At 65.1% G+C, this 57,270-nt stretch carries 53 protein-coding genes, 1 tRNA gene and 2 pseudogenes; 26 read left to right on the forward strand and 30 right to left on the reverse strand.

The genetic code is table 11. The annotated features are described in order from the left end of the window. Positions 1-3 precede the first annotated feature (3 nt). Both CXR00_RS12065 and CXR00_RS12070 read left to right on the forward strand, forming a co-directional pair. Positions 4-591: a hypothetical protein gene (locus CXR00_RS12065; RefSeq protein WP_104054703.1), complete on the forward strand. Its 588-nt coding sequence runs from the start codon at positions 4-6 to the stop codon at positions 589-591. Positions 592-599: 8 nt separating this feature from the next. After that, a complete protein-coding gene (locus CXR00_RS12070) occupies positions 600-1,709 on the forward strand; it encodes a polyprenyl synthetase family protein (protein ID WP_104054704.1) in 1,110 nt (369 codons plus the stop codon). 162 nt (positions 1,710-1,871) lie between these two features. Here the strand turns inward: CXR00_RS12070 and CXR00_RS12075 are convergent, their stop codons facing one another. Further along, positions 1,872-2,225: an Rv2175c family DNA-binding protein gene (locus tag CXR00_RS12075; protein ID WP_104054705.1), complete on the reverse strand. Its 354-nt coding sequence runs from the start codon at positions 2,223-2,225 to the stop codon at positions 1,872-1,874. A gap of 275 nt (positions 2,226-2,500) precedes the next feature. Between CXR00_RS12075 and CXR00_RS12080 the strand changes: the two genes are divergently transcribed. Continuing rightward, positions 2,501-3,781: a LysM peptidoglycan-binding domain-containing protein gene (locus tag CXR00_RS12080; protein ID WP_258060408.1), complete on the forward strand. Its 1,281-nt coding sequence runs from the start codon at positions 2,501-2,503 to the stop codon at positions 3,779-3,781. Between the two features lie 79 nt (positions 3,782-3,860). Next, the gene (locus CXR00_RS12085) at positions 3,861-6,041 is read left to right on the forward strand and encodes a Stk1 family PASTA domain-containing Ser/Thr kinase (RefSeq protein WP_104054707.1); all 2,181 of its coding nucleotides are present in this window, start codon (positions 3,861-3,863) and stop codon (positions 6,039-6,041) included. Between the two features lie 174 nt (positions 6,042-6,215). Here the strand turns inward: CXR00_RS12085 and CXR00_RS12090 are convergent, their stop codons facing one another. Both CXR00_RS12090 and CXR00_RS18575 read right to left on the reverse strand, forming a co-directional pair. Then, complete coding sequence (locus CXR00_RS12090; protein ID WP_104054708.1) at positions 6,216-7,610, reverse strand: class II 3-deoxy-7-phosphoheptulonate synthase; 1,395 nt, start codon at positions 7,608-7,610, stop codon at positions 6,216-6,218. Positions 7,611-8,178: 568 nt separating this feature from the next. After that, a pseudogene (locus CXR00_RS18575) lies at positions 8,179-8,841 on the reverse strand (lysophospholipid acyltransferase family protein); the annotation flags it as partial. A 166-nt stretch (positions 8,842-9,007) separates the two neighbouring features. Here CXR00_RS18575 and CXR00_RS12100 point away from each other — a divergent pair. Together CXR00_RS12100 and CXR00_RS12105 are read left to right on the forward strand one after the other, a co-directional pair. Beyond that, positions 9,008-9,769, forward strand: a complete 762-nt coding sequence (locus CXR00_RS12100; RefSeq protein ID WP_104054710.1) for a carboxylesterase — start codon at positions 9,008-9,010, stop codon at positions 9,767-9,769. Continuing rightward, positions 9,766-10,365, forward strand: coding sequence for a hypothetical protein (locus CXR00_RS12105; RefSeq protein WP_104054711.1), 600 nt, complete (start codon positions 9,766-9,768; stop codon positions 10,363-10,365). The genes CXR00_RS12100 and CXR00_RS12105 overlap by 4 nt, the downstream gene beginning before the upstream one ends. 46 nt (positions 10,366-10,411) lie before the next feature. On the opposite strand, the gene CXR00_RS12110 is transcribed toward CXR00_RS12105, so the two are convergent. Then, a complete protein-coding gene (locus CXR00_RS12110; protein WP_104054712.1) occupies positions 10,412-11,482 on the reverse strand; it encodes an ROK family glucokinase in 1,071 nt (356 codons plus the stop codon). Positions 11,483-11,634: 152 nt separating this feature from the next. Between CXR00_RS12110 and CXR00_RS12115 the strand changes: the two genes are divergently transcribed. Further along, on the forward strand, positions 11,635-13,443 hold the full coding sequence (locus CXR00_RS12115) for a long-chain fatty acid--CoA ligase (RefSeq protein WP_104054713.1): 1,809 nt from the start codon (positions 11,635-11,637) through the stop codon (positions 13,441-13,443). Between the two features lie 90 nt (positions 13,444-13,533). Here the strand turns inward: CXR00_RS12115 and CXR00_RS12120 are convergent, their stop codons facing one another. Continuing rightward, positions 13,534-14,946 (reverse strand): mycothione reductase, encoded by a 1,413-nt coding sequence (locus CXR00_RS12120; protein WP_104054714.1) that lies wholly within the window; start codon positions 14,944-14,946, stop codon positions 13,534-13,536. A gap of 81 nt (positions 14,947-15,027) precedes the next feature. Then, positions 15,028-18,432, reverse strand: a complete 3,405-nt coding sequence (locus CXR00_RS12125; protein ID WP_104054715.1) for a pyruvate carboxylase — start codon at positions 18,430-18,432, stop codon at positions 15,028-15,030. A 247-nt stretch (positions 18,433-18,679) separates the two neighbouring features. Between CXR00_RS12125 and CXR00_RS12130 the strand changes: the two genes are divergently transcribed. Then, positions 18,680-19,519, forward strand: coding sequence for a ParA family protein (locus CXR00_RS12130; RefSeq protein ID WP_104054716.1), 840 nt, complete (start codon positions 18,680-18,682; stop codon positions 19,517-19,519). Between the two features lie 159 nt (positions 19,520-19,678). On the opposite strand, the gene CXR00_RS12135 is transcribed toward CXR00_RS12130, so the two are convergent. From CXR00_RS12135 to CXR00_RS12160, 6 genes are all read right to left on the reverse strand, one after another. Next, on the reverse strand, positions 19,679-20,266 hold the full coding sequence (locus tag CXR00_RS12135) for a MerR family transcriptional regulator (protein WP_104054717.1): 588 nt from the start codon (positions 20,264-20,266) through the stop codon (positions 19,679-19,681). A 265-nt stretch (positions 20,267-20,531) separates the two neighbouring features. After that, positions 20,532-21,032, reverse strand: coding sequence for a bifunctional nuclease family protein (locus tag CXR00_RS12140; protein WP_104054718.1), 501 nt, complete (start codon positions 21,030-21,032; stop codon positions 20,532-20,534). A 5-nt stretch (positions 21,033-21,037) separates the two neighbouring features. Further along, positions 21,038-21,808: a MerR family transcriptional regulator gene (locus CXR00_RS12145; protein ID WP_104054719.1), complete on the reverse strand. Its 771-nt coding sequence runs from the start codon at positions 21,806-21,808 to the stop codon at positions 21,038-21,040. 65 nt (positions 21,809-21,873) lie between these two features. Further along, positions 21,874-22,341 carry an FHA domain-containing protein gene (locus CXR00_RS12150; protein ID WP_104054720.1) on the reverse strand — a complete coding sequence of 156 codons (468 nt, stop codon included), beginning with the start codon at positions 22,339-22,341 and terminating at the stop codon, positions 21,874-21,876. 324 nt (positions 22,342-22,665) lie between these two features. Continuing rightward, positions 22,666-23,688, reverse strand: a complete 1,023-nt coding sequence (locus tag CXR00_RS12155) for a VOC family protein (protein ID WP_104054721.1) — start codon at positions 23,686-23,688, stop codon at positions 22,666-22,668. Positions 23,689-23,753: 65 nt separating this feature from the next. Further along, positions 23,754-24,542: an SDR family oxidoreductase gene (locus CXR00_RS12160; protein ID WP_104054722.1), complete on the reverse strand. Its 789-nt coding sequence runs from the start codon at positions 24,540-24,542 to the stop codon at positions 23,754-23,756. A gap of 97 nt (positions 24,543-24,639) precedes the next feature. On the opposite strand from CXR00_RS12160, the gene CXR00_RS12165 reads away from it, so the two are divergent. Next, positions 24,640-25,146 (forward strand): nuclear transport factor 2 family protein, encoded by a 507-nt coding sequence (locus tag CXR00_RS12165; RefSeq protein WP_104054723.1) that lies wholly within the window; start codon positions 24,640-24,642, stop codon positions 25,144-25,146. Beyond that, positions 25,143-26,312: a 12-oxophytodienoate reductase gene (locus CXR00_RS12170; RefSeq protein ID WP_104054724.1), complete on the forward strand. Its 1,170-nt coding sequence runs from the start codon at positions 25,143-25,145 to the stop codon at positions 26,310-26,312. Before CXR00_RS12165 ends, CXR00_RS12170 begins: the two co-directional genes overlap by 4 nt. On the opposite strand, the gene CXR00_RS18580 is transcribed toward CXR00_RS12170, so the two are convergent. Next, a complete protein-coding gene (locus CXR00_RS18580) occupies positions 26,298-26,537 on the reverse strand; it encodes a hypothetical protein (protein ID WP_104054725.1) in 240 nt (79 codons plus the stop codon). The two genes, CXR00_RS12170 and CXR00_RS18580, sit on opposite strands and share 15 nt — an antisense overlap. Before the next feature lie 148 nt (positions 26,538-26,685). Here CXR00_RS18580 and CXR00_RS18585 point away from each other — a divergent pair, with 148 nt between their 5' ends. Beyond that, positions 26,686-26,922, forward strand: coding sequence for a hypothetical protein (locus tag CXR00_RS18585; RefSeq protein WP_104054726.1), 237 nt, complete (start codon positions 26,686-26,688; stop codon positions 26,920-26,922). On the opposite strand, the gene CXR00_RS18590 is transcribed toward CXR00_RS18585, so the two are convergent. The 5 genes and pseudogenes from CXR00_RS18590 to CXR00_RS12200 form a co-directional block, all read right to left on the reverse strand. Continuing rightward, positions 26,908-27,072 (reverse strand): ABC transporter ATP-binding protein, encoded by a 165-nt coding sequence (locus tag CXR00_RS18590; protein ID WP_258060410.1) that lies wholly within the window; start codon positions 27,070-27,072, stop codon positions 26,908-26,910. The genes CXR00_RS18585 and CXR00_RS18590 overlap by 15 nt on opposite strands. Next, positions 27,066-28,073 carry an ABC transporter substrate-binding protein gene (locus CXR00_RS12190; RefSeq protein WP_104054727.1) on the reverse strand — a complete coding sequence of 336 codons (1,008 nt, stop codon included), beginning with the start codon at positions 28,071-28,073 and terminating at the stop codon, positions 27,066-27,068. The genes CXR00_RS18590 and CXR00_RS12190 overlap by 7 nt, the downstream gene beginning before the upstream one ends. Positions 28,074-28,102: 29 nt before the next feature. Next, complete coding sequence (locus CXR00_RS18735) at positions 28,103-28,522, reverse strand: iron chelate uptake ABC transporter family permease subunit (RefSeq protein ID WP_308470501.1); 420 nt, start codon at positions 28,520-28,522, stop codon at positions 28,103-28,105. Further along, positions 28,434-29,075: pseudogene (locus CXR00_RS18790) on the reverse strand (FecCD family ABC transporter permease). Before CXR00_RS18790 ends, CXR00_RS18735 begins: the two are co-directional and overlap by 89 nt. 294 nt (positions 29,076-29,369) lie before the next feature. Beyond that, a complete protein-coding gene (locus CXR00_RS12200) occupies positions 29,370-30,449 on the reverse strand; it encodes a sorbosone dehydrogenase family protein (protein ID WP_219816006.1) in 1,080 nt (359 codons plus the stop codon). A gap of 284 nt (positions 30,450-30,733) precedes the next feature. On the opposite strand from CXR00_RS12200, the gene CXR00_RS12205 reads away from it, so the two are divergent. From CXR00_RS12205 to CXR00_RS12215, 3 genes are read left to right on the forward strand one after another with little or no spacing between them, the layout of a single operon-like run. Continuing rightward, a complete protein-coding gene (locus CXR00_RS12205; RefSeq protein ID WP_104054728.1) occupies positions 30,734-31,315 on the forward strand; it encodes a GNAT family N-acetyltransferase in 582 nt (193 codons plus the stop codon). Further along, positions 31,316-31,930 (forward strand): HAD family phosphatase, encoded by a 615-nt coding sequence (locus CXR00_RS12210; RefSeq protein ID WP_104054729.1) that lies wholly within the window; start codon positions 31,316-31,318, stop codon positions 31,928-31,930. 30 nt (positions 31,931-31,960) lie between these two features. Continuing rightward, on the forward strand, positions 31,961-32,482 hold the full coding sequence (locus CXR00_RS12215; protein WP_104054730.1) for an alpha/beta fold hydrolase: 522 nt from the start codon (positions 31,961-31,963) through the stop codon (positions 32,480-32,482). 4 nt (positions 32,483-32,486) lie between these two features. Here the strand turns inward: CXR00_RS12215 and CXR00_RS18270 are convergent, their stop codons facing one another. Both CXR00_RS18270 and CXR00_RS12220 read right to left on the reverse strand, forming a co-directional pair. After that, positions 32,487-32,627 carry a hypothetical protein gene (locus CXR00_RS18270; protein ID WP_181032538.1) on the reverse strand — a complete coding sequence of 47 codons (141 nt, stop codon included), beginning with the start codon at positions 32,625-32,627 and terminating at the stop codon, positions 32,487-32,489. A gap of 49 nt (positions 32,628-32,676) precedes the next feature. Beyond that, positions 32,677-35,415, reverse strand: coding sequence for an AAA family ATPase (locus CXR00_RS12220; protein WP_219816007.1), 2,739 nt, complete (start codon positions 35,413-35,415; stop codon positions 32,677-32,679). A gap of 197 nt (positions 35,416-35,612) precedes the next feature. On the opposite strand from CXR00_RS12220, the gene CXR00_RS12225 reads away from it, so the two are divergent. The 9 genes from CXR00_RS12225 to CXR00_RS12270 all read left to right on the forward strand — a co-directional run bounded on the left by CXR00_RS12225 (position 35,613) and on the right by CXR00_RS12270 (position 42,254). Further along, complete coding sequence (locus CXR00_RS12225) at positions 35,613-36,209, forward strand: small multidrug efflux protein (protein ID WP_104054731.1); 597 nt, start codon at positions 35,613-35,615, stop codon at positions 36,207-36,209. A gap of 118 nt (positions 36,210-36,327) precedes the next feature. After that, positions 36,328-36,981, forward strand: a complete 654-nt coding sequence (locus tag CXR00_RS12230) for a hypothetical protein (RefSeq protein ID WP_104054732.1) — start codon at positions 36,328-36,330, stop codon at positions 36,979-36,981. 596 nt (positions 36,982-37,577) lie between these two features. Next, on the forward strand, positions 37,578-37,736 hold the full coding sequence (locus CXR00_RS18275; RefSeq protein WP_181035548.1) for a hypothetical protein: 159 nt from the start codon (positions 37,578-37,580) through the stop codon (positions 37,734-37,736). A 38-nt stretch (positions 37,737-37,774) separates the two neighbouring features. Then, the gene (locus tag CXR00_RS18055; RefSeq protein ID WP_146068491.1) at positions 37,775-37,954 is read left to right on the forward strand and encodes a hypothetical protein; all 180 of its coding nucleotides are present in this window, start codon (positions 37,775-37,777) and stop codon (positions 37,952-37,954) included. Positions 37,955-37,967: 13 nt separating this feature from the next. Then, positions 37,968-38,669 carry a hypothetical protein gene (locus CXR00_RS12245; protein WP_146068492.1) on the forward strand — a complete coding sequence of 234 codons (702 nt, stop codon included), beginning with the start codon at positions 37,968-37,970 and terminating at the stop codon, positions 38,667-38,669. A 657-nt stretch (positions 38,670-39,326) separates the two neighbouring features. Next, complete coding sequence (locus CXR00_RS12250; RefSeq protein WP_146068493.1) at positions 39,327-40,118, forward strand: hypothetical protein; 792 nt, start codon at positions 39,327-39,329, stop codon at positions 40,116-40,118. 421 nt (positions 40,119-40,539) lie between these two features. Further along, positions 40,540-41,034 carry a hypothetical protein gene (locus CXR00_RS12260; protein ID WP_104054738.1) on the forward strand — a complete coding sequence of 165 codons (495 nt, stop codon included), beginning with the start codon at positions 40,540-40,542 and terminating at the stop codon, positions 41,032-41,034. Positions 41,035-41,079: 45 nt separating this feature from the next. Further along, the gene (locus tag CXR00_RS12265) at positions 41,080-41,967 is read left to right on the forward strand and encodes a hypothetical protein (RefSeq protein ID WP_146068494.1); all 888 of its coding nucleotides are present in this window, start codon (positions 41,080-41,082) and stop codon (positions 41,965-41,967) included. Beyond that, complete coding sequence (locus CXR00_RS12270; RefSeq protein WP_146068495.1) at positions 41,964-42,254, forward strand: hypothetical protein; 291 nt, start codon at positions 41,964-41,966, stop codon at positions 42,252-42,254. The genes CXR00_RS12265 and CXR00_RS12270 overlap by 4 nt, the downstream gene beginning before the upstream one ends. Before the next feature lie 270 nt (positions 42,255-42,524). On the opposite strand, the gene CXR00_RS12275 is transcribed toward CXR00_RS12270, so the two are convergent. From CXR00_RS12275 to CXR00_RS12315, 9 genes are all read right to left on the reverse strand, one after another. After that, a tRNA-Pro gene (locus CXR00_RS12275) sits at positions 42,525-42,598 on the reverse strand. 115 nt (positions 42,599-42,713) lie between these two features. Then, positions 42,714-44,267, reverse strand: a complete 1,554-nt coding sequence (gene der / locus CXR00_RS12280; protein ID WP_104054741.1) for a ribosome biogenesis GTPase Der — start codon at positions 44,265-44,267, stop codon at positions 42,714-42,716. A gap of 200 nt (positions 44,268-44,467) precedes the next feature. Continuing rightward, entirely contained in the window at positions 44,468-45,169 is a 702-nt protein-coding gene (cmk, locus tag CXR00_RS12285; RefSeq protein ID WP_104054742.1) for a (d)CMP kinase, read from the reverse strand. Then, positions 45,166-46,275 (reverse strand): prephenate dehydrogenase, encoded by a 1,110-nt coding sequence (locus CXR00_RS12290; protein WP_258060412.1) that lies wholly within the window; start codon positions 46,273-46,275, stop codon positions 45,166-45,168. Before CXR00_RS12290 ends, cmk begins: the two co-directional genes overlap by 4 nt. A 3-nt stretch (positions 46,276-46,278) precedes the next feature. Further along, a complete protein-coding gene (locus tag CXR00_RS12295; RefSeq protein ID WP_104054743.1) occupies positions 46,279-47,526 on the reverse strand; it encodes a pseudouridine synthase in 1,248 nt (415 codons plus the stop codon). Positions 47,527-47,549: 23 nt separating this feature from the next. Continuing rightward, positions 47,550-48,191: an SMC-Scp complex subunit ScpB gene (scpB, locus tag CXR00_RS12300; protein WP_104054744.1), complete on the reverse strand. Its 642-nt coding sequence runs from the start codon at positions 48,189-48,191 to the stop codon at positions 47,550-47,552. Further along, positions 48,154-49,071 (reverse strand): ScpA family protein, encoded by a 918-nt coding sequence (locus CXR00_RS12305; protein ID WP_104054745.1) that lies wholly within the window; start codon positions 49,069-49,071, stop codon positions 48,154-48,156. Before CXR00_RS12305 ends, scpB begins: the two co-directional genes overlap by 38 nt. 5 nt (positions 49,072-49,076) lie before the next feature. Further along, on the reverse strand, positions 49,077-49,976 hold the full coding sequence (locus tag CXR00_RS12310) for an AAA family ATPase (protein ID WP_104054892.1): 900 nt from the start codon (positions 49,974-49,976) through the stop codon (positions 49,077-49,079). A gap of 544 nt (positions 49,977-50,520) precedes the next feature. Further along, positions 50,521-51,894, reverse strand: a complete 1,374-nt coding sequence (locus tag CXR00_RS12315; RefSeq protein WP_104054746.1) for a cation:dicarboxylase symporter family transporter — start codon at positions 51,892-51,894, stop codon at positions 50,521-50,523. A gap of 224 nt (positions 51,895-52,118) precedes the next feature. Here CXR00_RS12315 and CXR00_RS12320 point away from each other — a divergent pair, with 224 nt between their 5' ends. The 3 genes from CXR00_RS12320 to CXR00_RS12330 all read left to right on the forward strand — a co-directional run bounded on the left by CXR00_RS12320 (position 52,119) and on the right by CXR00_RS12330 (position 55,218). Next, the gene (locus tag CXR00_RS12320; protein ID WP_104054747.1) at positions 52,119-53,855 is read left to right on the forward strand and encodes an ATP-binding protein; all 1,737 of its coding nucleotides are present in this window, start codon (positions 52,119-52,121) and stop codon (positions 53,853-53,855) included. Further along, positions 53,852-54,610, forward strand: a complete 759-nt coding sequence (locus CXR00_RS12325; RefSeq protein ID WP_104054748.1) for a response regulator — start codon at positions 53,852-53,854, stop codon at positions 54,608-54,610. The genes CXR00_RS12320 and CXR00_RS12325 overlap by 4 nt, the downstream gene beginning before the upstream one ends. 89 nt (positions 54,611-54,699) lie before the next feature. Then, positions 54,700-55,218 carry a GNAT family N-acetyltransferase gene (locus CXR00_RS12330; protein ID WP_104054749.1) on the forward strand — a complete coding sequence of 173 codons (519 nt, stop codon included), beginning with the start codon at positions 54,700-54,702 and terminating at the stop codon, positions 55,216-55,218. Positions 55,219-55,251: 33 nt separating this feature from the next. On the opposite strand, the gene CXR00_RS12335 is transcribed toward CXR00_RS12330, so the two are convergent. Beyond that, on the reverse strand, positions 55,252-57,231 hold the full coding sequence (locus tag CXR00_RS12335; protein ID WP_104054750.1) for an AMP-binding protein: 1,980 nt from the start codon (positions 57,229-57,231) through the stop codon (positions 55,252-55,254). Positions 57,232-57,270: the final 39 nt, after the last annotated feature.

A 57,270-nucleotide genomic window follows, 5' to 3' on the forward strand; every position in this document is an offset into this window, starting at 1 on the left:
CCCATGAAAAAGCTCCCGATTGCCCTTACCGCCGCGGCCCTGCTCCTGACGGCTGCAGGCTGCACCTCGGATTCAGACACAACAGATGCCGGAACCGGCACAGCTTCCGCTTCGGCCTCTTCAACCGCGGCGCCCTCCCCCTCGGCAAGCGGCCCGTCATCCTCAGCCAGTCCGTCAACCTCGGCCAGTCCGTCATCCTCTGCCGGGGCCTCGGCGTCAGCCGGCAGTACGGCCACCCCGTCAGCAACCTCCACCTCCGGGGCTATTGCAGAAGGCTTTCCCACGGATCTGATTCCCCTGCTCCCGGGATCCACGGCGCTGACCACCAGCTTCGAGGAGACCAGCACCCTCTTCACCGCTTCGCTGAGCGGCAGTACGGATTCCTCCACCGCGGAGATCCTGGCCTTCTACGCCAAGACGTTCTCCGCGCAGGGCTTCACACCCTCCGATCCGGAAGTACAGGACCCGGCTACCGTGCAGCAGTTTGTCCGTTCCGGCGGTGATGACACAGCCAACGTGACGGTGGTATCCCGCGACGGCAGCTTCTTCTACACCGCCAGCATTAACACACTCCCCGAGTCAGCCAAGTAGGCCCGGCCATGCCAACAGATATTCCCTCACCCGAAGGTGACGCAGCCCGGGAACAGGCCTCGTACCGTGAACACCTCGGTGCGGAACTGGACGCTTTCCTTTCCGAACAGCAGGCAGTGCTTCAGGAAGTGTCCATGGAATCCCTTCCCCTGCTGGATGCCGTCTCGGCGCTGGCCCAGGGTGGCAAGCGCCTGCGGGCATTGCTGAACTATTGGGGCTGGCGCGGTGCCGGCGGAGCCGAACTCGGCCTGCCGGCGGTTCGCTCCGGCGTCGCCTTGGAACTGTTCCAGAGTGCTGCCCTGATTCACGATGACATCATCGACCGTTCCGACACCCGGCGGGGCGGTCCCAGCGTCCACCGCCGGTTCAGCACGGCCCACAGCGATGCATCCTGGCATCTGGACGGAACGCATTTTGGCTCCTCCGCCGCCATTCTGGCCGGCGACCTGTGTTTGTCGCTGAGCGAGGAAATGTTCGCCGCAGTGGGGGCCCAGGCAGCCCACGGGACACCTGCACGGCGCATCTTCAACCGGATGCGCACGGAGGTCATGGCCGGCCAGTACCTGGATATCCTCGAGGAAGTTGTCGGACCCACGCACGAGCCCGAGCGTGCCGTCGTCCGGGCCAGGAACATCCTGCGCTACAAATCCGCCAAATACACCACCGAACATCCTCTGACCCTGGGCGGCGCCCTGGCGGGGGCAACAACCGAATTGCTGGATTGGTACTCGCGGTTCGCGCTGCCGCTGGGGGAAGCGTTCCAGCTGCGCGACGACGTCCTCGGCGTCTTTGGTGACCCGGCACAAACGGGCAAGCCCGCCGGCGATGACCTGCGGGAGGGCAAGCGCACTGTCCTGGTCGCCTACACCTTGGCTTTGGGCGGGCCTTCAGCACAGGAAGCCGTTGCGGCCGGCTTGGGCAGGGAAGATCTGGATGACGACGGCGTGGCCCGGCTGCGCACCCTCATGGAGGACTCGGGGGCGCTGGCCGCCACGGAGACCCTTATTGAGGGCCACACCCACGCTGCCTTCGACGCACTCGATCAGATGCCCGTCGATGATGTCACCCGGGCGGCCCTGCGCTCATTGGCACATGCAGCGGTGACCCGGACCGCCTGACCCTTCGAAGAACTCCGGCCTCCCGGTCAGGGCGCCGGATCAGACCGGCTGATCAGGAACCGGGGCTTAAGCAAACAGCGGCTCCCGTGTGAAAACGGGAGCCGCTGTTTGTCGTTCAGCGTCTGATATTGCTCAGCGTCCGAATATTGCTCAGCGTCCGAATTACCAGCCCAGGGCCTGGGCGCGGCGGCGGATTTCCGTCTTCCGGCCCTCGCGCAGGGCGTCAACCGGGCGCCCCGGCAGCGAGTCATCCGCCGTAAAGAGCCAGCGGACCATTTCGACGTCGTTGTAGCCGGCGTCGATCAGCACGGAGATGGTCCCCTTCAGGCTGTCCAGGACAGCGCCGTCGTCAATGAACGCGGCGGGGATGCTGCGGATTTTGCGGTCGCCAAGCCGTACGGCCACCAGCGCACGCTCTTCGAGCATGCTGTGCACCTTGGTAATGGATACGTTCAGTTTTTCAGCCACATCGGGCAGGGTCAGCCAGTCGGAAACCAGTTCCTCGAGTTCAGTCACTCCCCTAGGTTCCCACGGGAACCCGTCCGCGGGCCAGTTGGAACACGTTGTGGAACCGAAATCGGTGCCCAGCCGGTACTCAGGTACTGCTCTGAGCCTGCGTAGTGTAAATTCGCTTAGGTCACAGAAATAACTTCTGTCACACTCGCACCACTGCACGCAGTGCTTTTCCCGAGTTGCGGTAGAGGCCGCGCCGTTTACAGATGAGGAAACAACCCTTTATGACTGCACAGTCGATTCAGGGAAGCAATTCCCCCCGATCCGCTTCCAGGGGAATGCCCCGCAAACTGAGTGTCGCCGTGACCACCGCTGCCATTCCCGCGGTCATGATGTCGGCGCTCGCCCTTGCTGAACCGGCACAGGCAGTCCCCGCCGCTCCGGACGCCGCGCTCTTCCCGCAGCTGCCGCTCCAGGCCATCAAGAACATGACCGCCGTCACCACGGCCGGTGTTGTGGCCCCGTCGCAGCTCGCCACTCAGATTCCCTTCACCATTCCGGCGGAGTCCAGTGTCCCGGCTACCCACCGCATCGAAGCCGGAGACACCGTAAGCTCCATTGCGGCCCGTTACGGCCTGTCCCTGGATGAAGTGCTGCGGGTTAATAACCTCCAAAGCAGCTCGCTGATCTTCGCCGGCGAAGAACTGCGGCTGCCGGGAGCGGGCACTGCTGCAGCTCCTGCCGCAGCTGCCTCGGTGTACACGGTACAAGCCGGTGACACCCTCAGCGCCATCGCCGCGGACCACGGCGTCAGCTTGGACAGCGTCCTGGCAGCCAACGGCCTGACCATGACCTCCATCATCCGCCCGGGACAGGAAATCTCCCTTTCCACCGGTACGGCTCCTTCGGCGGCCCCTGCCGCTGCAGCCGCGCCGGCTGCAGCCCACACCGTAGAGGCCGGCGACACCCTGACCGGAATCGCCGCCCGCTACAACATGGGACTGTCAGATCTGATGGCCGCCAACGGCATGGATGATTCCACCGTCCTGTTCCCGGGCGACGTCGTCGCCCTTTCCGCCGGGGGTCAGGTGACAACCCTGTCCGGCGCGCCGATGGAAGCCGCTCCTGCGGACCTGGTTCCCAACACCTTCCTGCACTACACCTACCCGGACCACGTGGTTGCGGACGCCAATGCGAACAAGCACGCGCTCAACAACACGGCAGTTCCCAGCCAGGCGGACATGCAGCAGATTGTTGCCCAGACTGCCGCACAGATGGGCGTGGATCCCGCCCTGGCCATGGCCTTTTCCTTCCAGGAATCCGGCTTCGACCAGCGGGCAGTCTCCCCCGCCAACGCCATCGGTGCCATGCAGGTCATTCCCAGCTCCGGTGACTGGGCCTCTGATCTGGTGGGCCGCCAGTTGAACCTGCTTGACCCCTATGACAACGCCACCGCAGGCGTGGCGATCATCCGCTCGCTGCTCCTCACCAGCGACAGCCTGGAGAATGCCGTGGCCTCTTACTACCAGGGCCAGTACTCGGTGACGACCCACGGCATGTTCGAGGACACACGGGGCTACGTTGCCTCAGTGCTGGCCCACCGTCAGTCCTTTAGCTGACAGGCCTGACACCACGCAGGGCAGGGGCCGGATCGGTGTCGATCCGGCCCCTGCCCTTTCGCACACGTAGGATCAAAGAGTGCATGAATCCGTGAATGATCCCCTTGTCGGCACCGTAGTGGATGACCGCTACCGGGTGCTGTCCCGTATTGCCCGCGGCGGCATGTCCACGGTCTATCTGGCCACTGACCTGCGGCTGGACCGCAATGTTGCGTTGAAGGTCCTGTACCCGCATCTGGCTGCGGACCGGGGTTTCCTGGACCGCTTTGAGCGGGAGGCAAAGTCCGCCGCACGCCTGTCCCACCCCCACGTCGTCGGCGTCCTGGACCAGGGTTTTGCGGAAAACCTTGCTTACCTGGTGATGGAGTACGTGCCGGGCAAGACCCTGCGCGAACTGCTGGAAACCCGGACACGGCTCTCCCCCCGGCTGGCCCTCGCCCTGCTCGACGCAGTGGTTGACGGACTGGCAGCCGCCCACGACGCCGGGCTGATCCACCGGGATGTAAAACCGGAGAATGTCCTGCTGGCGGACAACGGCAGCATCAAAATAGCCGACTTTGGCCTGGCCCGGGCCGTGTCCACCAGCACCAACACCGGCACCTTGGTGGGAACGGTCGCCTATCTGGCCCCCGAGCTCGTCACCGGCACCGGCGCAGATGAACGCAGCGATGTGTATTCAGCCGGCATCATGCTGTACGAAATGCTCACCGGCGTCCAGCCTTTCACCGGCACAGTCCCCATCCAGGTTGCCTTCCAGCACGTCCATTCCACGGTTCCCGCTCCGTCGGAATCCTGTCCGGGGCTGGCCGCTGACCTGGACGAGCTGGTCCAGTGGTGCACAGCCCCCGACCCGGACAACCGGCCGGTGAACGGCAGGGCCCTGCTGGGCGAGCTCCGCCACATCCGGACCTCGCTGAGCGACGCCCAGCTGGATTTCCAGTGCCCGGACCCCGATCCTCGGACCAGTGCTGACCACGACCGTGCAACCGGGCAAATTCCGTCCGGATCCGGCGCCTCCGGGGTTTCCGACCCGGACGCCACCACCGCTCTGCCGCGTCCCCCCGCCGGAGCCACCGAGATCGTTTCACCATCCGCTCAGGCATCCGGCGGAGCCGGCGCGTATCCCACTGAGGTCATTTCCCGCAGCGGGAACCAGACCACGGTGTTTCCTGCCGGCAGCCGAGGGGACTCCGGTCCGGATGGCAGGGGCGGAACGGACGAATACGAACCGGAAGACGACGGATCCCCGCAGCGTGCCGCGGCCGGAAGCCGCGCCGAACGGAGACAGGCCCGCCGGGAATTCAAAGCTTCACAGCGTCAGAGCAGCCGCGACGCGCATCGGCCCGAGGTGTCGCTGCGCCGCGGACGTCCCCGCCGCCGCGGCGCGCTTCTGGTCGTGCTGGCTGTGCTGCTCATCGCTGCAGCCGTCTTTACCGGCTGGTTCTTTGGCCGCGGCCCGGGCGCCGTCGTCGCTGTCCCTGACGTAGCCAACGTTTCGCGGGAAGCCGCCGGAGCCCTGCTCAGCGGTGAGGGGCTCAAGTACTCCACCAGCGAGATCCATGACGAAATTGTTGCGGCCGGACTTGCCGTGGGAACGGATCCGGATGCCCCGGCGGAAGTCCGGCGCTACCAGCCGGTGACCCTGCTCATCAGCAAGGGACCGGAGTTGTTCGATGTACCCAACGTGGTGCAGCGCACCTTGGAGGCGGCCACCAAGAACATCACGGACGCCGGACTCACGGTGGGAGCAGTCACTGAAGAACACAGTGAATCGGTCGATGCCGGGAAGGTCATCAGCCAGTTCCCTGCTCCCGACACGCAGCTGCGGCGGGACACGGCCGTCAACGTAGTTGTCTCCCTCGGCCCTGCTCCGGTGGAAGTTCCCTCAGTGGTCGGGAAAACCGAGGATGAGGCCATCCAGCTCCTGGAAGAGGCCGGGCTCACCGCGGAGGTGCTTCCCGATCGGGTGAACAGCCGGGACATCCCGGACGGGTCCGTCGCCGTGCAGGCTCCGGCCTCGGGACTTGTGGACCGCGGCTCCGCAGTGACGCTAACCGTGTCCAAGGGTCCGGTGATGGTGCAGGTTCCGAACGTGGTGCGCCAGTCCCCCGACACCGCACGGGCGCAATTGGAGGACCTGGGCTTCCAGGTCCAGATCAGTGAACTGCTGGGCGGGCTGCTGGGCATCGTCCAGTCGCAGGATCCCAGCGGCGGATCCATGGCGCCGGAGGGTTCGGTCATTACGCTGCGCGTGGTTTAGGACCGCGGCGGCTGCGTTCAGCTGAACCTTCGTACCAGCGCAAAAAGTGCACGCCCCGAGGGGCGTGCACTTTTTGCGCTGTTAAGGACTACCCGTGCCGTGAAGAGCCGTCAGCTGTTAGTCCTTGCCGGACAGGCTAAACCTTGCGAGACAGACTAATCCTTGCGGGACAGGCTAATCCTTGCGGGACAGGGCACCGGCAACGAGGAACGCCATTTCCAGGGACTGCATGTGGTTCAGCCGCGGGTCACACACAGACTCGTAGCCTTCGAGGAAAGCTTCCTGGTCAACGGGATCCGCGCCGCCCAGGCACTCAGCCACGTCGTCGCCCGTCATCTCCACATGCAGGCCGCCGGGGAAGGTCCCCAGCGAACTGTGCACCTCGAAGAAGCCGCGGACCTCGTCCATCACGTCGTCGAAGTTCCGGGTCTTGTATCCGTTGGGTGACGTGACAGTATTGCCGTGCATCGGGTCCGTTACCCACAGGACCTGGGCTCCGGAAGCGGTGACCCGTTCCACCAGCGGAGGAAGTTTCTCGCGGATGTTCTGCGCCCCCATGCGGGTGATAAACGTCAGGCGGCCCGGCTCACGTTCCGGATCAAGCTTGTCGATCAGGGCAAGGGCGTCCTCGGGCTTGGTGTTCGGGCCCAGCTTCACGCCAATGGGGTTGCGCACCTTGGAGAGGAAATCCACGTGGGCGGAGTCGAGATCGCGGGTGCGTTCTCCGATCCACAGGAAGTGGCCCGAAGTATCGTACGGACGGCCGGTGCGGGAATCGATCCGGGTCAGTGCCCGCTCGTAATCCAGCAGGAGCGCTTCGTGGCTGGCGAAGAACTCGACGCGCTTCAGCGCCTCGAAATCCGCTCCGCAGGCATCCATGAACCGAACCGCGCGGTCAATCTCGCGGGCCAGCGATTCATAGCGTGAATGCGCGGGGTTGGAGGTGAATCCCTTGTTCCAGTGGTGCACCAGACGCAGGTCAGCAAAGCCGCCCTGGGTAAAGGCACGGATCAGGTTGAGCGTGGAAGCGGACGTATGGTAAGCGCGCACCATGCGCGCAGGGTTGTGCTCGCGGGATTCGGGGGTGAAGTCGTAACCGTTCACCATGTCACCGCGGTACGCCGGCAGGGTCTCTCCCGCCCTCGTCTCATCGTTCGACGAGCGAGGCTTGGCAAACTGCCCGGCCATCCGTCCCATTTTGATCACCGGAAGGGATGCTCCGTAGGTGAGGACAACCGCCATTTGCAGGATGGTCTTCACCCGGGCACTGATCTTGTCTGCGGTGGCACCGTCGAAGGTCTCCGCGCAGTCTCCGCCCTGCAGCAGGAAGGCTTTGCCCTGGGCCGCTGCCGCCAAACGGTCACGGAGAATGTCCACTTCGCCCGCGAACACCAGCGGAGGCACCATGGACAGTTCGGCGATGGCTGCGTCATAACCCGGGTGATCGCGCCAAGAAGGCTGCTGTGCGATCGGCAACGACCGCCAGTCATCCAAGCCCGGATAGTCCGCCGCACCCTGCCGTGCTGCGGAGGAGGAATCTACTGCGTTGTCAACTGGAGTGTAGGTCACGCCTTTAAGGGTACTGTCTGGACGCCGCCGGGGCAGAAGTGTTCAACCTGCGGGCGTAACCTTGCGAGGCTTCGACGCAATATAGTTCCGCCGCCGGCTACTCCATCCGCCGGACCCGTCCGGGCCGGGCGGCCGGGCGCGCGCTCCGCCCCGGCAGGTCTCAGGCGCTGTGCGGCTCAGTGTCCTCGGGTTCGATGCCGGCGTCCGCCGGCGGCGTTTTCCGGCGGCCGATCGTGGTGACCGTGCCTGGTTTCCGAAGCGACCGCCGCGTGGGCGGCGGTCCGGCTGCAGTCTTCTTCTGCTCGGGCGCCGGTGCCGCAGAACTGCCTTCGCCGTCGGCGCTGGCATCGCCGCCCCTGTCTGCGGCCGCCGGGACCGGCGCAGCAGCAGTTGCCGGCGTCGCAGGCCGGGAACGGCCTCCGGGCTGAACCGGCTGCGGTGCAGCCGTTCCGTTGCCAGCGCCGGCCTCACCGGAACGCGTTGCGCCGTGGTCGCTTCCGGGCAGGCGCACCGCTGCGCTGCGCGCTTCGGACCCCTTGGAGACCTTGCGTGCAGCAGCCTGCTTTTCCTTCATAGTGCTGGCATACACATCCACGTATTCCTGACCCGAAAGCCGCATCAGTTCGTACATGATCTCGTCAGTCACAGAACGCTGGATAAACCGGTCATTCTCCATGCCCGCATACCGGGAGAAATCCAGCGGCTCGCCCACAATGATGCCAATGCGGCGGATATTGGGGATCTTTCGGCCGATCGGCTGGACCTTGTCCGTTCCGATCATGGCGACGGGGATCACCGGCACACCGGTCTTCAACACCAGCTTGGCCACCCCGGTCTTGCCGCGGTACAGCCGGCCGTCAGGGCTGCGCGTTCCCTCGGGATAGATGCCCAAAAGACCGCCGTTCTCCAGCACGTCCACGCCGGCGTTCAGGGAACTTGCCGATGCGGCACCGCCGGAGCGGTCCATCGGCAGCTGATTGGTGAGCCGGAAGAAGGCGGCGGTGAGCTTGCCCTTGAGTCCTTTCCCGGTGAAGTACTCGGACTTGGCCAGAAAACTCACGGGGCGCGGCACCGCAAGCGGCAGGAAGATCGAATCGGAGAAGGACAGGTGGTTGCTCACCAGTACAGCCGGCCCTGTTTCGGGCACGTTGTCCATGCCTTTGACCCAGGGCCTGAAGAGCAGATTGACCACCGGCCCGATGAAAATGGTCTTCATCACCCAATAGAACACGTAGCCAGCTCTCCCGTCCGGACATAACAAATCAGGGACCCGGTTTGGTTTCCCACCTCCTACTCTATGCGCCCACTTGCCCCGGCTGTATTTAGGCACTCGGACGCGGCGCAACTTTGAGCGCTGCGGGGGTGGAAAAGCGGGTCCCGGATGCAACCATAGAGATATGACTTCCCCACCGGGCGCAGCCGCCTTTTCCAGCGACGGGCACGGCGCAAACGCCGCCACAGGTGTTCTCCTGAGCCATGGGTTCACCGGCTCTCCGGTCAGCTTGGCGGCTTGGGCACGGCACCTTGCGGACCAGGGGTACGCAGTGAGCCTTCCCCTCCTCCCCGGGCACGGAACCACCTGGCAGGATCTGGCACGCACCCCCTGGGAGCGCTGGTATGAAAGCTACGACGGCGCTTATCAGCAGCTTGCCGGCCGCACTGACAGCGTTGTTGCCGCCGGGCTGTCAATGGGCGGAACACTCGCCCTGCGGCTCGCTGCCCACCGCCCGGTGGCCGGGGTGGCGGTGGTGAATCCGGGCCTGACTATTGATGATCCGCGGGCGCGGTACTCCGGACTGCTCAAATATGTACTGCGGTCCGTGCCTGCCATTGGCAACAACATCAAGCTCGCGGGCCAGGACGAGGGCGCGTACTCGCGGACCCCTGTGGGCGGCGTCCACCAGCTGATGCGGCTGTTCAGGGACACGACGGCGTCCCTGCCGAGGATTACCGCGCCGGTCATTGTCTTTCGTTCCGCAGTGGACCCGGTGGTCCCGGAATCGAGCATGGATGTTCTTCGCCGGCATCTTGGCAGCGGTTTGGAGGTGGTCCCCTTGGAAAACAGCTACCATGTGGCCACCATGGACCACGATGCACCCTTAATTTTTGACCGTTCCCACCAGTTCATCCAAAGAATCAGCGCAGGTGCTGCAGCATGAAAGAACGTGAACCGGAGCGCAACGAATCCACCGACGAGGCGGTTTGGCTTGACCTCGTTTCGCGGCTGCAGAACATGCCGGCCGATGAAACCCACGGTGGACGGTCTGCGCCCAGTCCTCCCGCAGCAGCAGGCGTAGACGGACCGAAGGATGAACCGGCTGCCGGGGACAGACACGACACCGGGGGAACCGGCGGCCTCGGTGAAGCAGACAGCGGCCCGGCTGCTGCCGACGGTGCCGGCGGCGGTCCGGTTCCCCGGTCCGCCGCGGAGCGCACCCGCGCCATTTTCGAAAACCAGCCTTTCCGGACAGTTCCTCCCCGGGGGCCTCGCGACTACGACGAGCCGGAGGAACTCGAATCCGAGGGTGAGTTTGTGCCGCCGGAACCGCCGCCGTTCAGCACGGGTGAGCCGCTGGTGGTCCTCGCCTGGACGGGTGCGCTCGGCGGACCGATCCTGCTGCTGCTGTTTGCCATGTTCTGGCGGGGTGCGCCGGTGGCCGTGATTCTGGGCGTGATCGTGCTCTTTGTGGCTGCGGCCGGTTATCTGCTCTTCCGGCTGCCCCAGCACCACGACGACGACGGCGCAGCCGTCTAGCACACGGTCCCGCCGCCGCGTCCACCCCGGAACGGGGCAGCCGTCGTCAGCGCCGGGCGGCGATCCGCGACAGGTCCGCTGCCCCGATCATTCCTGCAGCGGGCCCCAGGGCCGCCAGTTCCAGACGCGCCGCCGGGCGGAATCCCCGTCCGGTCAGGTTTCGGGCAAAGGACCGCCGGGCAGGCTCCAGCAGGAGGTCCCCGGCCGCGCTCAGTCCGCCGCCCACCACAAACATCCCCGGGTCCAGGGCAGCAGCCAGGTTTGCCAGGCCAAGGCCCAGCCACTGGCCCACCTCTTCCAGCAGTTCCACGGACGCCTGGTCGCCGTCGAGGGCCATTTTGGTGACCACGGCGCCGGTAATGTCGCGGATGTTTCCGTCCACGGCACGCAACAGTTCCTGTGCCACCGGAGAGTTGGCGGCGGCCAGTTCACGGGCCTCACGTCCGAGGGCATTGCCGGAGGCATACTGTTCCCAGCAGCCGCGGTTACCGCACTCGCAGCGCTGTCCGCCGGGCATGATGATTTGGTGGCCGAATTCCCCGGCCACGCCAAAACGTCCACGCTCCAGGCGGCCGTCCATGATCATTGCGCCGCCTATGCCGGTGCCGAGCGTGACACAGACCAGCCGGCTCTGCCCCAGGCCGGATCCGAACCGCCATTCGGCCCAGGCGGCGCCGTCGGCGTCGTTGACCAGGTAGACACGCCGGCGCAGCAGCCGTTCGAGGTTTTCCCGCAGGGGCTCGTTGCGCCATGCCAGGTGCGGGCTGAAAAGTACTGTACTTCCGGCCAGGTCCATCCAGCCCGCAGCACCGATGCCCACGGACCAGACATGGTGGTTGGCAGACAATTCGGCCACCAGGTCCTCGATGACCGACTCGACTTCCCGCGGATCCTGTCCGGGCGTTGATCGGCGCGCCTCCGCGAGGACCCTGCCGTCGCCGTCGACGAGGCCGGCGGCAACTTTGGTGCCGCCAATGTCGATCCCAATGGCCAGCCCGCGCCGGCGCATCCGGTTGGGCAGCCGTATGGGACGGCGTGCGGGAAAAGGTTCAGTTCCGCGGCGCTGCCACGGGATGGGTGACGAACGGGGTACGGGCGCTGGGGTTACGGGTGGCATCAATAGTCCATTCTATTCGCCGCTGCCCACACTCTGAAAGCGTTATTGGTTCGAGAAGTTACCGTCCGGTACTTAATGTGATCCACGTTATAGGCTGTTCGGTAATGTCTGCGTAATCGTCCGCGGGGCAGCCTGATATCAAAGGAGCTATCGTGCGTGAATACAGTGTTCCCCCTCTGGTGGAGTCTCCGCTGGAGTCCAACACCACCGATTTATTGCTGGAGCAGGCGGCCAAGCCCTCCAATCCCGCCCTGTTTTCAGTGCCGGGAGCGGACGGAGCGTGGGCCCCCGTTACCGCCACCGAGTTCCTGAAAGATGTCCGGGCACTGGCCAAGGGGTTTGCCGCTTACGGTGTTGAGCCGGGCGACAGGGTGGGCATCATGGCCCGCACCCGGTACGAGTGGACACTGGTGGATTTCGCCCTGTGGTTTGCCGGGGCCGTCTCCGTTCCGGTTTACGAGACTTCCTCACCGTCCCAGGTCGCCTGGATTCTTAGCGATTCCGGCGCTGTGGGCGTGGTTGTCGAAGCTCCCCGGCATGAGAACGTGGTCCGCCAGGCAGCCGTGGAGGAGGATCTGGCCGCTGTAAAGAACGTCTGGCAGATCGATGGCCCGGGGCTCGATGAGCTCCGGACGGCCGGAACAACGGTGTCGGACGAAGACCTTGAAGCGCGCCGCGCCAAGGCCACCCTGGACGACACCGCCACGATCATCTACACCTCCGGAACCACGGGCAGGCCCAAGGGCTGCGACTTGACGCACGGCAACTTCGTGAATCTGTCCCGCAACGCCGCCGCCGCCCAGCCCGAGGTGTGCCGCGAGGGCGCCCGAACCATCATGTTCCTGCCGCTGGCCCATGTGTTCGCGCGATTCATCTCAGTGTTGTGCGTGACCGCCGGCGCCACCGTGGGCCATACCCCGGACGTGAAAAACCTGCTTCCTGACCTGCAGAGCTTCCAGCCGGACTTCCTGCTGGTTGTCCCCCGCGTCTTCGAGAAGGTCTACAACTCTTCCATGCTCAAGGCCGAAGACGGCGGCAAGGGCAAGATCTTCCATGCCGGAGCCAAGACGGCCATCGAATGGTCCAAGGCAAAGGAAGCCGGCAAGGTCCCGCTGAGCCTCAAGGTCAAGCATGCCGTCTTCGACAAGCTTCTCTACGGAAAGATCCGCACTGCCATGGGCGGACAGGTCAAGTACGCGATCTCGGGAGGCGCACCGCTGGGTGAGCGGCTCGGCCACTTCTTCCACGGAATCGGCGTGACGGTGCTGGAAGGTTACGGGCTGACCGAAACCACCGCTCCCGTAACCGTCAACACCCCCAAGCTAACCAAGATTGGCACCGTTGGCGCGCCGCTGCCCGGCAACGCTGTACGCATCGCTGACGACGGCGAGATCCTCGCCAAGGGCATCAGCGTGATGAAGGGCTACTTCAACCGCCCGGACCTCACGGCTGAGAACTTCACGGACGGCTGGTTCCACACCGGTGACATTGGCCAGCTGGACAGCGACGGCTTCCTGAAAATCACCGGACGCAAAAAGGAAATTATCGTCACCGCCAGCGGGAAGAATGTGGTTCCGGCGCTCCTGGAAGACAGAATCCGCGCCGATGCCATTGTGTCCCAGTGTGTCCTGGTGGGCGATCAGCGGCCTTTCATCTCGGCCCTGATCACCTTGGACGAGGAGGCCCTGCCGGGCTGGCTGGAACGGCACAAGCTGCCGGCCGGGACAACGGCAGCTGCAGCGGGCGAAACAGAGCAGCTGCAAACCGAGATCCAGGCGCTGGTGGACCGGGCCAACAAGCACGTATCCAAGGCCGAAGCCATCAAAGTGTTCCGGATTGTTCCGACTGACTTCACCGAAGCCAGCGGTCACCTGACGCCGTCCATGAAGATCAAGCGCGCCCAGGTTCTGAAGGATTTTTCCGCCGTGGTGGATGAGATCTACAGCGGCCAGAAGGTGTAACTGAGCGATACAGATGCAGGAGGCCGGTCCGGGGATACCCCGGCCGACCTTCTGCATGTTGCGCTGAAGTTCTTGCGCCGCTCCCGGCCCTTAGTCGTGTTTGCCCGTCTTGAGGGAGAGCAGGGCATTCTCCACGACTTCGGTCAGGGCGGGATGGATCCAGTACTGGCCGGACGCCATGGACGAAGCATCCAGCCCGAAGGACATGGCCTGGATCAGCGGCTGGATCAGCATGGACGCTTCATGGCCCACAATGTGGGCGCCAAGGAGCTTTCCACTCTCTTTTTCGGCCAGCAGCTTCACAAAGCCAGTGCTGTCTTCCATGGCCCAGCCGTAGGCGGTGGACCCGTACTCCTGGACGGCCAGTGCCAGTTCCACTCCCCGGGCCTCCGTGTCCCGGCACGCTTCCTCCTCCGTCATTCCCACGGAGGCGATCTGTGGACTGCTGAAGACTGCCGAGGGAACAAAGCGGTGGTCGCTGGCCAGCAGATCGCCGGGGTGCACCAGGTTGTGCGCCACCGTGCGCGCCTCATGGTTGGCGACGTGCTTGAGCTGGAAGTCGCTGCTGACATCGCCGAGCCCCCACACTCCTTCAACCGGTTTGCCGTCCTTGAGCACACGCTGGAACTCGTCCACCACCAACCGTCCATCGGGGCGCAGGTCAAAACCGGCCGCTTCAACGCCGAGACGGTCGGTGTTGGGCACGCGTCCCGTTGCCACCAGGACCAGGTCGATGTCGAGCGTGCTTTCCCCCTCGGGCCCTCCCAGGGAAGCCTGCACGGATCCGTCGGGATTCTCCACCAGAGACCTAACCTCAGTGTTCAGCCGCACGTCCCACTGTTCGGAGGCTGCCTCGGTGAAACGCTCGGATACGGTGGCATCCATTGCGCGCAAAAGGGGGCCGGACCGGGCGGCCATGGTGACTGTGGAGCCGAACGCGGAAAACACGAAGCCAAACTCGGCGGCAATGTAACCGCCTCCGATGATCAGGATCCGCTCAGGAAGTTCGGGGATGCGCATGACTGTGTCGGAAGTATGCACCTGGGGCAGGCTAATGCCGGGAATGTCCGGCAGCACCGGCCGCGATCCGGCCGCCACGACAATCTGGTCGGCTGTGATGCGCTGGCCGTCATCAGTCTCCAAAGCATGCTCGCTGGTGAAGCGGACGTAGCTGTCGTAGAGAGTGACGTTTTCCAGTTCATCTGCCCGGTAGCTGCGCCCGCCGGCGGAAATCGCGTCAATGCGGGTAAAGATGCGGTCGCGGATATCCCGCCAGTGCACCTTGTCCAGGGTCAGGTCCACCCCCAGACGGGCGGCGTCGGTCCCGGTTGCTGCCAGCTGCGCGGGATAGACGTACATCTTGGTGGGAATGCACCCCACGTTCAGGCAGGTCCCGCCAAAAGTGCCGCCGTCGATCACCGCCACTTTCCTGCCGTCCCAGTCTGGCGTGATCAGGGAGTTGCCGGAGCCTGAACCAATAATGGCCAAATCAAAGTGAGTCACGGGTCCAGTCTAGGGCGCAAAAAGGCCCCGTGATCCGTCAGCGGAATCACGGGGCCTTTCATAGGAGCTACTGGCCGCGGGTTAGCCGTCGCTGGGCTCAATCACCACCAGGAGATCTCCACCCTGCACCTGTTCGACAGCCGAGATCGCCAGCCGGGCAACCGTTCCGGCAACCGGCGCCGTGATGGATGCTTCCATTTTCATGGCTTCGATGGTCGCCACGGTTTCACCGGCCGCCACTTCGTCCCCCGCCTTTACGGTGACGGTGACGGCCCCGGCAAACGGAGCCGCGACGTGACCGGGATTGCCCGGGTCCGCCTGCTCGGCAACCTTGACGTCGGATTTCACGCTGCGGTCACGGACCAGCACGGGCCGCATCTGTCCATTGAGCGTGGTCATCACGGACCGCATGCCCTTTTCGTCCGGGTCGGAGACCGCTTCCAGGGTGGCGATCAGGCGCACACCCTTTTCGAGTTCAACCACGTGTTCGACACCCTGCTGCAGTCCGTACAGGTAGTCGCGCGTGTCCAGCACGGAAACGTCGCCGTAGGTCTCGCGCACGGTGGCGAATTCCTTGGCCGGGCCGGGGAACAGCAGCCGGTTCAGCGTTTCCCGCCGGGTGGCCGAATCCCCTGCGAGGCCGGCGCGGTCCACCTCGGTGAGTTCGGCGTCGCGCACCTTGATGTTGCGCCCCTGGAGGGCCTTGGTCCGGAAGGGTTCCGGCCATCCCCCGGGCGGGTTGCCCAGCTCGCCGCTGAGGAATCCGATGACTGAGTCCGGGATGTCGAAGTTCTGTGGGCTCTCTTCGAAGTCTTCAGGCGACACATTGCTGCCGACCAGCTGCAGAGCCAGATCGCCGACAACCTTGGAAGACGGGGTGACCTTGACCAGCCGGCCCAGGATGCGGTCCGCAGCGGTGTACATGTCTTCGATGGCCTCGAACCGCTCTCCCAGCCCAAGGGCGATGGCCTGCTGGCGCAGGTTGGAGAGCTGTCCGCCGGGGATTTCGTGCTGGTAGACCCGGCCGGTGGGTCCGGCCAGACCGGATTCGAACGGAGCGTAAACCCGGCGCACCGCTTCCCAGTACGGTTCCATGGCACTGACAGCGTCCAGGTCCAGGCCGGTGTCGCGGTCGGTGTGAGCCATCGCTGCCACCAGGGCGGAGGCGGAGGGCTGGCTGGTGGTGCCGGCCAGGGATGCAGTGGCCACGTCAACCGCGTCCACACCCGCGTTGGCCGCAGCCAGCAGGGTGGCGAGCTGTCCGCCGGCGGTGTCGTGGGTGTGCAGGTGCACGGGCAGATCGAACCGTTCACGCAGGGCGGCCACCAGCTTGGCTGCGGCGGCGGGCCGCAGCAGTCCCGCCATGTCCTTGATGGCCAGGATGTGGGCTCCGGCGTCGACCATCTGCTGGGCCAGGTCCAGGTAGTAGTCCAGCGTGTACAGCTTCTCGTTGGGATCCAGCATGTCCGCCGTGTAGCACAGGGCCACTTCAGCAACTGCCGTGCCGGTGGCCCGGACGGCGCGGATGGCCGGTTCCATCTGTTCTACGTCGTTAAGGGCGTCAAAGATGCGGAAGATGTCGACGCCGGCAGCGGCCGCTTCCTGGACAAAGGCTTCAGCCACCTCGGTCGGGTACGGGGTGTATCCCACGGTGTTCCGGCCGCGCAGGAGCATCTGGATGCAGATGTTCGGCAGAGCCTTGCGCAGGGACGCCAACCGTTCCCAGGGATCCTCGCCCAGGAAGCGGAGGGCGACGTCGTAGGTGGCACCGCCCCAGGCCTCCACCGACAGCAGTTGGGGCGTCAGCGCGGACACTGCGGGCGCAGCCAGCAGCAGGTCACGCGTGCGGACCCGGGTGGCTAGCAGCGACTGGTGCGCGTCCCGGAAGGTGGTGTCCGTGACGGCCAGCGCCTGCTGGGCGCGCAGCTCTTCCGCGAATCCCTCCGGGCCAAGCTCCTCCAGCCGCTGGCGCGAGCCGGGCCGGACTTCCGGCAGGTTGGCCGGCAGCTTGTCCGCGGGGTCGCTGTGGACGGGGAGCTCTCCGTGCGGCTTATTCACCGTGGTGTCGGCCAGCCAGTTCAACAGACGTGAGCCGCGGTCTGCGGAGCCGCGGGCGCTGAGCAGTTCAGGACGTTCCTCGATGAAGGAGGTTGCGACGTCGCCGGCAATGAAGTCCGGGTCATCGAGGACGGCCTGCAGGAACGAAATGTTGGAAGAGACGCCGCGGATGCGGAACTCGGCCAGAGCCCGCCGGGCACGGTTGACGGCGGCCGGGTAGTTGCGGCCGCGGCAGGTGAGCTTGACCAGCATGGAATCGAAGTGCGGGCTGATGTCGGCGCCGGCATATACAGTGCCGCCGTCAAGGCGCACCCCTGCGCCGCCGGCGGACCGGTAGCCGCTGATCTTTCCCACGTCGGGGCGGAACCCGTTAGCCGGGTCCTCCGTGGTGATACGGCACTGCAGAGCAGCGCCGCGCACCCGCAGTTCATCCTGGCGCAGGCCAAGGTCCTCCAGTGTCTCGCCGGCCGCGATCCGCAGCTGCGACTGCACCAGGTCGACGTCGGTGATTTCCTCGGTAACCGTGTGCTCCACCTGGATGCGGGGGTTCATTTCGATGAAGACGTGCTGTCCGGCGCGTTCTCCCACCGTGTCAACAAGGAACTCAACCGTGCCCGCGTTTTCATACTTCAGCGCCTTGGCGAACTTCACGGCGTCCCGGTACAGGGCCTGCCTGATGTTCTCGTCCAGGTTGGGCGCCGGAGCGATTTCAATGACCTTCTGGTGGCGGCGCTGAAGGGAGCAGTCCCGCTCGAAGAGATGGATAACGTTGCCCTCGCCGTCGGCCAGGATCTGGACCTCGATGTGACGGGGGCGCAGCACTGCCTGTTCCAGGAAAACGGTGGAATCACCGAAGGCGGTGTCAGCTTCACGCATGGCTGCGTTCAGCGCCTCAGGCAGGTCCTTGGCGGTGTCCACGCGGCGCATCCCGCGGCCTCCGCCGCCGGCAACAGCCTTCACGAAAATGGGGAACCCGATGTCCTCGGCTTCAGCGAGAAGCTTTTCCGGGTCCGAGCTGGGCTGCGTGGAGCGCAGGACCGGGATGCCGGCTTCCCGCGCGGCATTAAGGGCATGGACCTTGTGTCCGGCCAATTCAAGGATGTCCGCGGCAGGGCCCACGAAGGTGATGCCTGCTTCCTTGGCTGCCCGGGCCAGCTGCGGGTTCTCGGAGAGGAAGCCGTAACCCGGGTAAATGGCGTCACACCCGGATTCCTTGGCAACGCGGATGATCTCATCCACGTCCAGGTACGCACGGACGGGGTGCCCCTCCTCGCCAATCAGGTACGCCTCGTCAGCCTTCTGCCGGTGAATCGAGTTGCGGTCCTCCTGCGGAAACACAGCTACCGTCTTGGCGCCCAGTTCATAAGCGGCCCTGAAGGCTCGGATCGCGATTTCACCGCGGTTGGCTACCAATATCTTCGAGAACATTGCGCTCCTGCATCGTTGCGGGTTGACGGCAGCTCGAAAGCGCTGCACTCTTCCGTGATTCTAGACCCGGCACTTCCGGCAGCAGCCAGGAAAGTGTTCCGGATCACCGTAAGTATTCTGCCTATTCTCCGCCACCCTGCAAAACCAGCGCTGCAGGAGTTACCTCCGGGCGTCACATAGAATGAGACAGCAGCCTCACAAGGGCCCCGCTCGTGATCCCTAGACACGTTAGGTTTTGGTTCAACAAGTGCAAGTAGTGAGCATCAGCAGTCTGAAGGGCGGCGTGGGCAAGACTTCCGTGACGCTTGGGCTGGCGTCGGCTGCACTGGCAGCAGGAATACCCACCCTCGTAGTGGACCTGGATCCGCACGCGGATGCGACCACCGGCCTGGGCGTCACAGCGGCAGACAAACCCGGCATCGGCGAAATGCTCAAGAACTCCCGGCGCGCCCAACTGGGGGACAACGTTGTTCCCAGCGGCTGGGTGGCTACTGACCGGCGTGCCAAGAACTCCGATCCCAAACACCGCCCTGTCCTTGACGTCGCCATGGGGTCCGCGTTTTCCGGCATCTATGACCGCCCGGATTTGGGCCGCAGGGACCTCAAACGCCTCTCCACCCTCCTGTCCCGTGTCAGCGGCTACGGACTGGTCCTCATCGACTGCCCGCCGTCACTGAACGGCCTGACGCGCATGGCATGGACGGCCAGCAACCGTGTCCTGCTGGTGGCGGAACCCGGACTCTTTTCCGTAGCAGGAACAGAACGGACAATGCGGGCACTGGAACTGTTCCGCAGGGAATTCGCCCCCAACCTTGCCCCTGCGGCGATCATTGCCAACCGGGTGCGGTCCGGTTCCAACGAGCACACCTTCCGGCTCGCCGAGATGAAGCAGATGTTCGGCGATCTGTTGCTGAGCCCCACTATTGCGGAGCAGGCCAACTGGCAGCAGATCCAGGGGGCTGCGCATTCCGTGCACCACTGGCCCGGGGAATCGGCCAAGCAGGCCGCAGGCACCTTTGATGCGTTGCTGAAGAACATCGTGGAAACCGGCAGCGTCCGCAACCGCGTTATCCGCCGGGCGGGCTAAGTACCCGCCGGGTGACTACCCGCCTGCCTGTTGGAGTTAATCAAATAACGCCGCCAGCCCCTTAGGGCCGGCGGCGTTAGTTGTAAGGAATAAGTCAGTAAGAAATAAGCAGCAACAGGCACCGTCTGAAACGTGCCCGTCCTGCGGAATCCGGCCTGTTTAGCTGATCTTGCGGGCAGTCCGGCGCTGGCTCAGTTCATCCCCGGGAAACTCGTGCTCGCTCACGTGCTCGCTGGGCAGCTGGGCCAGGCTTCCCTCGACTTCGCGCCAGACGCGTCCAACGGCGATTCCAAAAACGCCCTGTCCGCCCTGCACCAGGTCGATAACTTCGTCTGCCGAGGTGCACTCGTAGACACTGGCGCCGTCACTCATCAGCGTGATCTGGGCCAGGTCTTCGACACCGCGCTCACGCAGGTGTTCAACGGCAGTTCGAATCTGCTGGAGGGAAACGCCCGTGTCCAGGAGTCGTTTGACAACTTTGAGGACCAGAATGTCGCGGAATCCGTAGAGCCGCTGCGTACCTGAGCCCGCGGCACCCCGCACAGCGGGTTCCACGAGGCCTGTACGCGCCCAGTAGTCGAGCTGGCGGTAGGTGATCCCGGCCGCCTTGCAGGCTGTCGGACCGCGGTAGCCGGCGTCCTCGTCGAGAACGGGCAAATCCTCGGTGAACAGCAAGCCCTGGGCTCCGGGAACCTTGCCCGGCGCAGCGGCGTGGATGTGCTCGCCGGCATTGCCTTTCGGACTCACTTGTGCCTCCTTGTAGCGGTTCCCGGTGGGGGGTCCGCACGGGACGCGGAGACGACGGGAACGACCATCTTCAGTGTGCCCCGCTGAGCCGCTCAAGGGAAGAAACCACGAATAGATCATGTGAATAAACCATGGGCTAAATCATGGGCCAAACCCGGGAGTGAGAAGAGCGGAGATCCGTGCATTGGGAACTCTATGCTTCGACGTTAGATCTGACCACGTCCAAGGTCAAAGATGCCCGCTCTTTTTCTCAAGGCGTGTCGGCTCAGCGCTCGAAGTCTTCGGGTTCAACGTCCGCCAGGAACTCACGGAATTGACGCAGTTCCTGCTCGGCGTTCTCCTGTTCCTCCTCTGCGGGATCCTCGTCTGTTGCCTCAGCGATCCGCACCCCGGCTTCGTCAAGGACTGCGTCAGCGCAGAAGATGGGACAGGGGGCCCGCAGGGCCACTGCAATCGCGTCGGATGCCCGGGAACTCACAGTGACGCCGTTATCGAAAACAAGCTCGGCGTAAAAGACCGTGTCCTCGACGGAGACGAGCCGGACCTCACTGACAGTGCGACCCAGCGCAACCACCACCGAGGCCAAAAGGTCATGGGTCATGGGTCGCGGAGGAACGATTCCCTGCTGAACGAAGGCTATGGCGCTGGCCTCCGGGGCCCCGATCCAGATCGGTAGGTGGCGCTCACCGTTGATCTCCTTGAGCAGCACGAGGGGCTGGTTGGACGGGAGTTCGATCCGCACGCCCACAACTTCGACTTCGCGCATGCTCTTCAGCTTTCCATTCGTGCGATGTGCCCGTTCACCAGGGCACTGTGCAGGTTGAGGCAGAGATCACTGATTTCCCGGGCTGTCTCCGCGGCCCGGGCTTTGGACGCAACATCGCGCCGGGAAGCCAGCGGTGCCACCACGCTTTCAACCAGCCCCAGTTCACGGTCGGCCGCGGCCCGGAACGGACGCAGGTGCCTGGGCTCAATCCCGTGGGACTGCAGTTTCGCGCAGGCACGTGCAACCTTCAACGCATGTTCGTCGTAGAGACCGTTCTCTGAACTGTTGTCGGGAGCCGCGATGAGGCCGTAATTGGCGAGGCTTTTCACCAAATCAGCCGATGCACCGGATTCCCTTACGAGCTCATTGAAGGTCAGCCCGCGGGCGAGCGTACGTGCGGAGAGCTCCCCCGCCAGCTGCTCGGACACCGCACGCGGAGTCAATGACATGCCGCCGGGCAGCGATTCGGGGCGCTCTCCCCGGTCAATGGCGTCCAGATAGTCCTTGATGACCTTCAGCGGCAGATACTGGTCGCGCTGCAGCGCCAAAACGAACCGCAGCCGCTCGACGTCGGCCGTGGTGTATTTCCGGTAACCGGCTGCCGTCCGCTGCGGCGTCACCAAACCCTTTTCCTCCAGGAAACGGATCTTGGACGCGCTGATTCCGGGGAAATCGGTGCTGAGTTCACCCAGCACCTCCCCGATATTGAGCACACGGCCGCGCAGGCGCTCGTTCCCCGTGCCAAGGGTCCGCCTGATGGGCTGTGAAGCTGACATACCTGGTACCTGTTCCCTCAGTGTTCCCGTGGACGTCCGGCCGGACACTTCTGTGCCGGTGTTTCCTACTGCTTTGCGGCTGTTGGCCGTGCAGCGTAGAAAGTCAGCCGGAACTTGCCGATCTGGACCTCGTTGCCCGTACGCAGCAGCAGGGAATCCACACGGTCATTGTTCACGTAGGTGCCGTTCAGGCTCATCGAGTCCACCACGCGGAATCCCTCGGGAGACCGGCGGAACTCCACATGCTTGCGGGAGACCGTCACGTCATCAAGGAACACATCCGCGTTTGGATGGCGCCCGGCTGTTGTCACATCCTGGTCCAGGAGGAATCTTGCTCCGCTGTTGGGTCCTGAATGCGCGATCAGCAGTGCAGACCCTGCAGGCAGTGCGGCAACTGCAGCCCGTTCATCTGTGCTGAGCTTGGGCTCGACAGTCGTATCGCTCTGCGGCGGCAGACTGATTGTAGTGGTGTCCTCGGCGCCCAATTCACGCCGTTCTCCGCTGTGGCCGGCGTTGTTGTCCTCGCGCGCCATGTTCCATCCTCCCCAAAAGATGCGGCCAACCAATTGTCTTGCTGGCTGGCCGCACAGTTCTGCTGACAAATTCTTGCCGTACCGGCTGTCCTAGCCTACCTGTTGGCGGGCGTTCCCGGCACTGAGCGTACTACGGGGATTGCGGCCCCGAAGCCGGAAACACTTACATGGCGAACAGTGACAGCGCGGGCAGCCGGGGTGGAATGCCCGGGATGCCAATGAGGCGGGGCCCCAATGAAGGAACCCCGCCTCACCTGCGCTGATGCCGCCGGGCGCCTGCGGCCGCCTTTCAGCGCCGGCGCCCCGGTACGGATGACTGCCGTGTTAGTCGTTAATGAGCGTCTTCAAGTCCAGGCCTGCGACGGGCATGGTCTCCTGGTACCTGGACGTGTCGGCATGGACGAGGGGATTGTCCCCGTACCAGGTCATTCCGTACGTCATGTCCTTGGGCTCCCATACCAGCGGCTCGTGATCCGGGTCGAAGAACGGGTACCCGCCGGAGTAAAGCTCAATCCGGTAACCCGAGCCCGGGTCGCGGACGTACAGGTACATGGCCTGTCCGACCCCGTGCTTGCCCGGACCCGCATCAATCTGGATGCCCAGATCCCGCAGCTGATCCACCGCTGTCAGGGCATCGTGCATGTTCTCAAGGGCGAAGGCGACATGATGGAACTGTGCGTCCTCGCCGGTCTGGGACGATCCGATCGCGATGTCGTGCAGTTTGGAATTCACGGACAGCCACGAGACATACGGAACGTCCGGATTATCCGGCAGCACCATTGCCTCGCGCCGCTTCATCCCCAGTGATTCACGCAGCCATCCCTCTGCCTGCGCCATATTCTGGACACTGGTCTGAATATTGAGGTGGTCGATCCGCTGGACACCCAGGCCCCGCCGGATCGAGCTGTTCCCGAAGAGCTTCGAGCGCATCCCCTCCGGCGCGAGCGGACGCTCGATACCGTAGTAGAGCTCAAGCGGGTGTCCGCCGCCCGGCAGGAGAAGCCGGACGGCCTCGCCGCGGCCGAGTTCCGTGCCGGCGCCGAGCTGGCGCACTTCGATGCCCTCCTCCACGAACTGGTCATGGAACAGTTCCACGTCCTGGGGACGGCTGACGCGCAGGCTCATGGTGTTGATCCGCGCCTCGTCCTGCTGCGTCAGTACCAGGGAGTGGTGGATCCGCTCCTGGTATCCGCGCAGGTAGGCAACGCCGTCGTCCTCCGCGGTGACCTCCATGCCAAAGATGTCACGGAAGAACCACAGGGACTTCTGCAGGTCCGGGGTGCCGATGTTGATGCCGCCTGCGTGGGCAATCGTGGGACCGGGATCATAGGTGGGGCGGGGTGCCATGCGTTTCTCCTTATTATGTTGTGGATCCGGGTATGTCTTGTGGTCCAGGCTGGACCGATGGGCAATTAGGCCGCGGGTGAGCGGTAGTGCGCGTTTGCGGCCTCGACGATGGGACCGCGGGGGTGGGCAGAGCGTTTCTCGGCGTCGTCGCCAAAACCGTCCGGGTACCAGCTGGGTCCGTCGCCGAGGTGATCCAAAACCTCCCGGGCCACGGAAGCAGGGTCGGACGCCCGCACGCCGGGGGCGTCAAACTGATAGCCGAGACGCTCCATGGCGGGCGTGCGGGTCAGGCCCAGGCACAGCTCCAGGACGTCAACGTTGTAGGGACGCATTTCCACCCACAGTGCCTCGGCAAAGTTGTGCACGAAAGCCTTCGCCGCGGAGTAGAAGCCGATTCCTGCGGCCCCCGCGAAGCCGCTCAGCGAACCGGTGAGCATGATGCCCCCGCGCCGCCGCTCCTGCATCGGCAGGCCAAACCGGCGGACCAGGGCGGCAGTGACCGTGATGTTCAGATCGATAACCATCTGGGCGCGGTCCGCGTCGGACGTCACAATCTCGCTGCCGTAGGTGTTGGCGCCGGCATTGGATACCAGCAGGCCCACCTCGCGGTCCCCGAGGCGCTCGGCGATCGAATCAACGGCACCTTCGGCGAGCAGGTCCTGCTCAATGGCGAGGACTTCGACGTCGTAGGCTGCGCGGACGGAGGCAGCTACCTCTGCGAGGGGCCCGGGCTTGCGCGCCACGAGGGCCACATTGAGGCCCCGCCCGGCCAGCTCGTGCGCCAGCGCGGCGCCCACGCCCTCCGACCCGCCGGCGATCAGTGCCCAGGGTCCGTACTTCTCGAAACCGCTCATTCCACGTTCCTCTCGTTCCCGGTCAAGCGCTTGTTTGCATCTCGAGCCACTGGTGATATTAGATACAAGCTAAAGGGAATTCGAAGGGGAATAACTGATGAGTCCACTGACCGGGATTGCCGCGCTCCAGGAGCGCATCCAACGCTTGGAAGATCACCAAGAGATACTCGGCGTGCTCGCCGCTTACGGTCCTGCCGTCGACAGCGGCAGCGCTGACGCCGTAGCTGAACTGTGGACCGGGGACGGCAGCTACACCTACAGCCTCGGTGACGGCGAGGCAACGCTGACCGGACCGGAGGACTTCCGCGGCATGGTGCACGGGCCCTCGCACCAGAAGATCATCGCGGAGGGCTCCAGCCATTTCCTGGGCATTCCGGATATCCGTGTGTCCGGCGACACCGCCGTCGCCACCGGTTACTCGATGCTGGTGCGGCACCGGGACGGCACTGATCCGGGTTATTACGTGGACCGGCTCTCCGCAAACCGCTGGGAGCTGGCCCGCACCGGATCGGGCTGGAAGGTCACCGCACGCACCAACTCACTGCTGGACGGCCGCGCCGCCTCCCGGCAAATGCTCGCCAAGGCAGGAAGTGCAGCGCTGTGACCGCGAACCACGATTCCCTCGAAGCCGGATTCAGCGCCGCAGCAGACCCGCTGTTCCGCGAGTTCAGCGTGAGGTCACTGCACCTGCGCAACCGGATCGTCATGTCCCCGATGACCCGCACCCACTCCCCCGGCGGGGTCCCGGGTGAGAAGGTTGCCCGGTATTACCGGCGCCGGGCTGAGGGCGGCACGGGGCTGATCATCACCGAGGGGGTGGCGATTGACCACCCGGCTTCGGTTGACCATGCCTCGGTGCCCAACATGTTCGCGTCTACTGCGCTGGACGGCTGGCGTTCCGTCGTCGACAGCGTGCACGAGGCCGGAGGACGCATCATCCCGCAGCTGTGGCATGTGGGACCCCTGTGGGGTGCGATGGGCGGAAGCCCGGCAGTCACCCCCATGCGGCCCTCCGGCCTGTGGGGAACACCCGGAATCACCACCTATTCCGATGATTATGTCCGTGCCTCCGAGCCCGTTACCCGCGCCATGACAACCGCAGACATCAACAGTGTCATTGAAGCCTTCCGGGCGGCCGCGCGCGGCGCCGTTGACGCCGGCTTTGACGGCATTGCCCTGCACGGGGGCCACGGTTACCTGCTGGACGCGTTCCTCTGGGCAGACACGAACCGGCGGGATGACGAATGGGGCGGTGACGCGGAACGCCGCGCTGCCTTCCCCGCTGCGGTTGTCCGGGCCATTCGGGAGGAGATCGGCGAGGAGCTGCCCATCTTCTTCCGGTTCTCCCAGCACAAGCAGCAGGATTTCGGTGCACGTCTGGCTAACACCCCGGAGGAGCTTGGCGCACTCCTGCGTCCGCTGGTGGAAGCAGGAGTGGACGTCCTTGACGCGAGCGCCCGCCGTTTCCAGGCACCGGCCTTCGAGGGCAGCGACCTGAGTCTGGCAGGTTGGGCAAAACAGCTCACGGGGGCGAGCAGCATGGCTGTGGGCAGCGTCGGCATCGGCTCCGCTATCAAGGACCGGCGCAGCAGCGGCAACCCGATCCTGGACAACCGCGACGAGCTCCTGCGCCGCCTGGCGGCCGATGAATTTGACCTCATCGCCATTGGACGGCTGCACCTTGCCGACGCCGATCTGGCGCAGACCCTGCGCGCCGGAGCGCCGCTGCCGCACTACGACTATGCAAAGCACGAGTCATCCCTGCTGTAGCGGCCGGAAGACCAGCTGAAATCCGTCCCCGAGTTCGAGGCGGTGGACGCTGACTCCGTAGACGGGTTCCAGGTGCTCCGGCGCCAGGACCTCCCGGGGCGTGCCCGCGGCGACCACCCGGCCGGATTCCAGAAGCAGGATCCGGTCGCAGTAGCCGGCCGCAAGGTTGAGGTCGTGGAGGACAACAATGACGGTCCGTCCGTGCCGCGAGGCAAGGGACCGCACAGATCGAGCACCTCGTGCTGGTAGCGCACATCCAGGTGGTTGGTGGGTTCGTCCAGCAGCAAATGGGTGGTTTCCTGCGCCAGGGCACGGGCGATGAGCACCCGCTGACGCTCCCCGCCCGACAGGTTGTCAAGGCTTCGGCGGCCAGATGGAGCGCGCCGACCTGAGCCAGGGCCGCGGCGGCCGCCTGCTCATCACCGGCACCGCCGCGGCCAAACCCGGAGCAGTGCGGTGTCCGCCCCAGGAGCACCATGTCCGACACCAGCAGCGGCAGCTCCCCCGGGACTTCCTGCACGACGGCGACCCGCCGGGCGATTTCCCGCGCCGGCAGCGCGGTGAGGTCATCCCCGTCGATGAGCACAGTTCCCCGTTATGCCTTCAGTGAGGCGTACAGGGTGCGCAGCAGCGTGGTCTTGCCCGAGCCGTTTGGCCCCACGAGGCCGAGGACCTGTCCCTGCGGGGCGTCAAAATCGACGCCGTGCAGCACGGTGGGGTCGCCGAAGGCGAATCCCACTCCGCCTGCGGATATCACCACTGAACCTGCTCGGGGAACTGGAAGCGCTCCACGATGCGGGCCAGTCCGTCGATGACCAGCGGCCCCGAGGGTTCGGTGAACTTAAAGGGCTGCACCAGAATTTGGTCCTGCTGGACCGCGCTCATCGCTGCAGCTCCGTTCACGCCGGTGAGGGCAGCCTTTACCTCCGCCGGGTCGCCGTCGGAATAGAGCAGGATCAAGATGTCGGGGTTGCGGCCCACCAGTTCCTCCGCGGTGACTTCGAAGACCCGCTCGTCGACGTCTGCAAAAACGTTGGTGAAGCCGGCTGCCTCCAGCTGCGGATGCGCCATGGACGACGTGCCGTAGGCATACGGCACTCCCCCGCCGACCGTCGGATACAGAACCGCGGCGGTGCGGTCCTCGCCGGGATCGACGTCCGCCAACACATCATCGAGCTGCGCCTCCAGGCGGGCGACGGCGGCCTTCGCCTGCGCACCGGCGTCAAAGATCCTGCCGTAGGTGCGCATCTGCTCGAAGATGTCATCAAAGGAGGGGTTCGCCGGCGGAACCGGGCACAAACCGGGTTCTTCCATCAGCGGGACGCCGGCGGCTTCCAAGGCGTCCCGGCCGAGGTTCACCGCCCCGCCCAGCACAATCTGCGGCTCCTGCGCCAGGACTGCTTCCTTGGAGATCTGCAGATGGCCTGACGTATCCAGCTCATCGCTGAGCATGGGAATCCGCTCCAGCTCAGCCCAGGTCTCGTCGTCGTAATAGCCGCGGGGGTAGGCGCCGGCCCGCGCCGTAATGAAGTCGTCCAGCACTCCCAGCTCATGCAGGTACGGCACCGCGGCGGACCGCAGCAGCACGCCCCGTTCCGGGCGCTGCTCAAACACGACCTCCATGCCGCAGTTCTCCACGGTAACCGGATAGTTCCCTCCGGTGGCCGGCGCACCATCGGAGACCTCCGTGCCGCAGCCGGCCAGCCCAACGGCGAGCGCAGTGGCAGCGGCGAGGAAACGGGTACGGGCGGAACGGGACATGATGCTTCTCCTGATACTGGCGGGACCGGTCATGCCGCGGGACCCAGGCGGCGCAGTAGATAGAGCAGGAACGGCGCCCCCAGCATCGCTGTAACAATGCCAATGGGCAGTTCCCGCGGTTGCAGCAGCATCCGCGAGAGCAGGTCTGCCCAGAGGAGGAACGCTGCGCCCAGGAGGGCGGCGGCAGGAACGGACCAGGCATGCGCGGCGCCCACCAGGCGGCGGGCCAAATGCGGGATGACCAGGCCGACAAACCCAATGCTTCCCGAAGCGGCCACGACGAACCCGATGCACAGGGACACCAGGACCAGCAACTGGGTGCGGAACCGGGTGGGCCGGATGCCCAGGGCCAGGGCTGTTTCATCTCCGATGGCCAGGGCATCGAGGCGGCGGGCCCAAAGCGCCAGCAGTGCGGTTGTGAAGACGACTACGAGCCCCAGCGCAGCCAGCGGCGGTCCCCCACTGGGCCAGGGCGAGTGAGCCGAGCAGCCAAAACATCACCGAGCGGGCACCCTCGGCCGACCCGGAGGAGAAGATCAGGAAGCTGGTGAGAGCCGACAGCGCGTACCCGGCCGCCACCCCGGCCAGCAGCAGGCGCACCGAGGTGATCCGTCCGGCGGCACGCGCCGCCACAAAAACCAGCAGCGACGCCGCCAGGGCGCCCAGGAAGGCGCTGGCAGCCAGGGCATGCTGGCCCAGTCAGGCGCCGACACCGAAGAGAATGGTGGCCGCGGCCCCGCTGGAGGCACCGGAGTTGATGCCCAGCAAATAGGGGTCGGCGAGCATGTTGCGCACCATTGCCTGCAGAGCGGCGCCGCAGACAGCCAGGCCTGCTCCAACCGCCGCCCCCATCAACACTCGCGGCAGGCGCACGTCCCAGACAACGACGTCGGCCACCGGGTCCGGCCCCAGCATGCGGACACCGCTCAGATGGCTGAAGACCACCCGTGCCACGTTCAGGGGGTCAATCCACACCGGGCCAACCGCCACGCCGAGGACCATGGTGATCAGGAGTCCGGTCAGCAAGACGGACAGGGCCACGGCGTTGTTCCGCCGTCGTTTTCTCCGCTGGAGGGGATCGGGGCCCGGGCGGCAAAACCGCGCGCACAGCTTAGGACACACCAACCCCTTGTTGAGATTTCTTTCGGAACCTTGAGCCTACCCAACCAGACGGTGGTTCCACCTGCCCGGCGACATATTGTGAGCTGCCCCACGCTGCTGGTCGAAGTGCCCGCTGACCCGTACCGGACATCGGCGAGTTCCATCGGTTCCGCAACCAGCCGCCGGACTGCGGTATCAGCCGCCGACGCCGACATGCAGGATCCGGTCATCGTCGGGTCCGGGCCTGCCCCGGCCGTCCGTGTTGTTGGTGAGCACCCACAGGGAACCGTCGGGGGTCGTCACGACGTCGCGCAGCCGCCCGTGTTCACCAGTCAAGTATCCGGTGGAGGTCCGGAGATCGGCCATCGGCACCTCGCGCAGCTGCTCCCCGCGCAGGTTTGCGATGAAGATGGATTCCTCAGCGACGGCTATCCCGCTGGGACTGGCCTCAGCCGGTTTCCACTGTTGGACGGGGTCAATGAATCCGTCCCGGCCGGCCATGCCCTCGACCTCGGGCCAGCCGTAGTTGCCGCCTGCCTCGATCACGTTGAGTTCATCCCAGGTGTTCTGCCCGAATTCGCTGGAATACAGGGTTCCCTCCGCGTCCCAGGCAATGCCCTGCGGGTTGCGGTGTCCGTAGCTGTAGACAAGCGAACCGGGAAAGGGATTGTCCTCCGGTACGGCCCCGTCAGGTGTCAGCCGCAGGATCTTTCCGGACAGGGATTCGGTGTCTTGCGCGCTGCCGCGGTTTCCGGCATCCCCGGTGGTGGCGTAGAGCATTCCGTCCGGGCCGAACGCGATACGTCCGCCGTTGTGGACGGGGCCTGCCGCAATCCCGCCAAGGATGGCCTCGGCGGGCCCGAGTCCCAGTGAACCCTTGCTCCCCGTGAGTTCCCGGCGTTCGATGCGGTTCTCGCCGCCCGCGGTGGCGTAGCTGTAAATGAAGCCGTCCTGCACGGCGATGCCTAGCAGACCGCCCTCTCCCCCGCCGGCTGTACCGCCGATCGTGCCGATGCCGCGGACGTTTCCTTCGGCGTCGAGCTCAAGGATGCGGGCGGAGCCGCGTTCGCTGATCAGCGGGGTGCCGTCGTGGAAGGCTACCGACCACGGTGCGTCCAGACCGGTGGTGACGGTTTCCGTGGACGCCGTCCCGGCAGTCGTGCTGCTCTGCCCGGCCGGCTCGGAACTGCACGCCGCCGCCAGCGTCAGCGCGGCGGCAAGGACGGCAGCTCCGGCCGCGCGTCGTCGTCGTTCCATGGCGGGTCCGCGTTTCATCCGACGGGCTTTCCTGGGGTGGGGTGGCGTTACCAAGGGTAAGGGGCCTGGCGATCCGGGACGAGCCTTTGCCGCGCATTGTTCCGTCGGCAGTACGGCTGCTGTGTGTATCCGCCGCGTTGAACGGCAGGACGGGCACGGTCAGCTTCGGCGCAGGAGGCCCTCGCATTGCACAGCAGATTCTTCAAACAGAGGCCCGCCGGGCAACCAAAACCGGACTGCGGGGCCGGGGCCGGGTTATGCTCGGCGACGTAGCCGTACTGCCTGTCGAACAAGGAGCTTCCATGATCGAGGTCCTTCCGGCCACAACCGGCCGCTTCGATGATGTCTCCGCGGTCCTCTCCCCAGGCAAATCCGATTCCGCCGCATGCTGGTGCCTCAGCTACCGGATCCCCGGCGGCGAGTTCAACGCTCTGGCGGGCGAGGAACGCCCCGCCCGGCTGCGCCGCTTCGCGGAAGAAGGCACCCCTCCGGGTGTCATTGCCTACGTGGACGGCGAACCCGCCGGCTGGTGCTCGGTCAGCCCCCGGGCATCCCATCACCGGCTGACACGCTCCCGCACCATCCCCACGGTGGATGACGCCCCCGTGTGGAGCATCATTTGCTTCGTCATTCGGCCGCGGTTCCGCCGGCAGGGCCTGGCCGCCCGCATACTCGACGGCGCCGTCGCGTACGCGCGGGCGTCCGGAGCCCCGGCGCTGGAGGCCTACCCGGTGGACCCCGACGGCGTACGCATCAGCTCCGCGCTGGCGTACGTGGGAACCACGGGGCTCTTCGAGTCCGCCGGTTTCGAACGCGTGGTGGAGACGGCGTCGAAATCCGGCGGGCTTACGCGGTGGCTGATGCGCAGAGACCTGGCGGCCTAGATGAGCCGGCTGTCCCGCCCCGGGCTGTGGTACCTCTTCGACTACGGCATGGTGATTTCCACGGAGCCAGAGCCTGACGACTGGCAGGCCCTGCACCGGGCAACGGGGTTGGATCTCCAGCCGCCGGGGAGCCCGTACTGGGCACACCGCGCAGACTTCGACGCCGGGACAGCAACCCCGGAGCAGTACTGGGCCGGGGTCCTGGGCCGGGCTCCCGGCGCCGACGAACTCAGGAAGCTGGAAACCCTCGACGCAGCCCAGTGGTCCCACCTCAATCCGAACACCCTGGCGGTCCTGGACACGCTCAGGGAGGAGGGTGCGTCCCTGGCTCTGCTCTCAAACATGCCGAACGCCATGTCACGCCGCTACACCGCCGAGTCCGCGTGGCCCCGGTATTTTTCCCGACTGTACTTCAGCGCGCAGCTGAGGATGATGAAACCCGATCCGCGGATCTTTGAGCATGTTGCCGCCGACCTGGCCGCGCGGCCCGGGGACATTGTCTTCATTGACGACAACTCGCTAAATATTGCCGCTGCGAAGCAGCAGGGTTTTCAAACGCTTCTGCACACCCCCTCCACGGACCTGCGAGAGGAGCTGGCCCGGGCCGCCAGCTAGCGGACCGGGACCCGCCTGAAAGGAGAACCCATGGAAATCCTCTTCATTCACGGGGCCGGAGGCTGGACGGACGACCAGCCGATGGCCGCCGAGCTGCGCAGCATCCCGGGAGTATCGGTATTGGCGCCCCAATTTTCCGATGAGGACATGTCGGCCGCGGCCTGGCGACGGGAGCTGGACCGGCAGCTCCGCACTCTCGGCCCGGCACCGGTTATCGTCGGCCATTCCTTCGGCGCGTCAATGGCCCTGCTGCACTTCTCGGATGAGCCCGGGGAGCCCCCGCCCCGGGGGCTGGTCCTGCTGGCCATGCCGTTCTGGGGCTCCGAGGGCTGGCAGGCGGAGTACTCCCTGCCGATCGCCGCCCAGCTGCCGGCGGATCTGCCGCTGCTCCTCCACCACTGCAGGGACGACGACGTCGTGCCCGTTGAACACATCGACCGCCACGCGTCGCGGCTGCCGCATGCGCTCATCCGCCGGCATGACAGCGGCGGACACCAGTTTCAGGGGCGGATGGGCGAAGTCCTCCAAGATGTCACGATGCTGGCGCGCTGAGCTGTCAGGGGTCCAGCTCTTTTAGCAGGAACGCTCCGCTGGCCACTGCTTCGCGCACTCTCGCCAGCGTCGCCTGCGGGGTGTCCGGGGATGTATCGATGGCGTGCCGCTCCAGGGCTCCCAGATCCGCGAACTGATCCCACACTGCGGTGATGGCGCCTTCATCAAGGAGTGCGCCGGAGGGAAAGCGGACTTCAGGGAAGGGGCAGCTCCCGGAGCTGCCGGCGCGAATTGATGCCCAATTTGCGGAAGATGCTGCGCAGGTGGGCGTCAATCGTGCGCGGGCTGAGGAAGAGCTGCGTGGCGACTTCCCGGGATGTGGCACCAGTGGCCACCTGGCGGGCGATGTGCAGCTCGTGGGCGGTCAGGGAATCGGTGGGCTGGACACTCCGCTTGCGGGGGTGCTCGCCGGTGGCCCGCAGTTCGCGGGCGGCACGGTTCGCGAACGCGTCCGCACCCATGTCCAGCAGCAGCCCGTGCGCGGTACGGAGCTGTTCCCGCGCGTCATAGCGGCGCCCTTCGCGGCGCAGCCACTCGCCGTAGACAAGGTGGGTGCGGGCGAGGTAGGTGGCGATCCGGCACTGCCCGAGCTGGCTGATGGCTTCGCGGTAGTGTTCCTCAGCCTTCGGTCCCGTGCTGGTCAAGGCACGTGAACGTGCCGCCAGTCCGAGTCCCCACGGCGTGCCGCTGGCAAGGGCCCGGACGGCGAGATCCTCGATCGCAGGGGCCGCGCTCTCGTTCTGGCCGGAACGGCATGCCGCTTCGATGAGTTCGACCTGGGCAAGGTTGTGATATCTCAGCGCTTCGGACTCATAGGCGAGCGCCGCCGCGGTAAAAGCCGCGTCGTAGTTGCCCAGTCCGTTGTGCAGCACCGCAATGGCGTACTGGGCCAGGGAATCCTCGGTGCCGTGCGCATCTCCGGCGGCTCGTTGAAGGATGGCCGCGTGGATTTCAGCGGTCTCGTCCGGACGTCCCCGCCAGGCGTAGTTGACGAGCCGTGCGTGAAGCACGGGGACCGCCTGGGAAGGCGCCGCGAGGGCGGTCAGCTCGGCGCTGCGGGCGAGCTCGCCCGAGAGCACCAGCATGGTGGACCTGCCCAGAAGCGCGACCGGGAGCGTGGCCAGGGCGCCGGCCTCCCGGGTCAGCTTTAAGTGGCGGATGCTCAGGGTGTGGAACAGCTCGTCGTCGAAGATGGCCATCGCAGATCTGCTGGCCAGCCAGCCCCAGCGGCATCTGCCGGTGGTGTCCATGGGGTCAGCGGCTCCCCCATCGTCAGCGAACGCCGCCAACGCACGCCGCAGGCCGGGCACCCCCGCGGCGTATCCGTGCGTGAACAGGGATATCAGTCCGTCGAGCAACAGGTCCAACGGCCTCGGGGATCCGGCCGGGGCCGGTGCGGCCCGGGCAGCTTCAGTGGCTGCCGGCACACCGCTGCCGCTGCGGAAGCTGCCGGTGACCATGGCCGCTTCGAGGGCACGGAGGTAGGTTTCCCGTGACAGCGCCGGATCCAACCGAGCGAGGCCCCTGGCCGCATCCAGCAGCATAACCTGTCCTTCACTGCCGCGTGCGAGGTGGAACGCGATCTGGGCGCGCAGCAGTTGGAGGCGGGCGCGCTGCAGCTCATCCAACGGCCCGGACGCGGCGACAGCCAGCAGCTCCGAAGCGACGGCGGAACCACCGGCCTCATGCCTTGCTTGGGCGGCTTCAAGCGCCCGGGCCGCACGAGTCGCGGGATCGGGGGTCAGCTTGGACGCCTGCTCCATGAACACCCCAGCGGCGCCAAGCCCGCCGCGGGAGCGTGCGCGCCCAGCCGAGCGCATCAACTCCGCGGCGGCGTCCTCATCCGTTCCCAGCACGGACTGTCCGAGGTGCCAGGCGCGCCGGTCGGGGTCGGCATCCGGATTGGTGGCGGCGGCCAGCGCGCCGTGAACGCGGCGGCGGTCCAGCGGCGCGGCTGCCCGAAGCACCGCCGAACGCACCAGCGGATGACGAAACTGCACCCGGCCATCGATCTCCAGAAGTCCGGCTGCTTCCGCAGGCGCAGCAGATCCGGTATCGATCCCCAGGTGCTCGGCCGCGCGCCAGAGCAACGCCACATCTCCGGTCGAATCGACCGCCGCGGTCAGCAGCAACAGTTGGGTTGGGGCCGGCAGGCTGTGCGAGCGGCGCCGGAACGTATCCTCGATCCGGTGGGTGGTGTCCCGCACATCGGGCAGCTCGAAACCGCCCACCCAGGCCACTGACATGTTTCCAGCCAGTTCCAGCAGCGCAAGAGGATTTCCGCGCGCTTCGGTCAAAACGCGGTCCCGCATGTCCTCGTCCAGCGGGGCATGGGCTGACCCCGCCAGCAGAACCCGTGCGTCGGTTTCGTCCAGTCCACCCAGGCACATGACGGGCAAGCCGTCGAACGGGAGCAGGTCGCGGTCGGTGGGGTCGCGCACCGCGAACACCAGCACGATGCGCTCGGCCGCTATCCGCCGGGCCACAAAGGTGAGGACCTGGGCGGAAGCCTCATCCAGCCACTGCGCATCATCGACGAGGCACAGAAGCGGCCCTTCCTCAGCCGCCTCCGCCAGCAGGTTGAGTGCCGCCAGCCCCACCAGGAACCGGTCCGGCACCGCACCGGCCTGCTGCCCCAGCGCCACACCCAGGGCGGTCTGCTGCGGCTCCGGCAGGGCGGCCGCGTGGTCAAGCAATGGCGAACAAAACTGGTGCAACGCCGCATAGGCGAACTGTGTTTCAGACTCGACGCCAACAGCTGACATCACTTGAAACCCCAGGGAGCCCGCCTCACGGCGCGCGTACTCGAGCAGTTCCGACTTTCCGATGCCCGCTTCCCCGCGCACCACTGTTACCCCGCTCCAACCGGTACGTGCTTGTAAAAGGACGCTGTCTATCGTGGCGCGTTCAGCACGCCGACCCAGGAAATCCACGGTGGCCCCCTTCAGAGCATGCCAGCACCCTAATAGGCAATTTTTACCTACGCAAACGAAACCGGCCAGGCCGAGGGGCAGATAGGAGCCGGGGTAAGGCAGCGGTCCCTGCCGACGCGAAGGCACCGGCGCGGGTGCGAGCCTGAAGTACCAGCCGGACAGGCTTCATCACACCGCACCAGAAAGAGGTCCGCACCATGAATCCGATTCAGGAATTAATCATCAATTTTCAGGAGCTCGCCGCCCAGGTACCCGAGATCATCCGTCCTTTCATCGTGATGCTCGCCGGAGCCATTCCCTTCATCGAGGGCGAGGTTGCCTCGGTCATCGGCATGGTGGGCGGCCTGAACCCCATCGTTGCAGGCCTTGCCGCCGCCACCGGAAACTTCCTGTGCGTCCTCGTCGTGGTGCTCGTCACGTCGCGCGCACGCACGGCCGTGGTAACCCGCAACAGGGACCGCGCCGAGGCAACCCGGAACGCCACGCTTGTCCCGGCGGCTCCGGGTTATCAGGGGTCAGGGTCAGGGTCCGCTGCCGTGCAAGGATCGGCGTCGGCCAAACCCGAGTCAAAGGGACGCCAGCGCTTTGCGAAGTGGCTCGTCCGGTTCGGCGTCCCCGGCGCCAGCATCCTTGGGCCCCTCGCGATCCCGACCCAGTTCACCTCTGTGATCCTCATCGCGAGCGGAACCCCCCGTGGCTGGGTGCTGCTCTGGCAGGGAGTGGCAATCATTCTTTGGACTGCCGTCGCCACGGTGTCGCTCTGGGCCGCCCTCACCTTCGTCGTCGGGGTCTAGGCCGTATGCGGGAAAAACCGGCATGGGAATAACTATCGAGGGTCTTCAGGCAGCGCCGTCGAACCGGCGGTGCTGCCCTGAAGAAGCGACAGCGGAAGAACCGACAGCGGGAGGAAAAATGGAATCCAAGCAAGCGGTGAAGCCCGGAGATGGCCATCTCCTGCCTCAATATCACTGGTGGCAGGCATTTTCGCGCTCCCTGTTCCATCTGCATCTCGCCGGAGCGGGCGGTGCGCCGGAGACCTGGTCCATCGACATCCGGCCCGGGGGTGATGCCGACGGTGAGGTGCGCGCCAGGCTGTACCGCAACGGTGTCAACAAAGCCGTTTCAATGGTCCCGGCAGCATTCGCGGTGCCGGGCGGAACCATTGAGGTTGAGGTCAGCGGCTTCGGACTGAAGCGCTGCCACTATGTCAGGCACGACGGCTCCGAGCAGCAGCTCGTGCCTGATCCGGTCTCCGCCGAGGGACGGCGGGCGCGTCTGGAGGCGAGCAACCCGGCGCTGAGCCGCACCCTTGGCTTCATATCGGTAAGCATCCTGGCGGTCGCCGCCGTACTCGGCGTTCCGCAAATCGTCGAGCAGATCATGCTGCTCCCGCCCATCGCCGATCACATCGGCACGCTCTCCAGCCCGTTCCGCCTTTCGGCCGCGGCCAACACGGCACTTTTTGTGGCGTCGGTGGCGGCAAGCACCGAACGCGCGCTGCGGCTGCGCTACAACTGGCTCCTCGACGGGAGCGCGTTCGGCGGCGGCGCGCTCGACGGGAACTAGAACAGGCCGGGCATTCCGCTAATCGGCAAAGGGCCCAACGGAACTCGCCTTTTATACCGAAAAGCTCGGAAAGCTGGCGGATTCCCTTATGTTTACAGGGAACCGGGCGACTGACTGCCTCCGGTGGTACTCGGTCATTTGCGGCCGGTGAAACTGCATTTGATGACTAATGACCATTTGAACCCCTTTTGGCGCAGCTCCGAGCCCACCAGAACATTCTCCCCATGCCCGCCACATGTAACCGAGCATGGCTGTGCTGGTGGCATTCGATCTGCGGTCTGGAGCTAAAAGTGCATCGCAGCGGTCCCTGGTTAGAGGGTGGACATAATCTCGGTTTGTGGTATGAACAGCGCCAATGGCGCGGTGCATCGCTGCATCCTGTGCGATGGCGATGCCAGCCCCGTCACTCGCGCGCATGTGATTGCCGTACAGTCCGCGAAGTTCAGCCCTCCGGCGCCACCTCCCGCGAAATGATTACCTGCGTCGATTGCAGACATTCCTACCCCAGGAACGCAGAACAGCGGATGTGGGAGCGGGTCGCGGAGACGCTTTCTGTTCAACCCAGGGTGCTCTGCGGGCCCTGCAATAACGGGTGGATGAGCGCTCCTGAAGACAAGACAGCACCAGTGGTCACGAGCATGGTCACATGTGAGCATGGTGTCAAGCTCATCGAGAGCATGCAGCAGGGAACTGCCCAATGGGCGCTGGCGGGCGGACTCGTGCGCGACGAAGTTTTTCTGGCGAGCTACTTCTAATCGATCGAGAACTGGTGCGGTCATTTCGCCATCGTGGCTTGGATGACTTCGTCCTGTTCGTCGCAGCAGGGAATATCGAGCAGCAACGCGAGTTCTCTGTGCTGCCAAATGTCGTTGGCAGCGACCCATGCCGTGAGGCTGCGCATGAGTTGACCGCGTGCAGGATTGCCGAACTCACTCGTGATCGCGACCTGAACCTGAACACCGATCCAATCTAGACAAAGGCGTACTATGGGCGAAAGCCTCAACCGTCTTCGTTCCTACCTGACTCGAACTGTGAGAAACATGCCCTCGTTCATCGACAGGCTGAAATCTGCCTTCGCCCCGTCCTCAACCAGTTCCAGCGATCGTGCACCGATGCCGGACTACGCAGTGCACCCACCGACTCAAGCTACGACCGCTGCTTCGCTGAAACCGACTGCCCCGGAACGTGAGTCACCCGTAGAGAAGATTGGTTTCTCCAAGACGGGCATGCTCCACCGGGCGTACTTCTCGCGTCACGACAACCAGGACGTGGTCGCGGACTGCAACCTGGAGACGATGCTGAATGAGGTACGCGACGCCGCACACGAGGATTTCAACCTGATGCGCTGCGGCCGCTGCTATCCAAATGCCGCGCGGCGGAAAGAGGCCGCGCCACGTCGGAAGACTCTGGCTCGCCGGTCGCCCGAGTTGGTCTATCTCGTTACGCCGGGCTCAGAGGCGCGTGCCGTCACCGTCAAAGCGTGGTTCACGAACGAGAATGGCCGGATCGATAAGGACAGGGGGGTCCTCGCTGTCGCGACCATCACCGATCTTGAGTCCGACCAGATGCCAACGCGGGATAACTGGGTGAGTTCGAAGGAGACCGATAAGATTTACTCGCTGCATGAGGAAATCCGGGGCGGCATCTTCGAACTCGATGATGCGATTCGTGAGGCGATCAAGCGTTGACAAAAAGATCCGTGACCGCGACATCAAATCAGGTGTCAGGTGCCGGGTCATTCTGCGGTCCTAGGTTCTCAGCTGCCGCATGCGCTTCCTGAGGTGTCCTGCCGAGTTTCGGGCCCTTGAGTAAGTCGTAGGCGGTTTGCTCCGGTGTTGTCACGAGAATCTGACCGAGATGAACATAGCTGGAACCTCCCAGACTTCAAATGTGGCCCTGCAAGTCCGCCAAGTCTGACAGGTAGCCCATGTCCTTGCTTTGAAGAGCGGAGGTTCCAGCCGCCTAAACCCGGTCCTTTATCTCGGCTAAAGTTACACATCCGACGAACTCGTTCAGTTTAGGTAGTACGTGCTGTCGTCGGTGAGGAAGTTTTCCTCACTCAGCACTCTCAACGAGGCGGCATGGAAATATCGGGAATCTTGGCGGAGATGAACCGGTCCGTTTTCGCCCCCGTTGCCGGCCTTGACAAGGTGATCACGCGAGGAATAAGCATGGGGGTGCACCAGCATCCGGCCGATGACAGCTGGATCAACGCCGACGCATCGGCCGCGCGACCATTCGTCTGACGCTGACCGACCTGACGTGGCGCGCGATCACAATGTAGCGACGGGGGAACGATGCCCGATCAGCACGCAGGCCGTCCGCCCCCCCTGTCGCCTGCATCCGTGTCGATGATCGAGGTCGCCTTGGTTGTTCCCGTCATCCGCAGGGGCGTGGGGGTCGACGGCAGGGGCCGCATCATCGTCGTTCGGCATGACGTCGAGGTGGACGTGACGAGGCTGACCGACGAGTGCGGACTGCCCACAGACGAGACGGTCACCGACGGCACGGTCACCGTCGCGCTCTGTTACCGCGAGTGCGGGACCGACCTTGTAGCGCTGCCCGCTGAGGAGTGCGACGGCACGCAACGGGCCGTCGCGTCAATGGTGCGCGAGGCGTTCGCCGTGTCAGTGACCCGCGGTGAGTCACCTCGTGTCGGCCTGCCGGATGGGCTGTGCGAGGCACTTCTGGCTGGCGAGGAAGGAGTCGACCGGAGGGAACTTCTCGACCGTCTCGATCCGCGCTCGTGTGCCTGTGCCGAGGAGTGCATTCCTCTGGCCACCGTCGATTTCGGAGAGGGCGGCGCCAGCGCGCGGACGGCGGTGCGCACCGTCATCCGTTCGAACCGGCAGCTTCTGGACCTTATCCTGTGCCTCGCCGAACGGGTCGAGGAGTGCTGTGCGGCGGTTCCAGCAGCCGTGGCGCCGCGCATCGTCGCGCTGTGGCCGATCGCCGACGAGAACGGAGACGCGTTCGACCAGCTCGTGAAGAACCGCACTCTCGAACTCGGGTTCGACCGAGATATGCCGAGACCGGGCTGGACGATCCGCAGGACTGGCTCGGGGTATGGCTGCTCGACGACGAATCGGCCTCGCGACTGCCCCTCCAACGTTCAGGCGCCGGCCTCACTCATGTGACACCGCCCGCGGGTGGAGATGGCGCGGCGTTCTCTGTCGAATTCGACCGTGAACGCCTCAGCGAACGCTCCGTGTTCGTCGTGATGGCCCATTCCTCGGGGGGTGGGCCCATTCGGGCTGCCGGCGCGGACCAGCTCGCCCTCGACGCTGAACTCGCCGCGACCGGGCTCAGCCAGGAGCAGAGAGACAAACTCTGGGGCCTCCCGGCCGATGGCAACCGCGACGGCGGTCTGGGCGGACTCGTCGGCGCCGCGATCTCCGCTCCGCCCGTCTTTCTCCCGACGGGCGATGGCACCGCGGGAGGAGAAATGCACGCCGTGGTGCGCCCGAGAAAGCTCGTCGAATCACCGCCCCGGCTACTGTCCGTCTGGCCACGCGGTGCGACGGTCCTCGGCGAGGAATCGCCGGAGCTCACGGAGGAATGGCGCAGCTTTCTCGAACGCCCCCGCGGGAGATCATCGTCTTTCGACCGCTCGCCAATGCCGCTCTCGAAGCGCCAGATGTAGGGCTGCGGGTGTGGCACGCCACAGTGGACGGTGAGACGTTCTTCGGGCTCCGACAGATCAAGCTGTTCCGCAGCGACGAGCAGGAGCTCGATGACGGCGCTTTCCGGTACGCCTTCAGCTTCACCGAGGAAGTCGAGTGGCACGGGAGGGACGAGATTCTCGTGCAGCTCCGTTCCACTCCGCCGATCGTGACAGAGTCTCCCCTCGGCCGGGACCACCCAGCGGTGCTTTTGGACGCGGACTTCCGCGGAACGATTCTCGACTCCCAGACCCTCTTCAGAGTCTGGTCCGGCGACACGTTCAACAACGGCATCCCCGCTTTCCAACAGAGGCCCACCGAGGGCGAGACCCTCCACAACGGCATCGCGGGTGGGCTGGCCCACTGGGCCTTCACCGCCACTCGCCCCTGACCGTCCATCCACAGACAGCATGCTTTCCAGAAAAAGGTGACGATGATGAGTTCACAAAACGAGACGGTTGAACTGGGGCTCGGCGACACGGGTCTTGATCCTGGATGCGGCGGCGGATGCTCCGGCGATTGCAGCTCAGGCGCCTCTGAACGCCCGAGGTGGTTCGCCGGCCAACTGGTCGGGCCGACAGATCTCGAAAGCCTCGAGCAGTGGGTGATCGGGCGCTCCAGACGCCACAACCGGATGCTGCACGGCTGGGGTGTGTCGTGCGGGCTGACAGTGACACGCACGCTGGAGCGTTCAACGGGCGAACCGGTGCCTTGGTCCCTCACTGTCGGTGTGGGCTACGGCCTCTCCTCCTGCGGCGACGAAATCTCGGTGCAGGGTCCGGTGCGCATCGACGTGCGTTCCCCGAAGCCCTCCGCTGAGGATGTGTGCGCCCCGCCTCCGGACCCGTGGTGTGCGCCGGTCAGGCAGCGCCGGGATCCGCAGCGAACCTACTATCTCGCCATCCGGTATTCGGAGGGACTCGACCGTCCGGTATGGTCCAGCGCGTGTGGCTGCGGATGCGACGACGAATGCGAATACAGCCGTATCAGCGAAGGATTCAGCCTCGCGATCCTCGACGAGATGCCCGCATGCCATGAAGGTTTCGACTCGTTCGGGCACGAGAACAGGCGGACTGTGCCATTCGGCACCGTAGACAGCACCGACGACAGGCAGGAAGCCACCCGTTGCACATCCCGGATGGCGGAGTACGGCACGCGTCCATGCCCTGAATGCTGCTCGCCCTGGCTCGTGCTCGCTGATCTGAAAATAGACGGAAACGGCACTCTGACGATCGATCCCCTTGCCCACCGCCGCTTCCTGGTGTCGTTCGGATCCGTCGGCTTCACCTGCGGTTGGGCGAGGGAGGAGGCAAACGGACATTGACCGGAGTGGAGCGGGAGGTGATCAAGACGGCGTTCGCATCGAAAGACGCAGATATTGCCAACTCACCGGACGCTGCGACGATCCTGTCGGCGCCTTCGATCGCGCTCCGTGGCGCCCAGCGCGGCGGAGCGATCAAGGATCTGCTGCGTGACCGGACAGCAGTCGAACTGGCGCAGTCAGATATCGAGGCGTTGGTCGCCGCGGCGGCAGGTTCAGGCGTGGACGTCCAAGAATTGCGCCGGCTGCACGAGACAGCCCAACTAGTTACCCGTGTGATCGGGCAATGAGCGTAGGCCCCAGCGCGTGGACGCCTATCAGTGGCTCCACGCCCCATTCATTGGTGGGAGGAGAAGATTGGTTGTCATCGTGAATGCTCATCTCCGGAAGGTGCGCACTACGAGCCCGGATGATCGAGGGAACCGAAACCCCACTCCGCATCTCGGACGACAGTGCCAGCTCAGCGGATCCGAAGGGTGAAAGTGATGGGCGTAGTGATGACACAATCGAATCCCTTAACCAAAAAGTCCCGGAAACCCTTAAGTCTCCGGGACATTCGGTCGGGTTGACAGGATTTGAACCTGCGACCCCCTGACCCCCAGTCAGGTGCGCTACCAAGCTGCGCCACAACCCGCTGTTCTGCCGGAATGTTTCCGGCCGAAGCAACTCGAATACTCTACCCCATGATTGGTGCTTTTCCCCAATCGGGAAAGCCCCGGACGCCGCAGCGGCGTCCGGGGCCCGAAGTGCTAGCGGTTCTTGCCGCGCTTTTCACGCACGCGCATGTTGACCTCGATGGGAGTTCCCTCGAAACCGAACGTTTCCCGCAGGCGGCGGGTGATGAAGCGGCGGTAGCCCGGATCCAGGAATCCGGTGGTGAAGAGCACAAACTTGGGCGGGCGCGAAGAAGCCTGCGTGCCAAAGAGAATGCGGGGCTGCTTGCCGCCGCGCACCGGGTGCGGATGCGCTGCTACCAGCTCGCCAAGGAAGGCGTTGAGCTTGCCGGTGGGGATGCGCTTGTCCCAGCTCTCCAGGGCCTTGTCCAGAGCGGGGACGAGCTTATCCTTGTGCCAGCCGGTCATGGCCGAGATGTTCACGTGCGGAGCCCACTCCACGTGGGCCAGGTCGCGCTCGATCTCGATCTGCAGGTAGCGGCGGCGTTCGTCGTCCAGCAGGTCCCACTTGTTGAAGGCCAGCACCAGGGCACGGCCGGACTCGATGGCCAGCTGCAGGATGCGCACATCCTGTTCGCTGAGGACTTCGTCCACTGCCAGGAGCACGACGGCAACCTCGGCCTTTTCCAGCGCGGACTGGGTACGCAGGGAAGCGTAGAAGTCAGCACCCTGTGCCATGTGCTGGCGGCGGCGGATACCTGCGGTGTCCACGAAGCGCCAGGTGCGCCCGCCGAGTTCAATGAGCTCATCGACCGGGTCGCGGGTGGTGCCGGCCGTGTCATCGACCACCACACGCTCGCTGCCGGCCAGCTTGTTCAGCAGCGAGGACTTGCCCACGTTCGGGCGGCCGATCAGGGCGATGCGGCGGGGGCCGCCGGACTTGTCCAGTCCGCCGTATGCCGAGTATTCCGGCAGGACCTCCATCATGGCGTCCAGCATGTCCGCGGTGCCGCGGCCGTGCAGGGCCGACACGGGGTACGGCTCACCGAAGCCAAGGCCCCACAGCTGCGCTGCGTCGGCTTCATTCTGGATGTCATCCACCTTGTTGGCCACGACGACGACGGGCTTGCCCTTGCCGCGGAGCATGCGCACCACGGCTTCGTCGGTGGCGGTGATGCCCACTGTTGCATCAACCACCAGCAGTACGGCGTCGGCGACGTCGACAGCGACCTCGGCCTGCCCGGCCACACGGGCATGGATGCCGCGGGCGTCGTGCTCCCAGCCGCCGGTGTCCACGAGGGTGAAGTTAACACCGTTCCATGTGGCCGGGTAGGACACGCGGTCACGGGTCACACCGGGGGTATCTTCGACGACGGCTTCACGGCGGCCCAGGATGCGGTTCACCAGCGTGGACTTGCCCACGTTGGGGCGGCCCACAATGGCGACGACGGGATCCTGGCGCAGCGGGGCGTCTTCGTCGTATTCTTCGAAGCCGCCGGCGAGCAGCGCGGCGTCTTCTTCGTCAAGTTCGTAGTCGGACAGGCCGGCGCGCAGCGTTTCGGCACGCAGTTCGGTCTCGGCATCGTCCATGCTGGCCAGGCGTTCGTTTACCTGGTCCTCTCCGGCCGGAACGTATTCGTCCTGGCCAGTCTCGTCGCCGGCAGCGCCGGAGTATGAGGAGTTCGTCATTTTTGCTTTCTTTCCGTTGAGGTCTGCAGCACTGCAAGCAGGCCGTCTCCGGACGTTCAGCCCGGTAAGTTTGTGTGGGGTTCCGCGGGTGATAACACCGCAGTTCCACCAGTCCATTGAAACACGCGCGGCGCCGGCAGGGCATTTGAGCCCTGCCGGTGCACTGCCATTGCGCTGCCGCCGGTGGTGTGGTCCTGACCCTAGTGGGTGCTGGCGTACACCACGTCCAGCACCGCCTGGACAGTCTCTTCAAAGTCCAGATCCGAGGAATCGATGGTGACCACGCCGTCGGCCGCCTGCTGGAAATTGACCACCGTGGAGTCCTTGGCGTCGCGGGTGATCACCTGTTCCTTGAGCTGCGCGGCGCTCTGGGTTCCGCCCAGCTGGACGCCGCGCCGGCGCAGGCGGGCTTCCTCGGACGCGGTGAGCAGGATCCGCACTTCCGCAAGGGGTGCGACGACGGTGGTGATGTCCCGGCCTTCGGCGACGATGCGCAGCCCCGAGTCCTTGATCAGCTGCTGCTGGCGGCGGACCAGCTCGGCGCGCGCACCCAGGGTGGTGGCCACCGCGCTGACCGAGGAGGAGACGATGGGTTCGCGGATGGCGTCGGTAACGTCACGGCCGCTGACGCGGACAAACTCGGCGTCCGGGGACGTGCTGAGTTCAATGTCCGCGGCACGTGCGGCGGCTTCGACTGCCGCAGCGTCATCGAGGTCGATGCCGGCTTCCATGCAGTACAGCGTCACAGCCCGGTACATGGCCCCGGTGTCCAGGTAGGCGGCGCGAAGCCGGCGGGCCGCTTCACGGCTGATGCTGGATTTTCCTGATCCGGACGGGCCGTCGATGGCCACCACGAGCGGTTTTCCCAGCCGGAACTCTGCCGGATTGCGTTCTACAGTCACTGCACTACCTTCCACCCGCGGGCGCTTAGTTCATTTACCAGGCTGTGCACCCGGCTGGGCAGGACGGAAATCTCCGCCCGTCCCACCTGCTGGCCGGAGGAATGCTCCAGCCGCAGGTCTTCCAGGTTCACGCCAATTTCGCCGATCTCGGTCAGCAGCTGGGCAATCTGTCCCGGCGTGTCATCCACCAGGACGGTGAAGGACACGAAGGACTGCGGCGGAGCACCGTGCTTGCCCGGAATCCGGGCCTGCCCGGTGTTGCCCTCCGAGATCAGCTGCGCCATGTCCAGGCGGGCGCCGTCCGCCACCGGATCCTCCAGCGTGGAGATGAGCCGGTTCAAATCTTCGCGGACGCCGTAGAGAATTTCCACCAGCCGGGGAGCGTTGCCGGAGAGGATCTGCACCCACAGCTTGGGATCGCTGGCGGCAATCCGGGTCACGTCCCGCAGGCCGTTGCCGGCCAGTGCCATGGCCTGTGCCGGCGTGTCCTGGAGCCGGCTGGCCACCAGGGAGGACATGACCTGCGGCAGGTGCGAAATCAGCGCCACGGACTGGTCATGGTCCGCGGCACTCATCCGTGAGACCACGGCGCCGAGATCGATCGCGAGGGCCTCCGCGCACTTGACCGCCTGCGGAGAGCTTTCCGGCGACGCGCAGATGACCCACGGCATGGAGGTGAACAGCTCCCCCAGCGCGGCAACGGGCCCGGACTTCTCCCGGCCCGCCATCGGATGGGTGCCCACGTAGCGGGTCAGGTCAGCGCCGGAGGCGCGCAGATCCGCCAGCACTGCACCCTTGACGCTGGCAATGTCGGCGACGACGGCGTCGGGCCAGTCCTTCAGCGCCTGCACGGCAAGCGCTGCAGTGACGTCCGGCGGCGCGGCGACCACAACCAGCTCAGGGGCAAAGCCTTCTTCCACCGTCTCCAGCAGCCGGCCGGCACCGATGTCCCGTGCCACGGCCGCTGTCGACGGCGAAATGTCGGACAACGCAACGTCAATGCCCTGCCCGCGCAGGCCCAGCCCGATGCTGGTCCCGAGCAGACCGGTTCCAATCACCAGGACGGGACCGGACAGGTGCGTGGCTGATCCCTGTGCCGCGCCCACTGCCTAGAGGCCTACAGAGGCGAGCAGGTGGCCAACTTCCGTGCGGCCGAGCACGCGGATGCTGCCCTGGCGCTGGTCGCCCACGCGGATCGGGCCAACCTGGGTGCGGACCAGACGCTCGACCGGGTGTCCGACAGCCTCAAACATACGGCGGACAATGCGGTTGCGGCCCGAGTGCAGGACAACCTCGACGAGGAGGTGGCCCGGTGTGGAGTCAACCAGCTTGAAGGAGTCCACCTGGGCGAAGCCGTCCTCGAGGTCCAGGCCTTCGCGCATCTGGGCGCCGACACCGTGGGCCATCGGCCCGCGGACCTGGACCAGGTAGGTCTTGGGCACTTCATAGGACGGGTGGGTGAGGCGGTTGGCGAGCTCGCCGTCGTTCGTCAGCAGCAGCAGGCCCTCGGTGTTGGTGTCCAGGCGGCCCACATGGAACAGGCGTTCGTGCTTGTTGGTGCTCTTGAGGAAGTCACTGATGCACGGGCGGCCCTCGGGGTCGTCCATGGTGCAGACCACGCCGCTGGGCTTGTTGAAGACGTAGTACTTCAGGTGTTCGTCCAGCTGCAGGCGCATGCCGTCCACGTGGATGGCCACCTGTGCGGGATCAACGCGGACGCCAACCTCGGTGACAACTTCGCCGTCGACCTCTACGCGGCCTTCACGGATCATGTCCTCACAGACACGGCGCGAAGCCACGCCTGCCTGGGCCATGACCTTCTGCAGGCGGATGCCCTCGGGATCGTGGTGGTCGGAGATGACGGGCTTGGCCGGGCGGCGGGTGGTGGTGCGCTTGACCACACCAAGGTTCTGCCCGAAACGCTCGTTGCGGAACGCGCGGTCTCCGCTCTTGCGCTGGCCTGACTGCGGGCCGCCGGTGCGGGAGGCGCCGCCCTTGCTGCCGTACGGCTTGGCCGACTTTGCGGCCCCGGCCTTGTAGCCTTCGGGCTTGAACTGGCCGGCACCGGGCTTGGAGGCGCCTGAGCCCCTGGGAGCACCTGCACCCTTGCCGTCAAAGGCGCGTGAGGCTGCTGACCGGAACTTTTCGGGGCGGCTTTCAGCGGACTCCTCGCGGGGGCGGTAGCCGTTGGCGCGGAATTCGCCGGCGCTCATGCCGGGGTCGCGCTTGGCGGCGGCACGGCCGCCGGTGCGGGAGCCGGCAGGCTTGGAGCCCTTGCCGAAGGATTTGCCGCCGGCAGCTCCGCCGCCGCCTCGCGGGTTGTTACGGCCTGATCCGGAGCGGGGTGCCTGTGTCATAAAAAGTCCTTCGGGTGTAGCGGTTAGTAAGTAGTGTCTTCAAATTCAGCCAGGTTTTCCAGCCCGGGCAGGTGCGGTGCAAGCCGCGGAAGTTCGTTGAGGTCGCCAAGTCCCAGCCGTTCCAGGAAGTACGGCGTGGTCCGGTACATCATTGAGCCGGTCTCGGGTTCCACTCCGGCATCGTCGATGAGTCCGCGCTGGACCAGGGTCCGCACAACGGAGTCCACGTTGACACCCCGGATGGCAGATACCCGCGCCCTGGAGACAGGTTGCCGGTAGGCAATCACTGCCAGGGTTTCCAGTGCAGCCTGAGTCAGACGAGCACTCTGGCCGCCCAGGACGAACTTCGAGACCACGGGTGCAAACTCGGCGCGGGAGTAGATCCGCCAGCCGCCGGCCACATCCCGCAGTTCAAAACCTCGTATTGAAGTAAAACTACGTACTGTGCCACCGGGTCCTCCCCCAGTATAACCGTCATACTCGCGCTGCAGTTCCGCGAGGATGTCCTGCACCGCCGGCACCGGGACCTCCAGCACCTCGGCGAGCTCTGCGGGGGTGACCGGTTCATCCACCACCATCAGGACCGCTTCGACCGCTGCCCGGAGGTCGGCGGGTTCCGGGGCAGGGTCAGCAGAGTCGGGCTGCGCCAACGGGTCCTGCGGCATGTTCCTCCAAAGAGATGTCATGAGTGTCAGTGTTCTTGATAGATCCGCCCCTGCCTGCGTCCTTAACAGCCGGCCAGGCTCCGGGGGCCGCCGACCAGCTGATCGATAGTTCACCCAGCGGATCCGGCTGCTCGAAGGAAACAGCGCCGTCCCGGAACAATTCCAGCAGCGCCAGGAACCGGGCTACCGCCACGGAGCTGCCGGCGTCGTCCACCAGCGCCGCAAACGTCAGTTTGCCCGCCGCGATGAGCCGGCGGGCAATAATGTCCGCCTGCTCGCGCACGCTGACCTTGGGGGCGTGCAGGTGGGTCAGCCCCACAGCGGTGGGTTTGGCCGCCCGCGGGGTAAGGGCTTTGGCGGCCAGAGCGGCGAAGTCCTGCGGGCCGGTCCGCCAGATCAGTTCCGGAAGCATGGCCGCAAACTGCGGTTCGAGGGTTGCCCGGCGCGGAAAACGCTCAGCTTCGTCCTGCAGACGGGCATCCAGGATGCCGGCAATTTCCTTGAAGGCGCGGTACTGCAGGAGCCGGGCGAAAAGCAGGTCCCGTGCCTCCAGCAGGGCCACGTCTTCGGCGTCCTCAACGTCTCCGGCCGGCAGCAGGCGGGCCGCCTTCAGATCCAGCAGGGTGGCGGCAATCACCAGGAATTCACTGGCTTCATCCAGTGCCCACGCCTGCTCGGCGTTTCCCAGAGCCCTGATGTAGCCAATGAAGTCATCGGTGACATCGGCGAGGGCAACCTCGGTGATGTCCAGTTCGTGCTTGGAAATAAGGCTCAGGAGTACGTCGAAGGGGCCGGTGAAATTCTCCAGCCGGACCCGGAAGCCGCGGACGGGCGGGGATTCGGATTCCTTGGCCGCGGAATCCACAGTGCCTGCTGCCATCGCAGTTAGGGGGCGCCGCCGCGGGAAATCAGTTCCTTGGCGAGGCGGCGGTAGGAGTCGGCACCGGGGTGCGTGCCTGCGTAGCTGGTGATCGGCTCTGCGGCCACGGTGGCATCGGCAAACTTGATGGTCCGCTTGATGACGGTCTCGAAGACTTTGTCGCCGAAGGCCTCCACCAGCCGGGAGATAACTTCGCGGCTGTGGAGGGTCCGTGCGTCGTACATGGTGGCCAGCACGCCGTCGATCTGCAGTCCCGGGTTCAGCCGGTCCTGGACCTTCTCGATGGTTTCCACGAGCAGTGCGACGGCACGGAGGGCGAAGAATTCACAGATCAGCGGGATGATGACGCCGTGTGCGGCGGTCAGCGCGTTGACGGTCAGCAGTCCCAGGGAGGGCTGGCAGTCGATGAGGATGACGTCGTAGTCGTCCGAAACCTTGCGCAGTGCCCGCTCCAGGACCTGCTCGCGGGCCACTTCGTTCACCAGCTGCACTTCGGCGGCAGACAGGTCGATGTTGGCGGGCAGCAGGTCAATGTTCTCGATGCCGGTCTCATGGATGGCCTCGCGGATGTCCACCTTGCGGTCCATCAGAACGTTGTAGACGGTGAGGTCCAGCTCGTGCGGGTTGGTGCCGAGCCCGGCAGACAGAGCACCCTGCGGATCGAAGTCCACCAGCAGGACCTTGCGGCCGGCTTCAGCCAGCGCGGCACCCAGGTTGATGGTGGACGTGGTCTTACCCACGCCGCCCTTTTGGTTCACCATCGCGATGATCCGGGCCGGTCCGTGGGAAGTGAGCACCGGAGGTTCAGGGAATTCCGTCAGCGGGCGGCCTGTCGGCCCCATCACGGACTCGGCTGCGTCCTGTGTTGCGTCCTGCAGAGTTGTTGAACTCTGATCGCTGCTCACGTAATAATCCACGCTTCCGTCTCTAGCTGTCCTGCGGGCTGTCCCTGTCAAGATTACAGCCGTGCAACACCTATACCGCGAATCGGCGCGGTGGAACGCCCGCGAGCCTTGACTCTCAACTAGAGGTAGAACGTTGGCTTCGGGCCGCCGTTTGCGAGTGAAGTTCCGGGCTCCCGGGCTCTCGACCCTCGTGCATGACGGTCCCAAAATCTTCCGCCGCGAATCTTTCGTGCAGATAAAGGGGGCATTCGCTCTCGCTGCGGATCCTTCGTGCAGCTAACGGGCCTAAAACCTTCCCTCGCAAAACCTTCGTACAGATGACGGGCCCAAAAGCGGGTTTTTGCCCGGAATGAGCCCGTTATCTGCACAGAGAATTTCGGCAAAACCCGTGAGGTGCACGAAGGAACCCGACGTGCCGATGGAGCACGACAAGCCTCCGTTCCACGGAGGAAACGGCCCAGCCGGAACGCCGAGGGGCGCTCCCGCTGTTGCGGAAGCGCCCCTCGGTGTTGCGGTGCGGCGTTGGATGAACCCGGCGTAAGCCTTAGCGGGCTGCCGTGGTTTCCAGCTCGGGTTCCGGAACCTGCGGCTCCTCATGGGCGTCGTCCATGGTTGATTCATCGAACGGACGTTCGCGGTTCAGCACCGCATTGACCTGCTCTTTGTCGATTTCCTTGGTCCAGGTACCGATCAGGACCGTGGCGACTGCGTTGCCGGTGAAGTTGGTCAGCGCGCGTGCCTCGGACATGAAGCGGTCGATGCCGACGATCAGGCCCACGCCCTCCACCAGGTCGGGGCGGTGAGACTGCAGGCCGCCGGCCAGTGTGGCCAGGCCGGCGCCGGTGACACCGGCAGCACCCTTGGAAGCGATGATCATGAAGACCAGCAGGGAAATCTGCTCACCCAGTTCCAGCGGCATGTTCATGGCAGAGGCCACGAACAGGGCGGACATGGTGAGGTAGATGGCAGTGCCGTCCAGGTTGAACGAGTAACCGGTGGGTACGGTCACGCCGACCACCGGCTTGGAAATGCCGAGGTGCTCCATCTTGGCGATCAGGCGGGGCAGCGCCACCTCGGAGGATGAGGTGGAGAAGATGAGCAGGTATTCCCGCCCCAGGTAGCGCATGAGCTTGAAGATGTTCACGCCGGTGCAGAGCTTCAGCACGCCGCCCAGGATCACGGCAATGAACAGGGCACAGGTGATGTAGAAGGCGATCATCAGCACCGCCATGCTCTTGATGGCTTCAACGCCGGTTTCGCCAACGACGGCGGCAATGGCACCGAAGGCGCCGATGGGTGCGAGCCACATGATCATGCCCAGGATGCGGAAGACCAGTTTCTGGATCTGTCCGATCAGGGTGAGGATCGGGGCTCCGGTGGAACCCATCTTCTGCAGGGCGAACCCGACAAGCAGGGCAACGAACAGGGTCTGCAGAATGCTCTCACCGGTCAGCGAGGACAGCAGCGTGGTGGGGATGATGCTCAGGATGAAGCCCGCCATGCCTTCTGCGTCTTCAGCAACCTTCGGTGCATTTTCGGCACCTGCGGCAATGTTCAGGCCCTCGCCCGGGTGGATCAGGTTTCCAACCACAAGACCGATGGCCAGCGCGAAGGTGGACATGACAATGAAATAGCCCAGAGCCAGGCCGCCGACTTTGCCGACCGTGGCTGCTTTGGCGATCGAGCCAATGCCGAGGACAATTGTGCAGAAGATGACCGGTGCGATCATCATCTTGATCAGGCCGATGAAGGCGGTACCAACCGGCTTCAGCTCCTTGGCGAATTCAGGCTGCACAAGCCCCAAAGTGGCACCGAGAACCACCGCAAGAATTACGGCAATGTACAAAAAGTGTGTTCTGTCCTTCTTGCGCGGGCTCTTCGGTGAGCCGGCGCCGCGGGGAATAGTGGCAGATGCCATGTGTACTGCTCCTAGGCTTGGTTTCTGATGTATCCCTCAGCGGCACCGAGACTGCGGTTCTCCGCCAGATGCGGAGCCGTACGGGAATCGCCGGGAACAAGTCATTCGTACACATCGTCAACCGGCGCTGTGATGACTGTCACGGTTGTGGTCATACTGTTCTCGGCCGGGAACAGTTCCCGGTATCGGGCGGCAGCCAGCAAAATGAGCGGGAAAGAAGATCATTGCGGAAATGGAGCCTGGCCAGCCGGCTGCTTATAGGACAGCTGGCGTTTCTTGTGTGCCTGTCAGCAGGGCTGTCCCTGGCGCTCTTTCATCAAACTGAACAGCACAGCTTCGAAGAGTCCGCAGAGACGATGCTGGCGGTGGCCGGAACCGTTGCGGCCGATCCCTATGTCCTGGAAGCGGTGACCGCCGAAACGCCGGACAGGACTTTGCAGCCCTATGCCCGTGCCGTCATGAGTGCTGCCCATATCGATTTCCTCACCATCATGGCTCCGGACAGGACCCGGTACACGCACCGTAATGACGACGAGATCGGCAAACCGTATGTGGGATCGGTGGAGCATGCCCTCGCCGGCCAGTCCTTCACCGAAATCTATACCGGCACGCTGGGGCCGTCAGTCCGCGCCATCGTTCCCGTCTTCGGCGCGGAGGGGGAAGTCAAGGCGCTGGTGGCCGCCGGCATTACCGTTGACCGCGTTGCCATAGCGCGCAACGCCGAGCTGCCTGCCGTGTTCCTCATCTCCCTGGGCGCCCTCGCGTGCGGAACGCTCGCCTCGTACCTGTTATCCCGGTATCTTCGCCGCACCACCCGGGACCGGCGGCCGGATGAACTACTGAGCATGTTCGCGTTCCATGATTCCGCCCTGCATTCCCTGCGTGAAGGTCTGGTGCTGCTCAACAATGACGGCGAACTCGTGCTCTACAACGACCGGGCTGCAGAACTGCTGGGACTCCCGGCCGACGGCGGCAGCCGGCCCACGGGCCCCCGCGAGTTGGGCCTGCCGGGACCGCTGGCCGATCTGCTCTGCGAAGGCCGGACAGCAGAAGATGAATTCCACTTCGCCAGCGACCGCATCCTGGTCGTGAACCAGTCGCCGGTCATGACCCCAAAATCCGCGAACAGCCGCATCCGGCTCATCGGCGCCGCCGGCAGCCGGACAGCGGCACGGGACCCGCGCAGGGCACGCATCGGAACCGTAACCACCCTGCGGGACCACACCGACATAGCCGCAATGACCGGAGAACTGCAGTCCATGCACACCCTGACCGAAGCGCTCCAGGCTCAGGCGCACGAGCACGCCAACCGCCTGCACACGCTGGTCTCCCTGATTGAGCTCAATCGTCCCGCTGATGCACTCGAATTCGCCACCCGCGATCTGGAGCAGTCCCAGCAGCTGGCCGACGACGTCGTCGCCTCCGTGGGCGAGCCCGCGCTGGCGGCACTGCTCACCGGCAAGGCCGCCCAGGCCCGCGAGCGCGGCATCGGCCTGCAGATCGACCTCAAAGACGCGCACCCCGGGAGAGCCGCTGCCCTGGACTTGGATCCGGGAGATCTGGTCACGATAGTGGGCAACCTGATCGACAATGCGTTTGATGCCGTGGCCGACACCCCGGATCCGATGGTGACCGCGCGGTTTGCGATGGTTGAGGACGGCGGCGGCAGGCCCGTTTTTGAGATTGGCGTGCGGGACAACGGACCCGGCATTCCGGAGCCGTCTACCGAGCAGATCTTTCATCAGGGCTTCAGCACCAAGGATCCCAAGGAGCTGCTTCCCTCCGGTACCGGAGGCACCGGCCGGGGCATTGGACTTCCCCTGGTCCGCCAGGCAGTGCTGCGTCTGGGCGGCTCACTGCATCTTGATCCGGGTGGGCAACCGGGCCTCGGTGCACGTTTCACTGTGCTGATTCCCCTGCCTGTCTCCCTCCCCCTGACTCTCAGTGGGGGTCCCCAGTGAATGCTGAGCGGGACATCACCGTGCTTGTGGTGGAAGATGAAGGCATTGTTGCGCAGGCCCACGCCGAGTATGTGCGCCGCACCCCCGGATTCTCGCTGGCCGGCGTCGTGCACACGGGTACGGAGGCCATTACCTTTCTCAACGCCTCAGCCACCTCCCGCAGCGGTTCCGTCTATGACGCCGGGAAGCGCGGAGACGGCACTGAAAACCCGAAACCCGCCGTGGACCTCATCCTGCTGGACATGAACCTTCCGGACCTGCACGGCTTGGACGTCCTGCGCCGGATCCGCGGTGCGGGCGTGCCCGCCGACGTCATTGCGATTACCGCAGTGCGGGATGTCGCCGTCGTCCGCAGCGCCATGTCCGCCGGGATTGCGCAGTACCTGATCAAGCCTTTCACCTTCTCCGCCTTCAGCGCCAAGCTGGCCTCCTACCGGGAATACCATCTCAACTTGGCGGGACAGGGAACTTCCGCCACTCAGTCCGAAGTGGACCGTGCGCTGGCGGCACTGCGGCCCAAGGTGTCGTCCGCACTACCCAAGGGACTGTCCCCCGAAACTCTGGCAACGGTCTCCGAACTGCTGAAGAACGCACGGATACCGATGTCTGCCAGCGAAGTCTCGGAGGCACTGGCCATGTCCCGGATAACGGTCCGGCGTTACCTCGAGCATCTGGACGAGCAGCGTGCCGTAGCGCGGAACCCGCGCTACGGCACGCGCGGCCGTCCGGAGCTGGAGTATCACTGGCGGCGGTGAACCCGGCAAGGGGCGGGGCGTTGTTGTCAGGATTCGGACCGGCGGCGTGGTGCAGGGAAGGCCGGGGCACGGTCCGTTACCCTCTCCGGATGGCTACTCTTGTGCTTCCCGACGAAACATTCCACTCCTCTTGGCTCGAGTGCGCAGCCGAGTTCGACGGCGCCCACCGGGACGGTGCAGGCGGAGAGGACTGGCCGCTCGAAGACCTGAGGGATTCCGGCTCTTTCCGACGGTTCGTGGCCGAACTCCATGCCGAGGCCCTGCCTGAAACTGCCCGGAAGCCCGGGTATGTCCCCTGCACCTACCTGTGGCTCGTCGACGATGAAACCGTGATCGGCTCCCTGGCCATCCGACATGAGCTGAACGACTTCCTCCTTAACGAAGGCGGACACATTGGCTATAGCGTGCGACCGTCGGCACGGCGCCGCGGCCACGCCGCCCGGGCGCTGAAGAACGCGTTGCCTATCGCCCGCCAACTGGGAATTTCTCCGGTCCTGGTCACCTGCGATGAAGACAACGACGCGTCCCGGGCAACCATCGAGAAGAACGGCGGCATCCTGGAAGACATCCGCCACGGCAAGCGCCGCTACTGGATTCCCACCGCATAGGAGGACATAAGCGCCCGGCTCCGCGTATCCCGGTCATCCCAGCTCAACACCGGGCCGCAGCAGGGGCAGCAGGGTATCGATAACCCCCGGATCTTCAATGGTGGACGGCACTGTATAGGCATCGCCGTCGGCGATCTGGCGCATGGTCTTGCGCAGGATCTTGCCCGAACGGGTCTTGGGCAGTGCCTCGACCACCTGAACGTCCTTGAAGTCCGCCACCGGCCCGATGGACTGGCGCACCAGCTTCACCAGGTCCGTGCGCAGCTCCTCCACGCCAATGTCAGAGCCGGCCTTCAGCACCACATAGCCGCACGGCCGCTGCCCCTTCAGAGAATCAGCCACCCCGATCACGGCACACTCGGCGACCGCGGGATGCGTGGCCACGATCTGCTCCATCGCGCCGGTGGACAGCCGATGTCCGGAGACGTTGATGACATCGTCGGTGCGGCCCATGATGAACACGTAGCCGTCCTCATCCACGTAGCCGGAGTCTCCGGTGGTGTAGCTGCCCTCGAAGATTTCCAAGTAGGAGGACCGGAACCGGTCATCGCTGCCCCACAGCGTGGTGAGCGTTCCCGGCGGCAGCGGCAGCCGCAGCACGATGTTGCCCTCCTCGCCGGCCGGAACCTCCGCGCCGTTGCCGTCCACAATCGCCAGGGAAAACCCGGGCACCGGAACCGTCGCGGAGCCGGCTTTGATCGGCAGCTGCTCCAGCCCCAGTGGGTTGGCGCAGATTGCCCAGCCGGTCTCGGTCTGCCACCAGTGGTCCACCACCGGAACGTCCAGTGCGCGCCCGGCCCAGGTGAAGGTCTCCGGGTCCAGCCGCTCCCCCGCAACAAACAGGGTCCGCAACCGGGAGAGATCGTAATCGGCCATCAGGGCGGCATCCGGGTCTGCCTTGCGGATCGCCCGCAGCGCAGTGGGGGCCGTGAACAGGACATCCACCCGGTGCTGGTCCGCCACGCGCCAGAAGGCCCCGGCGTCCGGCGTACCCACCGGTTTGCCCTCATAAAGAACGGTGGTGGCCCCGGCGATCAGCGGCGCGTACACAATGTAGGAGTGCCCCACCACCCAGCCCACGTCCGAGGCGGTCCACATCACCTGGCCTGGACCGATGTCGTAAATGTTGCGCATGGACCAGGCCAGTGCGACGGCGTGGGAACCGTTGTCACGGACAACCCCCTTGGGTGCGCCGGTGGTGCCCGACGTGTACAGGATGTAGAGCGGATCCGTCGCAGCCACGGAGACCGGACCTGCGGGGGAAGCAACGGCAGCGAGCGCGTCCCAGTCATGCCAGGCGGTGCCGTGGGCGCCGTCGTACTCCTGAGCGGTGTGGCTAAACCCGTCGCGTTCGGCAACCACCACGTGGTTGACCCGGTGGGTCGCAGCGTCGAGCGCGTCAGCCACGTTGGGCAGGTATTCCACCGTACGTTTGGGCTCCACTCCGCCGCTGGCCGTAACGACGACGGCGGGCCGGGCATCGTCGATGCGGGCCGCCAGCTCCTTCGGGGCAAAGCCGCCAAAGACCACTGAATGGATGGCTCCCAGCCGGGCTGCGGCGAGCATGGCGATCACGGCCTGCGGAATCATGGGCAGATAGATGATGACCCGGTCCCCTGCCTCCACTCCGAGCCCGCGGAGCACACCCGCGAAGGTCTCAACCTCGGCCAGGAGCTGGCTGTAGGTATAGGTGCGGGTAGTACCGAGCATCGCCGAGTCATAGATCAGGGCATCAGCGTTTCCCCTGCCGGCGGCCACATGACGGTCAAGGGCGTTGTAGCTGGTATTGAGGTGGCCGTCCGGGAACCAGCGGTACAGCGGAGCACCCGACTCGTCCAGGGCCCGTTGCGGGGCGGTGTCCCATTCCACCAGCGACGCGGCTTCCAGCCAAAAGGCTTCAGGATCGCTGAGGCTGCGCGCGTAGGACGATGCGTAGCCGCCGTCCGCGCCCCCTGCGGCTGAACCGGCTGCGGTGTTCGGTGCTTCGTTTCCTGCATCCAGGCCAGAGCTCATGAATCCTCCTCGATTCGCAATGTGATACCGATCACCCTA

Source organism: Arthrobacter sp. 9E16, assembly GCF_002929435.1.
Classification (GTDB): domain Bacteria; phylum Actinomycetota; class Actinomycetes; order Actinomycetales; family Micrococcaceae; genus Arthrobacter_B; species Arthrobacter_B sunyaminii.

What these genes read in the sequence shown, in the direction of transcription:
- CXR00_RS12305 (WP_104054745.1), bottom strand. Translation starts at nt 49,071, where the DNA reads ATGGCAGCAGGCACTGTGGATTCCGCGGCCAAGGAATCCGAATCCCCG.
- CXR00_RS12105 (WP_104054711.1), top strand. Translation starts at nt 9,766, where the DNA reads ATGAAAGAACGTGAACCGGAGCGCAACGAATCCACCGACGAGGCGGTT.
- der (WP_104054741.1), bottom strand. Translation starts at nt 44,267, where the DNA reads ATGACGAACTCCTCATACTCCGGCGCTGCCGGCGACGAGACTGGCCAG.
- CXR00_RS18275 (WP_181035548.1), top strand. Translation starts at nt 37,578, where the DNA reads ATGAGCGCTCCTGAAGACAAGACAGCACCAGTGGTCACGAGCATGGTC.
- CXR00_RS12205 (WP_104054728.1), top strand. Translation starts at nt 30,734, where the DNA reads ATGATCGAGGTCCTTCCGGCCACAACCGGCCGCTTCGATGATGTCTCC.
- CXR00_RS12110 (WP_104054712.1), bottom strand. Translation starts at nt 11,482, where the DNA reads ATGCCACCCGTAACCCCAGCGCCCGTACCCCGTTCGTCACCCATCCCG.
- CXR00_RS12210 (WP_104054729.1), top strand. Translation starts at nt 31,316, where the DNA reads ATGAGCCGGCTGTCCCGCCCCGGGCTGTGGTACCTCTTCGACTACGGC.
- CXR00_RS12160 (WP_104054722.1), bottom strand. Translation starts at nt 24,542, where the DNA reads ATGAGCGGTTTCGAGAAGTACGGACCCTGGGCACTGATCGCCGGCGGG.
- CXR00_RS12080 (WP_258060408.1), top strand. Translation starts at nt 2,501, where the DNA reads ATGCCCCGCAAACTGAGTGTCGCCGTGACCACCGCTGCCATTCCCGCG.
- CXR00_RS12230 (WP_104054732.1), top strand. Translation starts at nt 36,328, where the DNA reads ATGGAATCCAAGCAAGCGGTGAAGCCCGGAGATGGCCATCTCCTGCCT.
- CXR00_RS12155 (WP_104054721.1), bottom strand. Translation starts at nt 23,688, where the DNA reads ATGGCACCCCGCCCCACCTATGATCCCGGTCCCACGATTGCCCACGCA.
- CXR00_RS12200 (WP_219816006.1), bottom strand. Translation starts at nt 30,449, where the DNA reads ATGAAACGCGGACCCGCCATGGAACGACGACGACGCGCGGCCGGAGCT.
- CXR00_RS12295 (WP_104054743.1), bottom strand. Translation starts at nt 47,526, where the DNA reads ATGACACAGGCACCCCGCTCCGGATCAGGCCGTAACAACCCGCGAGGC.
- scpB (WP_104054744.1), bottom strand. Translation starts at nt 48,191, where the DNA reads ATGCCGCAGGACCCGTTGGCGCAGCCCGACTCTGCTGACCCTGCCCCG.
- CXR00_RS12125 (WP_104054715.1), bottom strand. Translation starts at nt 18,432, where the DNA reads ATGTTCTCGAAGATATTGGTAGCCAACCGCGGTGAAATCGCGATCCGA.
- CXR00_RS12260 (WP_104054738.1), top strand. Translation starts at nt 40,540, where the DNA reads ATGGCGCAGCTTTCTCGAACGCCCCCGCGGGAGATCATCGTCTTTCGA.
- CXR00_RS12335 (WP_104054750.1), bottom strand. Translation starts at nt 57,231, where the DNA reads ATGAGCTCTGGCCTGGATGCAGGAAACGAAGCACCGAACACCGCAGCC.
- CXR00_RS12215 (WP_104054730.1), top strand. Translation starts at nt 31,961, where the DNA reads ATGGAAATCCTCTTCATTCACGGGGCCGGAGGCTGGACGGACGACCAG.
- CXR00_RS12150 (WP_104054720.1), bottom strand. Translation starts at nt 22,341, where the DNA reads ATGGCGCGCGAGGACAACAACGCCGGCCACAGCGGAGAACGGCGTGAA.
- CXR00_RS12265 (WP_146068494.1), top strand. Translation starts at nt 41,080, where the DNA reads ATGAGTTCACAAAACGAGACGGTTGAACTGGGGCTCGGCGACACGGGT.
- CXR00_RS12070 (WP_104054704.1), top strand. Translation starts at nt 600, where the DNA reads ATGCCAACAGATATTCCCTCACCCGAAGGTGACGCAGCCCGGGAACAG.
- CXR00_RS12225 (WP_104054731.1), top strand. Translation starts at nt 35,613, where the DNA reads ATGAATCCGATTCAGGAATTAATCATCAATTTTCAGGAGCTCGCCGCC.
- CXR00_RS12140 (WP_104054718.1), bottom strand. Translation starts at nt 21,032, where the DNA reads ATGCGCGAAGTCGAAGTTGTGGGCGTGCGGATCGAACTCCCGTCCAAC.
- CXR00_RS12190 (WP_104054727.1), bottom strand. Translation starts at nt 28,073, where the DNA reads ATGTCCCGTTCCGCCCGTACCCGTTTCCTCGCCGCTGCCACTGCGCTC.
- CXR00_RS12330 (WP_104054749.1), top strand. Translation starts at nt 54,700, where the DNA reads ATGGCTACTCTTGTGCTTCCCGACGAAACATTCCACTCCTCTTGGCTC.
- CXR00_RS12065 (WP_104054703.1), top strand. Translation starts at nt 4, where the DNA reads ATGAAAAAGCTCCCGATTGCCCTTACCGCCGCGGCCCTGCTCCTGACG.
- CXR00_RS12165 (WP_104054723.1), top strand. Translation starts at nt 24,640, where the DNA reads ATGAGTCCACTGACCGGGATTGCCGCGCTCCAGGAGCGCATCCAACGC.
- CXR00_RS12145 (WP_104054719.1), bottom strand. Translation starts at nt 21,808, where the DNA reads ATGTCAGCTTCACAGCCCATCAGGCGGACCCTTGGCACGGGGAACGAG.
- CXR00_RS12245 (WP_146068492.1), top strand. Translation starts at nt 37,968, where the DNA reads ATGGGCGAAAGCCTCAACCGTCTTCGTTCCTACCTGACTCGAACTGTG.
- CXR00_RS18585 (WP_104054726.1), top strand. Translation starts at nt 26,686, where the DNA reads ATGGAGCGCGCCGACCTGAGCCAGGGCCGCGGCGGCCGCCTGCTCATC.
- CXR00_RS12100 (WP_104054710.1), top strand. Translation starts at nt 9,008, where the DNA reads ATGACTTCCCCACCGGGCGCAGCCGCCTTTTCCAGCGACGGGCACGGC.
- CXR00_RS12315 (WP_104054746.1), bottom strand. Translation starts at nt 51,894, where the DNA reads ATGGCATCTGCCACTATTCCCCGCGGCGCCGGCTCACCGAAGAGCCCG.